Origin of the sequence: Nocardioides sp. SYSU D00038, assembly GCF_016924665.1 — a bacterium.
Taxonomy (GTDB): domain Bacteria; phylum Actinomycetota; class Actinomycetes; order Propionibacteriales; family Nocardioidaceae; genus Nocardioides.
In genome coordinates this window covers 168,532-225,118 of sequence record NZ_JAFFJT010000005.1, presented here as the reverse complement: position 1 = coordinate 225,118, position 56,587 = coordinate 168,532, and the positions used below count along the sequence as shown (strand labels likewise).

The following is a 56,587-nucleotide window of genomic DNA, read 5'->3' as shown; positions in this document are numbered from 1 at the left end:
CCCGCTGGCGACCCACGCCGAGCCGCACGCCTACGACCTGTGCGAGGTGCACAGCGAGCGGCTCTCGGCGCCGCGTGGGTGGGAGGTGCTGCGGCTCGCCTCCGACCTCTCCGACCGCGGCCCCAGCGACGATGACCTCCTGGCGCTGGCCGACGCGGTCCGCGAGGCCGCCCGGCCGCCGGCCCCGGCGACGCCGTCCCCCAGCGAGCAGGGCACCCGGGAGGTCCAGCGCAGGGGCCACCTGAGGGTTCTGGAGCTGGACGACTCGGCCGACTACTAGGGTCGGGGCATGGCCGACACCCTTGCCGCGTCGAACGTCCATGCGATCTTCAAGGCCTACGACGTCCGCGGCCTCGTCGGTGAGCAGGTCGACGAGGCGCTGGCCCGCGCCACCGGCCGGGCGTTCGTCCGGGTGACGGGGGCCGACGAGGTCGTCGTGGGCCACGACATGCGCCCCAGCTCGCCGGGGATGGCGGCCGCGTTCGCCGACGGCGCCGCCGAGATGGGGGCCGACGTGGTGCTCGTCGGGCTGGCGTCGACCGACCAGCTGTACTTCGCCTCGGGCCACCTCGGGCTGCCGGGCGCGATGTTCACGGCGAGCCACAATCCCGCGCAGTACAACGGGATCAAGATGTGCCGCGCCCACGCCACGCCCATCGGCGCCGAGACCGGCCTGCTCGAGATCCGCGACCTCGTGGTGTCGGGGGTCGACGCCGGGGGAGCGCCCCGCGGCACCGTGACCGAGAGCGACCTCCTGGGCGCCTACGCCGACCACCTGCTGACCCTGGCGCCGGTCGCCGGCCGCCGGCTCAAGGTCGTCGCCGACGCCGGCAACGGGATGGCGGGCTGGACCGCCCCGGCGGTCTTCGACCGGCTCGGGGCCGACCAGGTCGAGCTGGTGCCGCTCTACTTCGAGCTCGACGGCACCTTCCCCAACCACGAGGCCAACCCGATCGACCCAGAGACCCTGCGCGACCTCCAGGCCGCGGTGCTGGCCGAGGGCGCCGACGTCGGCCTGGCGTTCGACGGTGACGCCGACCGCTGCTTCCTCGTCGACGAGCGCGGCCGCGCCGTGTCGCCGTCCACGCTCACCGCGCTGATCGCCGCCCGCGAGCTGGCCAAGGAGCCCGGCGCGACGATCATCCACAACCTGATCACGAGCCGCGCGGTCCCCGAGCTGGTCACCGAGCTGGGCGGCACGCCGGTGCGCACCCGGGTCGGCCACTCCTACATCAAGGCCACGATGGCCGAGACCGACGCGGTCTTCGGCGGCGAGCACAGCGGCCACTTCTACTTCCGCGACTTCTGGCGCGCCGACTCGGGCATGCTGGCGGCGCTGCACGCGCTCGCGGCGCTGGCCGAGACCGACCGCCCGCTCTCGGAGCTGCTGGCGGAGTACGAGCGCTACCCCGTGAGCGGCGAGATCAACTCCACGGTCACCGACCAGCAGGCCGTGGTGGCCGAGCTCGAGGCGGCCTACGCCGGCCGCGACGGCGTGACCCTCGACCACCTCGACGGACTCACGGTCTCCCACCCCGACTGGACCTTCAACGTCCGGCCGTCCAACACCGAACCCCTGCTCCGGCTCAACGCCGAGGGTCGCGACGAGGCCACCATGGCCGAGGTCCGCGACGCCGTGCTCGCCTCGATCCGTAAGGTGCGTCCATGACCGTCTCCCAGGAGCTGCTCGACCTGATCGTGTGCCCCGACTGCCACGGCAGCCTGGTCCTCGCCGACGACTCCTCGCAGCTGACCTGCCAGAAGTGCGGCCTGGTCTACCCCGTCCGCGACGGCATCCCGGTGCTGCTCGTCGACGAGGCCCGCCGCGACTGACGCCGCGATGCCCACCTGGTTCGACGAGTCCCGCCTCGACGACGAGTCGGTCCTGGCCGGCACCGACCTGCGCCTGCGCACCCTCGCCGAGTCCGGCGCCCGGGTGCGGCGCGAGGCCGGCGACGCCGCCGCCGCCACCGACGAGGCGGTGGCGCGGGCCGCCGAGCTCGCGCGGCCGCGGGCGGTGATCGCCGCGGGCCCCGACTCCCGCCTGCTCCGGGCGGTGCTCGAGCCGCTGTGCCCGGTGCCGTTCGTGGCCTGGCCCGGGCCGGCGCTGCCGGGCTGGGCGGGCACCCTCGACCTCGTCGTGGTGCTGGCCCCCGACGGCTCCGACCCCGGCACCGCCTCGGCCGTCGCCGAGGCGGTGCGTCGGGGCTGCCAGGTGGTCGTGGCCTGCCCGCCCACCTCGATGGTGGCCGAGCACGCCGCGGGGCGTTGGAGCACCATCCTGCCGACCACCACCCGCGACCAGCTCGCCACGGCGGTGGTGATGCTGACCTACCTCGACCGGGTGCAGCTCGGCCCCGAGACCCGCGCCGAGCAGGTGGCGCAGGCCCTCGACGACGTCGCTATCGCCTGCTCGCCACACCGCGACCTCGCGGTCAACGACGCCAAGATGACCGCCATCGCGCTGGCCGACGCCAACCCCGTGGTGTGGGGTGGCTCGGTGCTGGCGGCGCGGGCCGCCCGCCGGATCGCGGAGTCGATCCGGCGCACCAGCGGCCGCACCGCGCTGGCGGGCGACGCCGAGCAGCTGCTGCCGGTGCTGGAGGCCGCGCGGCCGCTCGACGTCTTCGACGACCCCTTCGCCGATGGTCCGCGCGAGCTGCGGCCGATGCTGCTGGTGCTCGACGACGGCGCGGAGGAGCCGGTGGTCCGCGAGCAGCGCGGCCGGCTCCAGGCGGCCGCCGCCGAGCGCCGGGTGCGGGTCGAGACCATCAGCACCGACGCCCCCAGCGAGGTGGCCCGCTACGCCTCGCTGCTGCTGAGCGGCACCTACGCCGCGGAGTACCTCCGGCTCGGCCTGGTCGACGACCGGGGCACGACCGAGACCTGAGCACCTCTCAGCCGGCTCCCGGATGGTGCTCAGGGAGGCCGGGTACCAAGGGGGCATGGGAGTGCAGCGCGACCCGTGGTTCGACAACGCCAAGATGGCGCTGGTCGTGCTGGTGGTCCTCGGTCACTCCTGGACGCTGCTGCCGCAGGACCCGCTGGTGGCCCACCTCTACGACTTCCTCTACGCCTGGCACGTGCCGGCCTTCGTGTTCGTCACCGGCTACCTGTCCCGGTCGTTCACCTGGTCGCGCGCCCGGATGTGGCAGCTGACCCGCACCGTCGTGGTGCCCTACGTCGTCTTCGAGTGCGCGCTGGCGCTGTTCCGGGTGCACGTCGGCGGGGAGCGGCTCGAGGACCTGTTCCGCGACCCGCACTGGCCGATGTGGTACCTCGCCGCGCTGTTCTTCTGGCGGCTCCTGACCCCGGTGTTCGCGCCGCTGCGCGGCGGGCTGCCGGTGGCGGTGGGGGTCAGCCTCGCCGCCGGCCTCTACGCCGGCGACACCCTCGACCTGGCCCGGGTGCTCGGGCTGCTGCCGTTCTTCGTGATGGGCCTCAAGGCCACGCCGGAGCGGCTGGAGCGGCTGCGCGACGGGCGGGTGCGGGTCACCGCGGTCGGGGTCCTGGCCGCGATCTGGGTGCTGACCACCTGGACCGACCGGTGGGCCAGCACCGAGTGGCTCTACTACCGCTCCCGCTACAGCGAGCTCGACGTCAGCGACACCCGCGCGCTGCTCACCCGCGCCGCCCTCCTGGTCGTCGGCACGCTCGGCGCCTGGGCCTTCTTCGCCTTGGTGCCGCGGGTCGGGGGCTGGTTCGCCCGGATGGGAGCGTTCACCCTCGTCGTCTACCTCTTCCACGGGTTCGCGGTGAAGGGGGCCGAGTACGCCGGGTACCCGCGCTGGGCCGAGTCGGCGCCGGCGACGGCGTTCGTGGTGACCTCGGTGGCGGCCGTGGCGCTGTCGCTGCTGCTCGCCTGGCGGCCGCTCGCCCGCTGGCTCACCCACGTGGTCGACCCGTTCGGGCCGGCCCAGCGGCAGGTCGAGTCGGCGGTCGACCTGACCGTCGCCACCGCCGAGGCCGACGCGATCGCGACCGCGGTCGACGAGGCGACCTCCGAGGAGCGGCAGCCGGTGGGTCGCTGAGTCGAGCCCGGCCAGTACCCTTCGCCCCATGGCTGGTGGGCTCTTCGCGCTGTTGGACGACGTCGCCGCGCTCGCTCGGCTCGCGGCCGCCTCGATCGACGACGTCGGTGCGGCGGCCGGCCGGGCCACCACCAAGGCCGCGGGTGTCGTCATCGACGACACCGCCGTCACCCCCCAGTACGTCCACGGGGTGGCCGCCGAGCGCGAGCTGCCGATCGTGCGCACGATCGCCGTCGGCTCGCTGCGCAACAAGTTCCTGTTCATCCTGCCCGCGGCGCTGCTGCTCAGCCAGTTCCTGCCGTGGCTCCTCACCCCGTTGCTCATGGTGGGGGGCGGCTACCTCTGCTACGAGGGCGCCCACAAGGTGTGGGGCAAGCTCACCGGCCACGACCACCACGACGTCCCGGTGACCGAGGTCGGCCCCGACGCGGAGAAGGAGCTGATCGGCGGGGCGATCCGCACCGACCTCATCCTCTCCGCCGAGATCATGGTGATCGCCCTCAACGAGGTCTCCGACGAGCCGTTCGTCAGCCGGCTGGCGATCCTGGCGGTGGTCGCACTCGTCATCACCATCGCCGTCTACGGCGTGGTGGCGCTCATCGTGAAGACCGACGACGTCGGCCTCAGCCTGTCGCAGCGCTCGGGCTCGTTCGTCCCCGCGCTCGGCCGGGGGATGGTCAACGCGATGCCGAAGGTGCTGGCCACGATCTCGGTGGTCGGCACCGCGGCGATGCTCTGGGTGGGCGGCCACATCGAGCTGGTCGGGCTCCACGACCTCGGCTGGCACTGGCCCTACGACGTCGTCCACCACCTCGAGGAGGACGTCGAGCACGCGGTCGGCGGGATCGGCGGGGCGCTGGCCTGGCTGGTCAACACGGCCGCGTCGGCGCTGCTCGGCGTGATCGTGGGGGCGCTGGTGCTCGCGGTGGTGACCCTGCTGCCGTTCGGGCGTTCGTCTGACGACGAGGCGGCGCACGCGGCACACTGAGGGGCAGGAACCCTGCCCGGCGACGAGGCCGGGCGCACCTCTCGAGGTCGTCGAGGATTCCCTTTTCGGGGGCGGCTCGTTCTAACCTCGATGGACGCCTACACCCCCTCAGGAGCACCGCACATGGACTACAAGGTCGCCGACCTCAGCCTGGCCGACTTCGGCCGCACCGAGATCCAGCTCGCCGAGCACGAGATGCCCGGCCTGATGGCGATGCGCGCCCGCTACGGCGACAGCAAGCCCCTCGCCGGCGCCCGGATCGCCGGTTCGCTGCACATGACGATCCAGACCGCGGTGCTCATCGAGACCCTGACCGCGCTGGGCGCCGAGGTCCGCTGGGCCTCCTGCAACATCTTCTCCACCCAGGACCACGCGGCCGCCGCGGTCGCCGTCGGCCCCACCGGCACCGTCGACGCCCCCGCCGGCGTCCCGGTCTTCGCCTGGAAGGGCGAGACCCTGGAGGAGTACTGGTGGTGCACCCAGCAGATCCTCGACTGGCCCGGCGACCAGCTCCCGAACATGATCCTCGACGACGGCGGCGACGCGACGCTGCTGGTCCACCTCGGTGTCCAGGCCGAGAAGGCCGGCACCGCGCCCGACCCGACCACGGCGACCAGCGGCGAGCAGAAGATCATCTTCGAGGTGCTCAACGAGGTCCTGGCCAAGAACCCCAACCACTGGACCCCCATCGCCAACTCGATCAAGGGCGTGACCGAGGAGACCACCACCGGTGTCCACCGCCTCTACGAGATGATGAAGGAGGGGTCGCTCCTCTTCCCCGCCATCAACGTCAACGACTCGGTCACCAAGTCGAAGTTCGACAACAAGTACGGCTGCCGTCACTCGCTCATCGACGGCATCAACCGCGCGACCGACGTCCTCATCGGCGGCAAGGTCGCGGTCGTGGCCGGCTACGGCGACGTCGGCAAGGGCTGCGCGGAGTCGCTGCGCGGCCAGGGCGCCCGCGTCATCGTCACCGAGATCGACCCCATCTGCGCCCTGCAGGCGTCGATGGACGGCTACCAGGTCACCACGCTCGAGGACGCCCTCCCGATCGCGGACATCATCATCACCGCGACCGGCAACAAGGACGTCGTCACCGTCGAGCACATGAAGGCGATGAAGCACAACGCGATCGTCGGCAACATCGGCCACTTCGACAACGAGATCGACATGGCCGGCCTCGAGGCGCCGGGCGTGGCCGAGCGCAAGAACGTCAAGCCGCAGGTCGACGTGTGGACCTTCCCGACCGGCAAGTCGATCATCGTGCTCTCCGAGGGTCGCCTGATGAACCTCGGCAACGCGACCGGCCACCCGTCGTTCGTCATGTCGAACTCCTTCACCAACCAGGTCCTGGCGCAGATCGAGATCTTCACCAAGACCGAGGAGTACCCCGTCGGCGTCTACGTGCTGCCCAAGCACCTCGACGAGGAGGTCGCCCGCCTCCACCTCGACGCCCTGGGCGTCAAGCTGACGAGCCTGACCGACGACCAGTCGAGCTACCTCGGCATCCCGGTCGAGGGCCCGTACAAGCCCGAGACGTACCGCTACTGAGGGCTGCGGCGCGCCCCCCCGGCGCGCCCCCAAACCCCGGGCCGCCCCCCCCCCCCCCCCCCCCCCCCCCCCGGAGGACCCCCTCGGGGGGGGGGGGGCGCCCCCGGGGGCCCCCCCGCAACACCCTGGACGACCCGCACAGCAGCACGCCGCCGCCCCGGCTGGCAGGATTGACGGCATGACCGAGCCATCCGGGACCGGCGGCGATGCTGCGTTCAAGGGGCGCGTCCTCGTGGTCGACGACGACGCGTCCCTGGCCGAGATGCTCACCATCGTGCTGCGGCAGGAGGGCTTCGACAGCCGGATGTGCACCCGGGGCGACCTCGCCCTCGACGAGTTCCGCGACTACAGGCCCGACGTCGTGCTGCTCGACCTGATGCTGCCCGGCAAGGACGGCATCGACGTGTGCAAGGAGATCCGGGCCGAGTCCGGCGTGCCGATCGTGATGCTCACCGCGAAGGGCGACACCGTCGACGTCGTCGTCGGGCTCGAGAGCGGCGCCGACGACTACGTCGTCAAGCCGTTCAAGCCCAAGGAGCTCGTGGCCCGGATCCGGGCCCGGGTGCGCCGCTTCGACGACACGGTGGGGGAGTCGCTGACGATCGGCGACCTGGTCATCGACGTCGCCGGGCACGGCGTCTTCCGGGGCGGCGAGCCGATCTCGCTCACCCCGCTGGAGTTCGACCTCCTCGTCTGCCTGGCCCGCAAGCCGTGGCTGGTGTTCACCCGCGAGGAGCTGCTGGAGCAGGTGTGGGGCTACCGCCACTCCGCGGACACCCGGCTGGTCAACGTGCACGTGCAGCGGCTGCGCTCCAAGGTCGAGCACGACGTCGAGAACCCGCGGATCGTCGTCACCGTCCGCGGCGTCGGCTACAAGGCGGGCACGCTGTGAGCGCTCCCGTGCGCCTTGCCGCGCCGACGCCGTGAGGAGCTGACGTGCTGCGCGCCCGGCCCCCACGCCGCGTCTCGGCCACGGTGCGGCGCGCCCTCACCTTCTGGCGGCGCTCGGTGCAGGCCCGGGTCGTGGCCAGCACCCTGGTGCTCTCGGCGGTCGTGGTCGGCATCGTGGGCTGGTTCCTGCTGCAGCAGACCCGCGAGGGCCTGCTCGAGCACCGCGTCGACGCCGTGACGGCCGAGGTCGCCGACGAGGTCGCCGAGGCCGAGCGCAACCTCGACGCCGCCACCCCGGTCACCGACCCCTCGGCGCAGCGCCGCGACCTCGTGCAGCTGATCATCCAGCGCGGCGCCACCCGTGGCTTCGACGTGGTGATGGCCGGCCCGACCGGCGAGGGCGGTGGCCGGATCGCCGACGGCGGCACCGAGTCGAGCCCCCACGTCGACGCCCGCAGCGTGCCGCCCGCGCTGGAGGAGGTGCTCAGCAGCCCCCGCTCGATGGCGGCGTGGACCTACACCCGGATCGGCACCACCGACGACGCCGGTGACGTCGTCTCCACCGCGCCCGGCGTCGTGGTGGGGGCCCAGGTGCGGCTGCCCGCCGACGGCCGCACCTACGTCCTCTACTTCCTGTTCCCGCTGGAGCAGGAGGAGGAGACGATGGCGCTGGTCAGCCGGGCGCTGCTGACCGCGGGCGGGCTGCTGCTGGTGCTCGTGGCCGGCGTCGCGTGGTTGGTGACCCGCCAGGTCGTCACGCCGGTGCGGCTTGCCCGCAAGGTGGCCGAGCGGCTGGCCGCCGGCCGGCTGCAGGAGCGGCTGCAGGTCTCCGGCGAGGACGACCTCGCCCGCCTCGCCCAGTCGTTCAACCAGATGGCCACCAACCTCCAGCGCCAGATCCGCCGGCTCGAGGAGCTCAGCCGGGTGCAGCGGCGCTTCGTCGCCGACGTCTCCCACGAGCTGCGCACGCCGCTGACCACGGTGCGGATGGCCGGCGACGTGCTCCACGACGCCCGTCAGGACTTCGACCCCACCACCGCCCGCGCCGCCGAGCTCCTCCAGACCGAGCTCGACCGGTTCGAGACGCTGCTCGCCGACCTGCTCGAGATCAGCCGGTTCGACGCCGGGGCCGCGGTGCTCGACACCGACGCGGTCAACCTCGTCGACGTCGCCCACCGGGTCGTCGACTCCTCCCGCCCGCTCGCTGCCACCCGCGACGTCGAGCTCGTGGTCGAGGCCCCCGACCGGCCGTGCCTGGCCGAGGCCGACGTACGACGGGTGGAGCGGATCCTGCGCAACCTGGTCACCAACGCCATCGACCACGCCCGTCCCGCCGACGACCCTGGCGCCCCGGCACGGGTGGTGGTACGGGTCGACGGCGACGACCACGCCGCCGCTGTCGCGGTCCGCGACCACGGCGTGGGCCTGGCGCCGGAGGACGCGGCGATGGTCTTCAACCGGTTCTGGCGCGCCGACCCCGCCCGGGCCCGCACCAGCGGGGGCACCGGGCTGGGGCTGGCGATCGCGCTCGAGGACGCCCACCTCCACGGCGGCTGGCTGCAGGCCTGGGGCCAGGTGCACGACGGCGCGCAGTTCCGGCTCACGCTGCCGCGCCACGCGGGCGAGCCGCTGCGGTCGAGCCCGCTGCCGCTGGTGCCCGACGACGCCCGCGAGGTGGCCCGGTGAGGCGGCTGCTGGCGCCGCTGGTGCTGACGCTCGCGCTGGCGGCGTCCGGCTGCGTCGGCATGCCCGAGGAGGGGCCGGTCGTGCGCACCGGCGCGCGCGGCAGCGGCGAGCAGGCGGACGCGATGACGATCAACCCGCTCGGGCCGCGCGAGGGGATGTCGCAGTCGGAGATCGTGCGGGGCTTCCTCGACGCCATGCAGGCGACCCCGATCCGCTACGACGTCGCGCGGGCGTTCCTCACCGAGGCGGCCGACGCCGAGTGGGACCCCGAGGCCGAGACCATCACCTACACCACCGCCAGCGCGCCCTCGGGCACCTCGCAGGTCGTCGTCCGGCTGGAGGGCGGGCACCGCCTCGACGGCCGCGGTGCGTGGCAGGGCGTGCTCCCGGCGGCCGAGGCGCAGCTGGAGTTCCGGGTCGTGGTCGAGGACGGCCAGTTCCGCATCGACCGGGCGCCGGACGCGCTCGTCGTCCCGGAGTGGTGGTTCCAGCAGCGCTACCGCCAGGTGGCGGTCTACTTCTTCGACCCCACCGGCCGGATCCTGGTGCCCGACCCGGTCTTCGTGCCCAAGGGCAAGACGCTGCCGTCGGTCCTGGTGCGCCGGCTGGTCGCCGGCCCGCCCGCGGCGCTGCGCGACCACGTCCGCACGATGGTGCCGCTCGACGTGCAGCCCGGCTTCTCGGTGCCGGTCTCGGCCTCGGGCGTCGCCGAGGTGGCGCTGACCGGTGAGACCACCATGCCCACCGGCACCGAGGTGGACCTGCTGCTGGCCCAGCTGGCCTGGACCCTGCGCCAGGACCGGAGCATCTCCCGGTTCCGGGTCACCCTCAACGGCACCCCCGTGCAGCGCGGCGGCGAGTCCGACTTCGCGGTGGCCTCGGGCGAGAAGTACGCGCCGTCCGTCGCCGGTGCGAGCACGCTGCTCTACGGGTTGCGCGACGGACTGGTCGTCTCCGGCACCGCCTCCGACCTCACCCCGGTCTCGGGGCCGCTCGGCACCGTCGACCACGGGCTGCGCTCGGTGAGCCCCAACCTCACCGGCAGCCAGGCCGCGGGCGTGACCCTCGACGGCACCCGCCTGGTGCTCTCGTCGCTGGTGGGCGAGGACGTGCCGACCCGGACCCTGGCCACGAGGGGCACCGACCTGCTCGAGCCGGCGTGGGACTTCGCCGACCGGTTGTGGGTGGCCGATCGGCGGCCGGGCGGGTCGGTGGTCTCGGTGCTGGTCGGCGACCGGCTGCGCCCGGTGACCGTCGAGGGCATCACCGGCGCGGACGTCAAGCGGCTGCTGGTCTCGCGCGACGGCACCCGGCTCGTCGCGGTCGTGCGGCGGGCCGGCTACGACGCCGTGCTGACCAGCCGGGTGGTGCACGATCCCTCCGGCCGGGTGCGCGCGGTGGGGCCCGCCGAGGACATCACCCCGGTGGCCGGCGACGGGGAGCGGATCCGCTCCATCGTGTGGCGCTCGCCCACCACCCTGGTCGTGCAGCACCCGGTGACCACCGAGCTCTCCCGGCTGCGCACCATCGCCGTGGACGGCTCACCGGTGCTCGCCGAGGGCATGTCGGGGACCCGCAGCGGCAGCATCGAACGGCTGATCGGCACGCCGACGCCCGGCACGCCGACGTACGCCGTGACGGCCGACGGGCTGGTCGACCTCACCGGTCCGGACGTGCCGATCCCGGTCGCCGACGGGGTCTCTGCCGTCGACTTCGTCGGCTGACCCTCCACAGGGCGAGTGTCGCGGGGTTGCCGGGCCGCCCGCCCGCTGGTGGCATCGCGGCGTGCTCGACGCAGCCCTCGACCTGCTGCTCGGCGGGCGCTGCGTGGGGTGCGAGCGTCCCGGCCGCCTGCTGTGCCCCGACTGCGTGGCCGCGCTGCCCGACCACGGACGGCCCGCCGCGCCCGACCCGGTGCCGCCCGGCCTCGTGGGCTGCTGGGCGGCCGGCGACTACGACGGCACCCTCCGGTCGATGGTGCTGGGGCTCAAGGAGCGCGGGCTGCTCGGGCTGGTCGCCCCGGTGGGCGACCTCCTCGCCCTCGCCGTCGCGGCGGGACTGGGCGCCGTCGCGCCGGAGGAGCGGGTGCTGCTGGTGCCGGTGCCGTCGCGGCGCGCCAGCGTCCGCGCCCGCGGTCACGACCCCACCCGGGCGGTGACGCTGCGGGCCGCGGCTCGCCTGGCGGACGCGGGCCACAACGCGCTCGCGTTCCCGCTGCTGCGGCTCCGGCCCGGGGTGGTCGACCAGTCCGGCCTCGACGCGGCCGCCCGCGCGGCGAACCTCGCCGGGTCGATGAGCTGCCCCTCCGCCGGCCTGCACCGGCTGGCCCGCCGGGCGGACCGGTCGGGTCGTGGCCGGCCCGCCGGGCTCCGCGTGGTGGTCTGCGACGACGTGCTGACGACCGGTGCGACCGCCCGCGAGGCGCAGCGCGCGCTCGAGGCGGTGGGGCTCCCGGTGTCCGCCGTCGCGGTCGTCGCGGCCACCCGACGGCGCTCCCCGGCACCGTCCTGACGTACGCACGGCAGATTCTCAGCAGCGACGCCTTTCGTTCATTTGGGGGACGCACTACCGTCGCAACATGGAGTCCGCCCGGGTCCGTGGTTGCGTCGTCCAGACGCCCGGAGCCCGGGCGCGCGGGCGGCAAGCCGATGCCAGTCGCAGGCGAAACGGTCCACGTAAGTCGACGCACGGGGGCTCCGCCCCCGTGGACCCCCGTCCTGGGTGTCTGCGGGGCCTTGCCGCCGTGGGTCGACGATCACGGTGCGGCTTAGTCGTAAGTCCTGCCTCGCCCCGGCCGTCAGATGCGGCCGCCGGCGGGAGAAGGTCGGTAGTGGCGGAGAAGCTGCGGAAGCCTCAGCAGGCGATTGTGGGGTCGAAGACCAGGTCGGCCGGGCGGGCTCCATCCACGCCCCGAGAGAGCGGGGCGTAGGCGCACACCAACACACCCACCGCTACGGGAGGTATCCCATGGAAGTTGTGGTCACCGGACGGCACTGCGAGCTCAGCGAGCGCTATCGCACCCACGTCGAGGACAAGCTCAGCCGGCTCGAGAAGCACGACCACCGCATCATGCGGGTCTCGGTGGAGGTGGAGAACGAACGCAACCCCCGGCAGGCCGACCGGGCGGTGCGGGTGCAGCTCACGGCGTTCTCGAAGGGACCGGTGATCCGGGCCGAGGCGTGCGCCACGGACAAGATGGCCGCCCTCGACCTCGCCCTCGACAAGATGGCCGCCCAGATGCGCCGGGCCGCCGACCGCCGCCGGGTCCACCACGGCCGGCACGCGCCGGTCTCGGTGGGCCAGGCCCTGGCCGAGGTGCCCGAGCTGGTGGAGGAGCCGGAGGACAGCTCGGTCAGCGAGCGCCAGGTCGGCCCGATCACCGTCACCGGCGACGGCCCGCTCGTGGTCCGCGAGAAGACCCACCCGGCCAGCCCGATGACCCTCGACCAGGCCCTCTACGAGATGGAGCTGGTCGGCCACGACTTCTACCTGTTCGTCGACAAGGAGAGCGAGCGGCCGTCGGTGGTCTACCGCCGGCGCGGCTACGACTACGGCGTGATCTCGCTGGACCTCGGCGGGGAGTGAGGGCCCGGGGCTGGTCCTCTGGGGCGCCCGTCGCGACCCCACCCCAGCCCCGACGTACCACCCAGGACGCGTGGAGTGACCCGAACGGGTCACTCCACGCGGGCCGTCCGATGCCCCGTCCGTGCGGCGGGCACGGCCCATCCGTGCCATAGTTCCGGTGTGGCACAGGCGAAGAACGGGGGTCAGGAGCCCATCCGCGTGCTCGTGGTCGACGACCAGGAGCTGTTCCGGCGGGGGCTCACGATGCTGCTGGCCGCCGAGCCCGGCATCGAGGTGATCGGCGAGGCCGGCGACGGGGTCGAGGGCACCAGCCTGGCCGCGACCACCGCGCCGGACGTCGTGCTGCTCGACATCCGGATGCCCAAGCGCACCGGGATCGAGGCCTGCCTGGCGATCAAGGAGGCCGTCCCCTCGGCCAAGATCATCATCCTCACCGTCTCCGACGAGGAGGCCGACCTCTACGAGGCGGTCAAGAGCGGGGCCTCCGGCTACCTGCTCAAGGACTCCTCGATCGAGGAGGTCGCCCAGGCGGTGCGGGTGGTCGCCGACGGCCAGTCGCTCATCAGCCCGTCGATGGCGGTCAAGCTGATCGACGAGTTCAAGCAGATGTCGCGCCCCGAGCGCGAGCACGTGCCCGGCCTGCGGCTCACCGAGCGCGAGCTCGAGGTGCTCCGGCTGGTCGCCAAGGGCATGAACAACCGCGAGATCGCGCGCCAGCTGTTCATCTCCGAGAACACCGTCAAGAACCACGTGCGCAACATCCTCGAGAAGCTCCAGCTGCACTCCCGGATGGAGGCGGTCATGTACGCCGTCAAGGAGAAGCTGCTCGACCTGCCGTAGCCAGACCGAGGAACGAGGTCTGGCTACGAGAAGGAGGTCGGTCGAGCGGCCGCGCGGCCGAGGAACGAGGCCGCGACCGGCCAGCCGAGACCCGGTGACGGGCCCGCCGGCGTCGGGGACGGAGTGGGCAACGCGGCCGAGGAACGAGGCCGCGACCGGCCGGTCGAGACCCGGTGACGGGCGCGCCGACGGGAGGGACGGTGGTTCGGCCGCCGCGGCCGAGGAACGAGGCCGCGACCGGCCAGTCGAGACCCGGTGACGGGCCCGCCGGCGTGGGGGACGGAGTGGGCGCGACCGGCCGGCCGAGACCCGGTGACGGGCCCGGAGCTGACGGGCGTTTCTCCCAGTTGTCGGGGATCGCAATGCCCGACAGCTCTGGGAACCCCGGGTCGACCGGGGATTCCCGCCCGCCGCACCACCGCCCCCACCACCTCGACCAGCGCCGGCCGACCGCTGTCCCCGCCCCGCCGTACGCTCCCACCCATGCTGGAGCTGAGCCGCGCCCAGGCCCGCCGGATCGCCCTGGCCGCCCAGGGGTTCCTCGACCCCCGCCACACCACTCCGACGATGCGCACCCTCCGCCGCACGGTGGGTCGCACCGGCGTGCTCCAGGTCGACTCGGTCAACGTGCTCCAGCGCGCCCACTACATGCCGCTCTACTCCCGGATGGGCCCCTACGACACCGACCTGCTCACCCGCGCCACCACCGGCCGCGAGCGGCGACAGCTGGTGGAGTACTGGGCGCATGTGCAGGCGTTCATGCCGGTGGAGCTGTGGCCGGCGATGGCCCACCGCCGCGACGCCCACCGGGCCCGCCGCGGCAAGTGGTCGTTCGTGGCCGAGGACGACGAGCTCGAGAGCCGGCTGCTCGCCGAGATCGCCGAGCGGGGGGCGTCGACCGCCCGCGACCTCGACGACGGGCTGCCCCGCAGCAAGGAGCACTGGGGCTGGAACTGGTCGCGCACCCGCCGGATGCTCGACTACCTCTTCACCACCGGTGACGTGGCGATCTCCGGGCGCACCAACCAGTTCGAGGTGCGCTACGACCTGCCCGAGCGGGTGCTCCCGGCCGCCGTGCTGGCCACCCCGACGCCGTCGGTCGCCGAGCAGCACCTCGCCCTGGTGCGCCGGGCGGCGGCCGCGCACGGCGTCGGGACGCTGCGCTGCCTCGCCGACTACTACCGGATGCTGGTGGCCGACGTGCGGGCCGCGGTCGACGTGCTGGTCGAGGAGGGCGAGCTCGAGCCCGTCCGCGTGGAGGGTTGGCAGCGGCCGGCGTACCTCCACCGCGACGCCCGGCGGCCGCGCAAGGTCGTCGCCCGGGCGTTCCTCAGCCCGTTCGACCCGGTGGTGTGGGAGCGCGAGCGCACCGAGCACCTCTTCGGCTTCCACTACCGCATCGAGATCTACACCCCCGCCCACAAGCGGGTGCACGGCTACTACGTGCTGCCGTTCCTGCTCCGCGACGAGCTGGTCGGCCGGGCCGACCTCAAGGCCGACCGGGCGAGCGGCCGGCTGCTGGTCCGGGGCGCGTACGCCGAGTCCGGGGCGCCCGACGACGTGGCCGAGGAGATGTCGGCCGAGCTGCGGGTGCTGGCCGGCTGGCTGGGGCTCGACGACGTCGAGGTCGAGCCGCGCGGCGACCTGGCGCCGCTGCTGCGTCCCTGACCCCGACCCGCGCCGCGAGCTGGGGCGGCCCCGGCGTCGGATTGGGGTGCCCGTGGCCGCTGGGTAGAGTGGCGGACGCTGGCCGGATCGTCGTCCGGCCCCCCGATCGCCTCGACGCCAGGAGTCACCCCCACCGTGCCCGCCATCATCGACAAGCTCCTCCGCATCGGAGAGGGCAAGATCCTCCGTCAGCTCGAGGCGATCGCGAAGACCGTCAACGCCATCGAGGACGACTTCGTCAAGATGTCCGACGACGAGCTGCGCGGCATGACCGACGAGTTCCGCAAGCGCCTGGCCGACGGGGCCACGGTCGACGACCTGATGCCCGAGGCCTTCGCGACCGTGCGCGAGGCGGCCAAGCGGGTCATCGGCCAGCGCCACTACGACGTGCAGGTGATGGGCGGGGCCGCGCTCCACCTCGGCAACATCGCCGAGATGAAGACCGGTGAGGGCAAGACCCTGGTCGCCACGCTGCCGTCGTACCTCAACGCGCTCAACGGCAAGGGCGTCCACGTCGTCACCGTCAACGACTACCTGGCGAAGTACCACGCGGAGTGGATGGGCCGCATCCACCACTTCCTCGGCCTGACCACCGGTGTGATCCTCCCCGAGATGCGTCCCGCCGAGCGCCGCGCGGCGTACGCCTGCGACATCACCTACGGCACCAACAACGAGCTCGGCTTCGACTACCTGCGCGACAACATGGCGGGCTCGATCGAGGAGTGCGTGCAGCGCGGTCACCAGTTCGCGATCGTCGACGAGGTCGACTCCATCCTCATCGACGAGGCGCGGACCCCGCTGATCATCAGCGGTCCGACCCAGGACGAGGTCAAGTGGTACGGCGAGTTCGCCACGCTCGCGCGCAAGCTCGAGCGCGACGTCGACTACGAGGTCGACGAGAAGAAGCGCACCATCTCCGTGCTCGAGAGCGGCATCACCAAGGTCGAGGACCACCTCGGCATCGAGAACCTCTACGAGTCGGCGAACACCCCGCTGATCTCGTTCCTCAACAACTCCATCAAGGCCAAGGAGCTGTTCCACAACGACAAGGAGTACGTCGTCATGGACGGCGAGGTGCTCATCGTCGACGAGCACACCGGCCGGATGCTCTCGGGCCGCCGCTACAACGACGGCCTGCACCAGGCGATCGAGGCCAAGGAGGGCGTCGAGGTGCGCGAGGAGTACCAGACCCTCGCGACCGTGACCCTCCAGAACTACTTCCGCATGTACGACAAGCTCTCGGGCATGACCGGCACGGCGATGACCGAGGCCTCGGAGTTCGACAAGATCTACGACCTCGGCGTGGTGCCGATCCCCACCAACAAGCCGATGTCACGCATCGACCAGCCCGACCTCGTCTACCGCACCGAGGAGGCGAAGTACGACGCCGTCGTCGAGGACATCCGGGCCCGCAACGAGAAGGGACAGCCGATCCTGGTCGGCACCGTCTCGGTCGAGAAGTCCGAGCACCTCTCGAAGAAGCTCACCAAGCTCGGCGTCCCGCACACCGTGCTCAACGCCAAGCAGCACGCCGACGAGGCCAAGGTCGTCGCGATGGCCGGCCACAAGGGCGCGGTGACCGTCGCCACCAACATGGCCGGTCGAGGCACCGACATCATGCTCGGCGGCTCGGTCGACTTCCTGGCCGACCAGGAGCTGCGCAAGCAGGGTCTCGACCCGGTGGAGGACGCCGAGGCCTACGACGCCGCGTGGCCCGCCATGGTCGAGAAGATCCAGGCCCAGGTGAAGGCCGAGCACGACGAGGTCAAGGCGCTCGGCGGCCTCTACGTCATCGGCACCGAGCGGCACGAGTCGCGCCGCATCGACAACCAGCTCCGCGGCCGCTCCGGTCGTCAGGGCGACCCGGGCGAGTCCCGGTTCTACCTGTCGCTGCAGGACGAGCTGATGCGCCTGTTCAAGTCCGAGTGGGTCGACCGGGTGCTCCAGGTGCTCAAGATCCCGGACGACGTCCCGATCGAGAACAAGCGGGTCACCAACGCCATCGCCAACGCGCAGGGCCAGGTGGAGTCGCAGAACTTCGAGTCCCGCAAGAACGTCCTCAAGTACGACGACGTCATGGACCGCCAGCGCAAGGTGATCTACGCCGAGCGCCGCGAGGTCCTCGAGGGCGCCGACATCGAGGACCAGGTGCGCACCTTCATCGACGACGTCGTGGAGGGCGTGACCACGAGCGCCACCCAGGAGTTCGCCGAGGAGTGGGACCTCGAGCAGCTGTGGACCGACCTCGGCCAGTACTGGGAGATCCAGGTCGACCGCGACCGGCTGGTCGAGGAGGCCGGGGGGCTGGCCAACCTCGACCGCGCCGACCTGGTCAAGACGCTCCAGGCCGACGCCCAGGCGGCGTACGACCGCCGCGAGCAGGAGGTCGGCGAGGAGGTCATGCGCGAGCTCGAGCGCCGCGTGCTCCTCTCGGTGCTCGACCGCAAGTGGCGCGAGCACCTCTACGAGATGGACTACCTCCGCGAGGGCATCTACCTGCGGGCCTACTCCCAGCGCGACCCCCTGGTCGAGTACCAGCGCGAGGGCTTCGACATGTTCGCCGCCATGATGGACGGCATCAAGGAGGAGGCGGTCGGCTTCCTGTTCAACCTGGAGGTCCAGGTCGAGGAGGACGACGAAGAGGAGGAGTTCCACTACCACGCCGACGGCAGCCGGCACGCGGGTCCGATGCACCAGGGCGCCTTCGCAGAGCCCCCCGTCGAGGCGGAGCCGATGCGCCGCAAGGTGCCGTCGGCCACGCAGCCGGCCGCGCCCGGGCGGGCCGAGACGCCGCAGATCCGGGCGAAGGGCCTCGAGGCCCCGAAGCAGCCGGCCAACCTCTCCTACTCCGCCCCCACCGAGGACGGCGACGTCGAGGTCAAGGGCACCACGGCGAGCAACGCCGACGACCCCTACGCCAAGGTCGGCCGCAACGCCCAGTGCCCTTGCGGCTCGGGCAAGAAGTTCAAGCAGTGCCACGGCCGCCCCGGCGGCCCGACCGGCCTCACCGCTCGCATCAACGGCTGACCGGGCCACCGCAGGCCGTCCCCCCACGGCCTGCGGTGGCTGCGGCCTGCTCGACCGGCTCCGGGCGCATGAACGCTGCCAAGGCGTGGTTGTGCGTCCCTGTGGTCGCCGGAGGGCGTTCGTCGCACCGGGTCTCGACCCGCCCGTCGCGACCTCGTTCCTCGGTCGCGGGGCTTGCTCGACCTTCGAGGGCCACGCGATGGCTCGTGCCTCGCGATCGGCTGCCCCTTGCGCAAAGGCGTGGTGGGTGCGTCCCCGTGGTCGCCGGAGGGCGTTCGTCGCACCGGGTCTCGACCCGCCCGTCGCGACCTCGTTCCTCGGTCGCGGGGCTTGCTCGACCTTCGTGGGCCACGCCGATCGCTCGTCCCTCGCGATCGGCTGCCCCCTCAGGCAAACTCCAGGGCGGTGCAGATCCACCGCCCGTGGCGCAGCTCGAAACGGGCCGCGACGGCGCGGGACCGGGGGCCGTAGCGCAGGTGGATGCCGGCCTCGACCACCCGCTCGCTGAGCGCGCAGGTGCGCACCCCGGCGACCCGGGGGCGCACCGGCTGCACCCGGCCCAGGCCGGGCTGGTGCCCGCCGGCCCGGGCCACGAGCAGGGCGCGGCGCTGGAGGTCGGCCTGCACGTCGGCGGCGTTCCAGCGCACCAGCTGGCTGGCCGGGCGGTCACCGCCCACGATCTCGGCGACCGCCTGGGCGTAGCGCCAGGCCCAGTGCTCGACGGCACGCCCCGTCATCGGCACGGGCGGCGGCTCCTGGCGGGGCTGGAGGTCGAGGGCCAGGGTGCCCTGCACCCAGCCGAAGGGCTCGGGGTCGTGCCACCCCGGAGCGAGGGGTCGGGGCGGCAGCGGCACCACCCGGTGGTCGGTCATCGCGTGCTCCTCTCGTCGGCCGCGGGGAGCGCCAGTCGCTGCCCGGGCAGGATCAGGTCGGGGTCGGGCCCCACGACGCCGCGGTTGCGCTCGTGGAGGCGGTGCCACCCGCGGGTGATCGCGGCGTCGTCGGCGCCGGGAGGGAGCCGGCGCGCGGTGATCGCCCACAGCGAGTCACCGGGCGCGACCACCACCGTCCGCGGTCGCGCCGGGCCGTCGACGGGCCGCTCGGGGTAGGGGAGTCCGTCGAGCCCGGTGCCGGAGGACGCCGTGGGCGTCGCTCCCGCGGCCGGGGCCAGCACGGCCAGCGTCGCGGCGCCGCAGCAGGCCAGCACCCACCGGCGCCAGCGCGCGGGCAGCGCCGGACGCGGCAGCCGCGGTGCCGCAGCCACCGCCTCGGCCACCACCGCGAGCGTGCCGAGCCACCCCCACGCCAGGCAGCCGGCCAGCGCCACGGTGGCGACCAGCACCACGGCATCCGCCACACCGGCCGGTCGGGCCGCGCCGGCGAGCAGCAGGCGCAGCCCGAGGCCGGTGCCGGCGGTGGCGCCGGCGGCGACGAGGCAGCCCCGGACGAGCACGGACCGAGGCCGCAGCGGCATAGAGGTCATTCCCGAGAACCCTTGCGTTTGCGTGCGTTTGCATCATTCGACGCTTGTTGACGCCTGACGTCAAGCGGTTCTCCACAGTGAACGACGCCCGGCCGCGTGGCAGTCTCGGGGCATGGGCTGGGAGGAGGAGCTGTTCACGCTCTTCGAGGACCTCGAGCATCAGGCCGGCGCCCTCTGGGCCGCCGAGGCCGCGCCCGAGCTGGCCGACCGGAGCCGCACCGAGTACCGCTCGGTCACGCTGGCCTCGCGGCTGATGGCCGCGGTCGACGGTGAGGTGACGGTCGAGGTGGCGGGGGTGGGCACGCTGACCGGGCGGCTCGACCGCGTCGCCTCGGGGTGGCTGCTGCTCTCCGTGGCCGACCAGGACTGGGTGGTGGTCGAGCGCGCGGTCGTCTCGGCCGTGGTCGGCACCGACCGGGCGGTACCCGAGGTGGCCTGGCCGGCGGTCGCCTCGCTGGGGGTGTCCTCGGTGCTGCGTCGGCTGGCCGACGCGGGGGAGCGGTGCGTGCTGCGCAGCCGCTCCGGCCACGAGGTGACCGGGGTGCCCCACCGGGTCGGCGCGGACTTCGTGGAGGTGTTGGCGGGCGAGCCCGCGCGCAGCGTGCTGGTCGGCCTCGGCGACCTCGCGGCGGTGCAGAGCCGGCGCTAGGCGATCAGGTCGCGTCGAGGTCGTACGGCGGCACCTCGCCCGGCATCAGCGGGTGCAGGCCGCGCCGCCGCGGCCTGCTGTCCTCGTCGGCCTCCTCCATAGCCTCGACGATGTGGCGGCGCACGATCGTGCGGGGGTCGAGGTCGCGCAGCTCGAGGTCGGCGTACTCCGGGCCCAGCTCGTCGCGCAGCTCGTCGCGGGCGTTGGTGGCGAAGGTGCGCACCTGGCGCAGGAACCGGCCCGCCTGGCGCGCCAGCTCGGGCAGCTTGTCGGGACCGAAGACGACGACCGCCACGAACACGATGACGACGAGCTCGCCGAAGCCGATCCCGAACACGGGTCAGAACTTGCTGCTGGGAGTGAGGCCGAGCTGCATGCCGGCCAGGCCCCGGGAGCGGCCCGAGAGGGTCTCGGCGACGCGGGAGAGCACCATCGCTGCGGGGGCGGTGGGGTCGGAGTCGACGATCGGCTTGCCCGCGTCGCCGCCCTCGCGCAGCGAGATGTCCAGGGGCACCTCGCCGAGCACGGGGACGTCGTAGCCGAACCGCGCCGAGAGGGTGTCGGCGACCCGGCGCCCACCGCCGGAGCCGAACACCTCGAGCCGGTGCTCCTTGCCCTCGCCCGCGCAGTGGGGGCAGGGGAGGTAGCTCATGTTCTCCACGACGCCGACGACCCGCTGGTGCATCATGGACGCCATCGTGCCGGCGCGCTCGGCCACCTCGGCGGCGGCCTCCTGCGGCGTCGTCACGACGACCACCTCGGCGCCGGGCAGGTGCTGGCCCAGCGAGATCGCCACGTCGCCGGTGCCCGGCGGCAGGTCGAGGAGCAGCACGTCGAGGTCGCCCCAGTAGACGTCGGCGAGCATCTGCACCAGCGCCCGGTCGAGCATCGGGCCGCGCCAGGCGACGACCTGGTCGCGACGTGGCTTGAGCATGCCGATCGAGATGACCGAGACGCCGCTGGCGGTCGGCACGGGCATGATCAGGTCCTCGACCTGGGTGGGCCGCGCGTCGGCCACGCCGAGCATGGCCGGCACCGAGTGGCCGTAGATGTCGGCGTCGACGACCCCGACCCGCAGCCCCTGGCCGGCCATCGCGAGCGCGAGGTTGACCGTGACCGACGACTTGCCGACGCCGCCCTTGCCGGAAGCGATCGCGAAGACCTTGGTCAGGTTGCCGGGCTGGGCGAACGGGATCTCGCGCTGCGCCTTGCCGTCGCTCAGCACCTCCTTGAGCCCGGCCCGCTGCTCGGCGCTCATCACGCCCAGCTCGAGCTCGACCCCGGTCACACCCTCGACCCGCGAGACCGCGGCGGTGACGTCGCGGTCGATGGTGTCCTTGAGCGGGCAGCCGGCGACGGTCAGCAGCACGGTGAGGTGGACGGTGCCGGTGTCGTCGACGCGGACCGAGTCGACCATCCCGAGGTCGGTGATCGGTCGCTTGATCTCGGGGTCGTTGACCGTCGCGAGGGCGGCGTTGACCTGCTCGAGAATGGGGGAGCTCATGGTGCCCAAGGGTAGTTGAGGCCGCGGCACCGGCCCACGTGACCCGTGCCTCAGCCGTCGGTGCGACGGTCCGGCGGCTCGGGGTCGGCCGGCCGGGCCCGCTCGTCGAGCTCGTTGAGCAGCGCCCGCAGCTCGGAGCGCACGAAGTCGCGGGTCGCCACCTCGCCGAGCGCCATCCGCAGCGAGGCGACCTCGCGCGCCAGGAACTCCATGTCGGCGTGCGCCCGCGCGTCTGCCTGGCGGTCCTGCTCGGCGATCACCCGGTCGCGGGCCTCCTGGCGGTTCTGGGCCAGCAGGATCAACGGTGCGGCGTACGACGCCTGGAGGCTGAGCATCAGGGTGAGGAAGATGAACGCGTAGGGGTCCCAGGTCCACTCGTCGGGCGCCAGCACGTTCCAGGCGATCCAGACGACCACGAACGCGGTCATCCAGAGCAGGAACCGGGCCGTACCCATGAACCGGGCGAACTGCTCGGCGAACACCCCGAACGTGTCGGAGTCGTAGCTCGGACGCCGCACCAGCGGCCGGCGCCGGGCCTCGCGCGGCGTGTCGAGGCGCACCCGGGGCGAGCGCTCAGCCACGACGGATCGCCTGGTCGCGCCAGCCCTCGGGCAGCATGTGGTCGAGCAGGTCGTCGACACTCACGGCTCCGACCAGGTGCCCGGCGTCGTCGACCACCGGAGCCGCGACCAGGTTGTACGTCGCGAGGTGCGCCGCCACCTCGTCGATCGTCGCCTCCGGGCGCAGCGGGTCCATCGAGTCGTCGAGCGCACCGGCCACCAGGGTCGAGGGGGGCTCGCGCAGCAGCCGCTGGATGTGGGCGACGCCGAGGAACTTGCCGGTGGGTGTCTCGAGCGGCTGGCGGCAGACGTAGACCAGCGCGGCCAGCGCCGGGGTGAGCTCGGGGTTGCGCACGTGGGCCAGCGCGTCGGCGATCGTCGCGTCCGGGCCGAGGATCACCGGCTCCGGGGTCATCATCGCGCCGGCGGTGTCCTCGACGTAGGACATCAGCCGGCGCACGTCCTCGGCCTCCTCCGGCTCCATCAGCGCCAGCAGGGCCGCGGCGGTCTCGGGCGGCAGCTCGGCGATCAGGTCGGCGGCGTCGTCGGCCGACATCTCCTCGAGCACGTCGGCGGCGCGCTCGTCGCCGAGGTGGCTGAGGATCTCGACCTGGTCCTCCTCGGGCAGCTCCTCGAGGACGTCGGCGAGCCGCTCGTCGTCGAGGGCGGCGACCACGGCGGAGCGCCGCTCGGCCGGCAGCTCGTGGAGCATCGTGGCCGCGTCGGCGGCGCGCAGCTCGTTGAGCGCGTGGAGCAGGTGGGTGGCCCCCTGGGTCTCCTCGCGCCGGGTCAGGCCGTCGACGTCGCTCCACTCGGCGACGTGGGTCTGCCCGCGGCGGCGCAGGGCCTTGGCCGGCTCCTGGACGGCGACCCGGCTGAGCACCCAGTCGCGGTTGCGGGCCTGCTCCATCGCGACGTCGTAGACCACCCCGGTGACGCCCGTGCTGCGGATCGTGACGGTGCGGTCGAGCATCTGGCCGAGCACGAGGGTCTCGGTGGAGCGCTGCTCGAAGCGCCGCATGTTCAGCAGTCCGGTCGTGTAGACCTGCCCGCTGTCGATGTTGGTCACCCGGGTCATCGGCACGAAGATCCGCCGGCGGCCGAACACCTCCACGACCAGCCCCAGCACCCGCGGCTGGCTGACCTCCGAGCGGACGGCGACCACGAGGTCGCGCACCTTGCCCACCTGGTCGCCCTGCGGGTCGAAGATCGGCAGCCCGACCAGTCGGGCCGCGTAGACGCGGGAGGGGGCGGTGCTCACGACACCGAACGCTACCGGCCCCGGGCCTCCCGGCCCGGCAGCACCGGACCGGCAGGGACCAGCAGTCCCGAACCCGGGAGGAGCCCGGTCCGCCTCGGGTAACGTGGTCGCCGCGCGGCGACCCGGCGACGGCACCGGGACGCCCGACCCACCCCGATCGGCAGCGCGAGGAGGACCCACGTGTCGAAGCACGCGGCGTCGCGCTCCCGCGCCCCGCGGCTCCGGGTCCTCGGCTCGCTCGCCGTCGTCCTCGTCTTCGTCGGACTGCTGGTGGGCAACGCCCTCGGCCTGACCGGCGAGCCGCCCGAGAACGCCGTCGGCGACGGCGCCCGCGCCGTCGACCCCGATGCGGCCACCCCGTCGGCCCCGGCCTCCTCGACCCCGGACGAGCAGCCCGTGCAACCGGCCGGGCAGGCGCCCCCCGTGGTCGCGGGGGAGACCCTGGAGCGGGTGCAGCGGGTGCTGCGGTCGGGCCGCCAGCTGCAGAAGCTTGCCCCGCGCGTCTTCGACATGCGCATCGGCACCCTCAACATCCTCGGCAGCCAGCACACCGCCGGCCCGGGCGGCTACGGGCCCGGTCCGGCCCGCGCCGCCACCAGCGCCGGCCTCGTCGTCGACCGCGGGATCGACGTGATGGGGATGCAGGAGGTCCAGCGCGACCAGCAGCCCGTCCTCGACGCCCGGCTCGGCGGCTACACCATCTGGCCGCGCAGCGACGGGCTGGGCCGCCAGGGCTACCGGCTCCAGATCGCCTGGCGCACCGAGCGGTTCGACCTGCTCGACACCGGCTACCGCAACTACCCATTCGACCGCCAGACGATCCCGATGCCCTACGTGCTGCTCAAGGAGCGCACGTCGGGGGCGGAGTTCTTCGTCATCAACACCCACAACTCCGCCCGCGGGCTGGAGGGGGAGCGCGATGCGGCGACCGGGATCCAGGTCGAGCTGATCCGAGAGATGCGCGCGACCGGGCGTCCGGTCTTCATCGTCGGCGACGTCAACGAGCACACCGAGTTCTTCTGCTCGGTCGCCACGTCCACCGGGCTGGTGGGGGCCAACGGCGGCAGCGGCTCCGGGGGGTGCAGCCTCCCGCCCGGCCCGCTGCGGGTCGACTGGATCATGGGCGGCGGCGAGGTCGACTTCTCCGGCTACGTCCAGGACGGAGCCTCCCGCTCCACCGGCGCGTCAGACCACTACTTCATCCACGCCTCGGCCCGGGTCACCGACACCTCGCACATGCCGGACTGAGCCGCGGCCACCCCGAGCACCCGAGCACCCGCCGAGCACCCGCAGCACCACCGAGCACCACCGAGGAGACGCCATGCTGACCCACCACCCCACCCGCGCCGGCGCCCGGCGCCGCGGTGCCGCCGCGGTCCTGGCGGCCGTCGTCCTGCTGCTCGGCTCGGCCTGCTCCGACGACGACGGCACCGGTGATACCGCCACCGACGCGAGCAGCGACACCCCCGCCAGCGCGACCCCGACGCCGGAGACCGAGCCGACGGAGCCCGCCCCGACGGAATCGGCCTCGGCGACGCCCTCCACCCCGCCCCGGCCCGACTGCGCGGAGGTCTGGGTGGCCGGCAGGAAGCTGCCCCGGCCCTACAAGGGCTGCCTCGAGGACGGCGTCCTGGTCGAGCCCGACGCCTTCTACTGCTCCTTCGGCGCGCCCCTGGTCATCTACGCGAAGAAGTTCTACGCCGTGGTGGGCCGGAAGGTGAACGAGGTCGGGACGACCCTGGCCAAGGACCCCGGCTACCGCGCGGCGATCCGGGCCTGCACCGCCTGAGCGACCCCTCGACGGCACCGCTGACCTGCCGGTTCGCAACACGTCGCCTGAGTTCAGTGTGACGAATGTGCCTGCCCGGACTTCCGGGTTAAGGTTTTCCCGCATCTCGCGTGACGTCCCCTGCGCGCGCGACGTTGTCGGTGGCCCCGAGGCCACCGCGGACGCGACACACTGGGAGTGGACTCTTGAAGCGAGCAATGCGATCGATGCTGTGCCTGGGCATCGTGACGGTGCTGTGGGTGGGACTGGCCCCGACGGCCACCGCAGCCCCTGACAACTACTCGCCGCCGGCGGGCGTGAAGTTCAACAACCCCTACGGGTCGGCCGCTTCCGAGCGGGCGATCTTCCGCCACCTGGTGCGGACGATCAACACCGTCAAGCACGGACAGCAGATCCGGATCGCGTCCTGGAACGTGCGCAGCCCCGGCATCGCCAACGCGCTCATCGCCGCCAACAAGCGCGGCGTCTCGGTGCGGATCGTGATGGACCGGATCAACGCCACCGCCGGCAACCCCAACCGTGACGTCGCCCGGTTGGTCAACGAGCTGCGCCGCTACAACAAGAAGCGCAAGGCCGACATGACGAGCTGGCTGCGCAAGTGCATCTCCTCGTGCCGCGCCCGCGGCGGCATCGCGCACTCGAAGTTCTTCCTGTTCTCCAAGGTCGGCAAGAAGGCCAAGAACACCAACGTCGTCATGTACGGCTCCAACAACGCCACCGACCTCGCCGCCACCATCCAGTGGAACGACCTGTTCACGATGAAGCGGAACCAGAAGGTCTACGACGAGTTCGACCAGGTCTTCAAGGAGATGGCGAAGGACTCCGGCGTGCGCGGCGGCTCCTACCGCCGGTTCACCGCCGGCAGCTTCACCGGCATCTTCTACCCCTTCCGCGGCCCGAAGGCCGTCGGCGACCCCGACCTCGCGGTCCTCAACAAGATCCGGTGCACCGGCGCGACCCGTGGCGCGGGCCGCAACGGCCGCACGGTGATCCGGATGGCCCAGACGGCCATGCACGGCCCGCGGGGGATCAAGCTGGCCCGCAAGCTGGCCTCGATGCGCCGCAGCGGCTGCGACATCCGCGTCGTCTACGCCATGTTCGGCAACGAGGTCGTCAAGATCCTGCGCGGTTCGGGCGTCGGCCTGACCCACCTCGCGTGGGACCGCGACCTCAACGGCATCTACGACCGCTACGTGCACATGAAGTCGATGGCCGTGAGCGGCGTCTACGACGGCAAGACCAACGCCCGGGTCACGTTCAACGGCTCGGCCAACTGGACCGGCGTCGCGCTGGCCAGCGACGAGGTCGTCGGCGTGCTGCCGCGCCGGGCGATCACCGACCGCTACATCCGGTGGATCAACTACATGTTCACCCACCGGCCGGCGTCGTGGACCACCGACACCCAGGCCACGGGCGCGGCCCGCAAGTCGCCGCTCTCCTTCGACCAGATGACGGGGGACGCGGTCACCGAGCGCGCCCGCCGGCGCGGCGTCGACCCCTACGCCCTGATCAAGCAGGAGTTCTGACCAACGCGGGGCATCCCCGCGTGTCTCTCGGGAGGCACCGCTCGTGGCACCTAACGTTGTCGCAATGAGTCGTCGGGTGTGGTCGATCCTCGCCTCGGCTGGCGTCACCGTCACCCTCGCGGCCACGGCGCTGAGCGTCGTGGCCCAGGGTGACGCCGACCCGGCCGGGTCGGCCGAGCCCGCCGCCGGCAGCGCCGCCGCCCGCGGCGACGCCCGGACGGTCGCCCGGGTGACCCGGTGCGCCGACGTGCTGGTCATCGGCATCGACGGCAACGGCGAGCGACCCGGCCGCAAGACGACGTTCGGGCCGACCGTCGAGGCGGTCTCGGCGCGCTACCTCGCCAAGGCGCGCGCCGCCGGCCGGACCACCTCGACCCAGCGGCTGCCGCGCTGGTCGACGCCGGGTCTCGGCACCCTGGTCAAGGGGCGCCGGGCGACCGCCGACGTGGCCGCGGGCCTGCGCAGGTCGTCCATCAACGCCTGGAAGAAGCCGATCGCCGCCGGCGTCGACACCGCCAGCCGCGCGGTCGGCGCGGCGGTCGCCGCGTGCCCCGAGCGTCAGGTCGTGCTCGTCGGCTACGCCCAGGGCGCGGCCGTCGCCCACCGCACCGCGGCCCGCCTGGCCGCGCGGGGGGACGTCGCCCAGCTCACCGCGGTCGTGCTCGTCTCCGACCCCGACCGCCGCGGCGGCAGCGTCACGCCGCTCGACGGCAACCCCGCCGCCCCGCGATCCTCGCGCGGGCTGCTGAACCGCCGCAGCACCGCCCAGCCCGACCTGCCACCCGCCCGCGGCACCTTCGCGGCGTGGTCGGTCTGCACCAAGCGCGACCTCGTCTGCGCCCCCGGCCGCACCAGCCTGGCCCGGGCGCGCAGCGTCGCGGCGTCGTACGCCCGCAAGAACGCCGCGGGGGCGCGGGTGCGCTCGGGGCTGCTCGCCCACACCCGCCTCCGCCCGGTGCCCAAGCCGGCCACCCAGGTCTACAACGCCCGCCAGAAGGAGCCGCTCGCCATCCAGCTCGCCGCCGACGTCGCGCCCCGGGCGCGGGCCGGGGTGCGGTGGCAGGTCGTCGGGGGCGAGCCCGCGGGCATCGACCTCTCCTCGACCGGCCGGGTGAGCGGCACCCCCACCGGCACCGGCACCTGGAACCTGACCTACCAGGTCCGGGGCACCACCCCGCCGACGCCCGCGCGCACCGGCGTGCTGGTGATCTCGGTGCAGGCCGAGGCGGTCTCGATCTCGGCCGGCGGCCAGGCCAGCTGCGAGACCCGCTCCGACAAGACCGCGTGGTGCTGGGGTCGCAACGACTACGGCCAGCTCGGCGACGGGTCGACCACCCATCGGCCCCAGCCGACCCGGGTGCAGCAGTCGAAGTGGGTCGACATCAGCACGAGCGGCAGCTCGACCTGCGGCATCAAGGACAACGGCCAGCTCTACTGCTGGGGGCTGAACAACTACGGCCAGATCGGCAGCGCCAAGTCCGGGCCGGTGAAGTCGCCCAAGCGGGTCGGCACCGCCAGCGACTGGCGCGACGTCTCGGCCTCGTGGTTCCACGCCTGCGCCACCAAGAACGACGGCTCCCTGTGGTGCTGGGGCCAGAACCTGCGCGGCCAGCTCGGCATCGGCCGCACCGAGCGGCACCGCGCCGTGCCCGTGCGCGTCGGTACGGCGCGCGACTGGACCGGCGTGGTCGCCTCCGGGTGGCACACCTGCGGCACCCGCCGCGACGGCAGCGCCTGGTGCTGGGGCGAGAACACCCTGGGCCAGCTCGGCGACGGCACCGTCACCCGGCGCACCGCACCGGCACGGGTCCTCGGGGGCGGTTGGCGCCAGCTGTCCACGGCGTGGGGCCACACCTGCGGCATCCGGGTCAGCGGCGAGCTCGCCTGCTGGGGCTTCAACCAGCGCGGCCAGCTCGGCAACGGCACCACCACCTCCTCGCGCAGCCCCGTGACCGTGGCGCCGGGCCGGGTCTGGACCGGTGTCTCCGCGGGCGACGACAGCACCTGCGCCCTCGACAACACCGGGCGGCCGTGGTGCTGGGGCGACAACCGCTACGGCGAGGTGGGCGGGCCGATCGGCCACTCCACCACCCCCGTCGCGCGCAGCGAGCGCGCCCTGACCGCGATCTCCGCCGGCTGGCTGCACCACTGCGGCAGCGCACCGGGCCGGGCCACCTGCTGGGGCAGCAACGAGCTGGGCCAGCTCGGCAACGCCGTGCGGGTCGGCGGCTCGACCGCCCGGCTCGCCCCCGTGGCGTTCAAGCGCAATACCGAGACCGACGCCCAGCTCGCGCGGATGGCGCCCGGCGAGATCGTGGAGCGCCAGCTCGGTGACCGTCCCGCGGTGCCGGCCGCCGCCAAGAAGGTGACCGGCTACCACTTCCGGATCATGACCTTCAACGTGCTCGGCAGCCAGCACACCTCGCCCTCGGGCGGGCGCTCCGACTGGGCCCCCGGCCGGATCCGCGCCGAGTGGTCCAGCGAGCTGATCGGGGCCAAGACCCCGTCGCTCATCGGCACCCAGGAGCTCCAGCCCGACCAGGTGCTGGCGCTCAACGAGGCCACCTCGGGCACGTTCAGCTTCTTCCCGGGCAACACGCTCGGCTACAGCGGGGCGCCCCAGTCGGTGATGTGGCGCAACTCGATGTGGCAGGCGACGTACAAGAGCACGATCTCGATCCCGTTCATGGACGGCTACCGACCGCAGCCGGTGGTGCGCCTGCGCCACAAGCCCAGCGGCGGTCAGGTCTACCTCATCAACGTGCACTTCTCGCCGGGCAAGATGGAGGCCGACCGCGACCGGGCGACCAACATCGTGATCAAGACGATCCAGAAGCTCGCCAAGGACAAGCTGCCGATCATGCTCACCGGCGACTTCAACGAGCGCGAGGAGCTGTTCTGCAAGGTGGTGCGGCGCACCGACCTGGTGGCCGGCCTGGGTGGCTCGTTCAAGAACGGCAAGTGCACGCCGCCCGCCGGGCGCCGGGTCGACTGGATCTTCGGCTCCAAGGGCGTGTTCAACGGCTTCCGCATCGACCAGGGCGCCACCGTGCGCCGGATCACCGACCACTCCGTGCACGCCTCGCGCTTCGCGGTGCGATAGGTTCCTCGCGGGTCGGCAAGCCGTGCGGCCCGGGGCCAGCAAGGACGATCGATGACACCCACGAGCGTGCGCGTCGACGACCGCGGGATCCACTTCGACGGCGGGTTCGGCGGCGCGGGCGACGTCGAGTTCGACGCACGGCGCGTCTGGTCCTTCGCCGTCGACGAGCCCACCCGCGAGCCGGTCACCGTGTCGTGGCCCAAGGTGCTCAAGCGCCGGCTCGACGGCCGGTCCCGGGTGCGGGTGCTGCAGGGCGACACCGAGCTGTTCGCCGACACCGTCCAGTTCGGCACCGGCACCGACCCGGTGTCGTTCGTCGACAAGCGCGGCAACCCGATCATCATCGACAAGTGGGGTCTGATCCAGCGCCCCTTCGACGCCCGCCGGGGGTCGGGCGTGGTCGAGGCGATGACCGACAAGGCCCAGCAGATGCTCGCGGTGATGCGCGAGGAGTGCGGCATCGAGGGCTGGATCGCCTTCGGCACCCTTCTCGGCGCCGCCCGCGACGGCTCGGTCATCGGGCACGACTCCGACATCGACCTGTGCTACCTCAGCGAGCAGCCGACCCCGGCGCTGATGACGCTCGAGCTGTGGCGGATCGGCCGCGCGCTGCGCCGCGCGGGCATGCGGGTGCAGTACAAGTCCGGCAGCTTCCTCACCGTGCTGTTCCGCGCCCCCGACGGCGCCGCGGCCAGCATCGACCTCTACACCACGTTCTTCCTCGACGGCCGCCTCCACGAGACCGCCACGGTGCGCGCCCCGCTGCCCCGCTCCGCGGTGCTGCCGCTGCGCGACATCGAGTTCGAGGGCGAGCAGCTGCCGGCGCCCGCCGACGTGCCCGCGCTGCTGGAGGTCTCCTACGGTCCCGGCTGGCGGGTGCCCGACCCGTCGTTCAAGCACGAGCCCGGGCCCGAGATCGTGCGCCGCTTCGACGGGTGGTTCGGCTCGCTGATGCTCGGCCGGCGTGACTGGACCCACCGGCACCGCCTCGAGCTGGCCGACCCGCCGCGGCCGTCCGACTTCGCCCGTTGGGTCGAGGAGCAGGTCGACCCCGGGGCGCTCATCGTCGAGGTCGGCTGCGGTGGCGGCGCCGACGTGCGCCACTGGGCGAGCAGCGGACGACGGGTGCTCGGCCTGGACTACGCGCTGCCGCCGGGCGCGGGCCGCACCGTCTCCGAGGAGGCCCGGCTCTCCGACCTCAACCTGCTCGACCTGCGCGACGTGCTCGCGCGCGGCGCGCTGCTCAGCCGCCGCCGGGGCGCCCGGGTCGTGGTCGCCCGCGGCCTGCTGGAGTCGCTCGACGACGACGGTCGCGCGAACTTCTGGCAGCTGGTGTCGATGGTGCTCCGGCCCGGTGGCGCGCTCCACCTCGAGGGGACGTCGATGACCCGGCGCCGGGCCCGCGCGTGGTCGGTCGAGCACGAGGCCGGCCCGGTGCGGCCGTTCGCACCCGGTGGGCTCGACGACGCCGTCCGTGCCGCCGGCGGCACGGTGACCGCGCGGGAGGGCTTCGCCGCCGCCCAGCGCGCGATTCGCACCGGCGACCCGGTGACGTGGAGGATGAGTGCCGTCTGGCCCGCCCCCGCAGACAGAAAGGCCACGGCGTGACCAAGGTCGTCCACCTGCACATCGGCTCCCCGAAGTCGGGGACCACCTACGTGCAGCGCATCCTCGAGCGCAACCGCGAGCGGCTCGCCGCCGCCGGTGTGCTCGTCGTGGGGGAGCGGCACCTCGACCGGATCCACGCCGCCCTCGGCGTCCGCGAGGACCCCCGCTGGGCCGCGCTCGGCCCCCGCCAGCAGCAGGCCTGGCCGGCGCTGGTCGAGGAGATCCGGGCCTGGTCGGGGGGGCGGGCCATCCTCAGCTACGAGCTGTTCTCGGCGGCCGGCAAGGAGCAGGCCGAGAAGGCGCTGGCCGACCTCGCCGGACTCGACGTGCACGTCGTGGTCACCGCCCGCGACCTGGCCGCCGCGGTGCCGTCGGCGTGGCAGGAGCGGCTCAAGTTCGGGCTCACCAAGGCGCTCGGCCCGTGGCGGCCGCCCGCGGAGCACCGCGAGCGCAGCGAGTGGGGCTGGCGCACCCTCGACCCGGCCGGTGTCACCGCCCGCTGGGGCGCGACCCTGCCCCCCGACCACGTGCACGTCGTCACGGTGCCGCGCTCCCGCGACGACCGGGCCGAGCTGTGGCGCCGGTTCGCCCGGGCCTGCGGCATCGAGGACGTCGCGGTCGACCTCGACCTGCCCCGGGTCAACGAGTCGCTCGGCGTGGTCGAGGCCGAGCTGCTGCGCCGCGTCAACGCGCTGCTGCGACCGCCCCTCGAGGGCGACCGCGAGCTGGCGCTCTGGCTGCGCGACACCCTGGCCCACGGCGTGCTGGCCGGCATCTCCCGCGAGCCCATCGGGCTGCCTCCCGAGCTGCACCGGGAGGCGACCACCCGCGCCGACGCGGCGGTCGCCACCCTCACCGAGGCGGGCTACGACGTGCAGGGCGACCTCGACGACCTCCGGGCCGGGCCCGGCGGGGGGCGCCTGCTCGACGACGTGGGCGACGACGAGCTGCTGGCCTCGGCCCTCGAGGCGATCGTGCGCCTGCTGCTGCTGGTCCGCGAAGCCGGCACCGAGCGCACGAGGCAGGCCGACCGACCCGGCGGCGTCCGCGGCCTGGCGGGCGCCGTGACCCGTCGTACGACGGGGGCCTGGGTGCGCCGGCGCGACGACCGGCTCCGCGAGCGGATCGCCGCGCTCGAGGCCGAGGTCATGCAGGCGCGCGCCCTGCACCTGCGGGTGGCCGCCCTCCAGGACGTCGTCACCGAGCTGCTGCTCCCGGCCCGCCAGCGCGACCAGAGCGTGACGGTCTCGGCGCTCTCGACCTACCGCAAGGAGTCGCTGTGAGCGTGCGCGACCGGCTGCGCGACGTCGCCGAGCGCCTCGACGTGCTCGCGGTGCGCCGCGACGAGCAGGCGGTCGACTCGCTGGAGGAGGCCGTCGCCGAGAACGCGCGACTCGCCGAGGGACTCACCGCGCAGGTGCGGGAGATCGAGCGGAGCCTCCTATCCTTGCTCGAGCCCTCCGGGGACGACGAGCAGCAGGGACCCGCCTGACGTGACGGCACGAGAGAGAGGAGGACCGGTGGACCTCTCGGTGGTCATCCCCTGCTACAACGAGGAGGAGTCGCTGCCGCGGTTGGTCGAGGTGCTCCGCGAGGTGCTCCCGCCGCTGGCGACCGACTTCGAGGTGATCCTCGTCGACGACGGCAGCCGGGACGGCACCCTCGACCTGCTCCGGGCGACGGCCGAGGCCGACCCGCGCTTCCGCTACCTCGCGCTGAGCCGCAACTTCGGCAAGGAGCCCGCGATGCTCGCCGGGCTCAGCTGGGCCCGCGGCGAGCGGGTGGCCATCCTCGACGCCGACCTCCAGCACCCTCCGCAGCTGCTGGCCGAGATGCTGCCCAGGCTCGACGAGGGCTACCACCAGGTGGTGGCCCGCCGCACCCGCGCCGACGACCCCGTCGTGCGCACCTTCCTCTCCCGCGCCTACTACCGGCTGATCAACCGGCTGATCGAGGTGCGCCTCGAGGACGGCGTCGGCGACTTCCGGGTGCTGACCCGCCCCGCCGTCGACGCGCTGCTCTCCCTGGGCGAGAACAACCGCTTCTCCAAGGGCCTGTTCGCCTGGATCGGCTTCCCCACCGCCGTCGTCGACTACGAGAACGTCTCGCGCGAGGCCGGCGCCACCAAGTGGCGGATGCGCGACCTGTTCAACTACGGCATCGACGGCGTCGTGTCCTTCAACCACCGGCCGCTGCGGCTGGCGGTCTGGTTCGGTGCGCTGATGACCGTCGTGGCCATCGGCTACGCCGCGTGGGTGCTGGTCGACGCGATCGTCAACGGCAACGGCGCGCCCGGCTACGTCACCACGATCTGCGCAGTCGTCGGGTTCGGAGGGGTGCAGATGATCGTGCTCGGGGTGATCGGGGAGTACCTCGGCCGGATCTACGTCGAGAGCAAGCGCCGGCCGATCTTCCTGCTCCGCGAGAGCAGCGCCGGCCCCCACGACACCCCGGTCACGATCCCGCTCGGCCCGGACAGGCTGGCCCGGTGAGCGCTCCGGTGCTCGAGCGGGACGTCGCGGCCGACGTCCCGCCGGCCGATCCCGACGCCCCCGCGGCCGAGCCGCCCACCGGCCCGTCGCGCGGCGCCCGGCTGCTGTGGCCGCAGCTGGTCGTGGGGGTCACGCTGGGCTACGCGACCGTGGTCCACCTGCTCACCCCCGGCTTCTTCCAGCGCGGCGACACCGCCGCCCAGTTCGCCCCCACCTGGTGGCACCTCGGCGAGCTGGTCCGCGACGGTGCCTGGCCGCCGGCCATGGACCCCGACTCGTGGCAGGGCGGCAACTACGCCGCCGAGGCGCTCTACGGCGTCTACAACCCCCTCAACGTGCTGGTCTGGCTGGCCGTGTCGCTGAGCGGCGACCTGGTGCTCGCGACGTTCGTGGTCAAGGCCGTGGTGCTGGCGGTGCTGGCGCTCGGCACCTACCTCCTGGCTCGCGAGTACGGCGCCGCGCCGTGGGCCGCCGCCGTGGTGGCGATCGCGCTGCCGTTCTCGGGCTTCACGCTCTACTGGGACGCCGGCTCCTGGCCCTCGGGCCTGATGGCCTTCGCCTACACGCCCTGGGTCTGGTGGGTCTTCCGCCGGGTGCTGCGGGGCGCGAGCAACCCGCTGTGGGCGTTCGTCATCGGCGTCCTCGCCGTCACCCAGGGCAACCCCTACGGCACGCTCGCACTGGTGGCGGTCGGCTTCGCGCTGGTGGTCGAGGGTGTGGTGCTCCGTCGCTGGGGCGGGGTGCTGCGCCTGGTGGTCGTCGGCGCGTGCGTGGCGGCGTTCCTCCCGCTGGTCTACCTGCCGCTGCTGGAGAGCTCCGACCTCGCGGTCCGCTCCGGCGGCGCGCTGTTCGAGAACTCCGGCAAGCTGCGCCCCCAGATCGGCGACCTGTTCGGGCTGAGCTCCCCGACGTACGTGCCCGGCATCCGGGCGATCACCGGCCCGATGAAGGTGCCGGCGACGTACTTCACCTGGCTGCTGCTGCCGATCCTGCCGTGGCTGCGCTGGGGCGTGCTGCGCGGCCGGGGCCGCGAGCTCACCGCGCTGGGCCTGCTCACGGTCGGCTACCTGCTGCTGGCGGTCGGCCCGTCGAAGCTGTGGCTGTTCCGCTGGCCGCTGCGGGTGCTCGAGTACGCCTGGCTCGGCCTCGCGGTGCTGCTCGCGGTGCTGCTGACCGCCGGCCTGGCCCGCACCCACGTGCGCTGGCGGCTGGTCGGCACGGCGGCGCTGGTGGCGTTCACCGGCCTGCACGCGTGGTCGCAGCACCCGTCGGCGCTGCGCCAGGTGGCGGTGGGGGTGGCGATCACCGGCGCGGGCGCGGCCGTCGTGCTGCTGTGGCACCTGGTGCGCCCCTCGGCCACCGCGGTGCTCGCCCTGCTGTGCATCGCGGTCACCGGGGTCACCGTCGTCGCCCAGAACCGGACGTTCGGCGAGAACGCCAGCTCCCGCGGCTGGTACCTCCCGCGCGACGTCGACGCCCTGCAGGAGCGGTTCGCCGACCGCCAGGGCCTCACCATGCAGTTCGCCGACCTCAAGCCGCTGCAGAACCGCGGCCGGATCGGGGAGCTCAAGGCTGCCTGGCGCCACTACCTGCCCGGCAGCATGTACCACGTGGCCGGCGTCGAGGCGGTCAACAACTACACCGGCATGGGCTACCGGCCGTTCGGCCGCCGCTTCTGCATGGAGTACGACGGCCTCACCCAGAAGTGCGGCTACCGCAACCTCTGGGACCCGGTCACCACCGGCCAGCCCCCGCTCGTGGACCTGATGAAGGTCGAGACGGTCGTGGTGCAGCCCAAGCTGGCCAAGGGCGTCGTCCGGCCCGACGACTGGCTCCAGGCGACCAAGAACGACGACGTGATCGTGCTCGAGCGCGCCGGCGAGGTGCCGTGGCCGCAGGCCCGGCTGTCGTGGGCCGACGAGGAGGTCTCGGTGACCGAGGCCGCCACCACCGACCGCTGGTCGGAGCGGGTGGAGGTCGCCGACACGGGTGCCGGCGGGGAGCTCGTGTTCGCGACCCTGGCCTGGCCCGGCTGGGAGGCCACCTTCGACGGGCGCCCGGTGGAGGTCGACGCCAACCGGGTCGGGCTGCTCACCGTCGACCTGCCGCCCGGCGCCTCGGGTGAGCTGGCGCTCGACTTCACCCCTCCCGGGCGCCGGATCGGGCTGCTCGCCGGGCTGGCCGGCACCGTCGGAGCGCTGGTGCTCGGTGCCGTGGTGCTGGTGATGGGTCGACGGCGCCGGGCCGGCGTCGTCGACGACCGCGACCACCGTGACGACCGGGGTGGCGACCAGGGGGGCGAGGCCTGGCTCGACCGTGGCCGCGACGAGGCCGGCGACGACCCGGCCGACGGCTCCGGAGGACGACCCGACCCGACCGTGTGAAATCGGTCATGGCGTGCTCGGACTACCCACGGGTAACGTCGAGAGAGCGTCAACCCGGACCAGCCGAAGGAGCACACGATGGGTCGTCTCTGCCAGACCGAAGGACTCACCGACGACCAGGTCGAGATCCTCAAGGCGGTCCGGACCTTCGTCGAGGAGAAGATCCTCCCGGTGGCCACCGAGCTCGAGCACGCCGACGAGTACCCCCAGGAGATCGTCGACGGGCTCAAGGAGCTCGGCATCTTCGGGCTGATGATCCCCGAGGAGTACGACGGCCTGGGCGAGTCGCTGCTGACGTACGCCCTGTGCGTGGAGGAGATCGCGCGCGGCTGGATGAGCGTCTCGGGCGTGATCAACACCCACTTCATCGTGGCCTACATGATCATGCAGCACGGCACCGAGGAGCAGAAGAAGAAGTACCTGCCCCGGATGGCGACCGGCGAGGTGCGCGGCTCGTTCTCGATGTCGGAGCCCGGGCTGGGCTCGGACGTCTCGGCGATCAAGACCAAGGCCACCCGCGACGGCGACGGCTACCGCATCGACGGCCAGAAGATGTGGCTGACCAACGGCGGCACGTCCAACCTGGTCGCCGTGCTGGTCAAGACCGACGAGGGTGACGACTCGGTCTACAAGAACATGACGACGTTCCTGGTCGAGAAGGAGCCCGGCTTCGGCGAGACCGCCCAGGGCGTCACGGTGCCCGGCAAGATCGACAAGATGGGCTACAAGGGCGTCGACACCACCGAGCTGGTCTTCGAGGGCCACCAGATCTCGGCCGATCAGGTGCTCGGCGGCGAGCCCGGCCAGGGCTTCTACCAGATGATGGACGGGGTCGAGGTCGGCCGCGTCAACGTCTCCGCGCGCGCCTGCGGCGTGGCCAACCGGGCCTTCGAGCTCGCGATCGCCTACGCCCAGCAGCGCGAGACCTTCGGCAAGCCGATCGCCCAGCACCAGGCGATCCTGTTCAAGCTCGCCGAGATGGCCACCAAGGTCGAGGCCGCGCACGCGATGATGGTCAAGGCCGCCCGGATCAAGGACAAGGGCCAGCGCAACGACGTCGAGGCCGGCATGTCGAAGTACCTCGCCGCGGAGTACTGCAACGAGGTCGTCCAGGACTCCTTCCGGATCCACGGCGGCTACGGCTACTCCAAGGAGTACGAGATCGAGCGCCTCTACCGCGAGGCCGCCTTCCTCCTCATCGGCGAGGGCACCGCGGACATCCAGAAGATGATCATCGGCCGCTCGCTCCTCAAGGACTACGCGCTCAAGGGGTGACCCGCCCCCGCCGAGTCGTCGTTACTGCATTGCAGTAACGACGGCTCGGCGCCTATCGGCCGGCCGCGTCGCGGGCCTCGACCAGGTCGTCGAGGAGGCTCTCCCAGCGGTCGACCACCAGGGGGAGGGTGTAGTCCGCGGCGGTCGCGAGCGCGCCGGCGCCGAGGCGTCGGCGCAGGTCGGCGTCGGCGACCAGGCGCTCGATGCCGGCGGAGAGGGCGGCGACGTCGGCGCGGGGCACCAGCAGCCCGTTCTCGCCGTCCCGGATCAGCTGGCGCGGCCCGGACTGGCAGTCCATGCTCACCGGCGGCACGCCCTTGGTCATCGCCTCGACCAGCACCATCGGGAAACCCTCGTAGCGCGACGACATCGCGTAGACCGACGCCTCCTCGAGCCGGCGCTCGAACTCCGCGGTGAACCCCTTGAGGTGCACCTGCGCCCCGAGCCCGAGCCGCTCGACCTGCGCCCGGAGCTCGCCCTCGAGCCTCCCCTGCCCGTAGACGTGCAGCTGCCAGTCGGGGTGGGCGCGGGCCACCGGCGCGAAGGCGTCGATGAGCCGGTCGAAGGCCTTCTGCTCGGTGAGCCGGCCGCCGGCGATCACCACCCTGCCCTCCAGCGGCGCGCCCTCGCCCAGCGGGAACGACGACGCGTTGGGGATCGTCACCACGCGGGTCGTCGTGTCGCCCAGCTCGCGCGCCCAGCGGCCGCCGTCGGCGTCGGTGAGCGTGACCAGGGCGTCGAGGCGGTCGCGCACCCCCACCAGCGCCGCGCGCACGTCGGGCTCGCGCACCGCGAAGGTGAGGTGCTCCTGGTTGACCGTCACCACGTCGTCGGGCGCCCAGCGCACCGCGGCGGCCGCCAGCTCCGGCCGGGTGGTCACCACGATCCCGGGCCGCAGCGCGGCGAACCGCTCGCGCAGGTGGCGGTCGGTGAGCGCCGAGTACGCCGGGTAGGCGTCGGGTCCCGGGGCGACGAGCTCGGACGGCCGCCGGTCGAGCTCGCGGTCGGCCTCGCTGCGCGCGGGGTTGCGGCGCGCCCGGGGGAGGTTCTCGCCGCCGTCGGGGTCGAGCCGGTCCTCGAGGAAGGTGAGGCGGATCGCCGGGTGCACGTCGGCGTACGGCTCGCGGTGGGTGCGGTAGACGCTGACCACCTCGACCTCGTGGCCGCGCTCGGCCAGCTCGCCGGCCACGGCGAACACCGCCCGCGGCACCCCGCCGGTGGCGTAGGCGTAGGTGACGACGAAGGTGACCCGGCGACGGCGCCCGGCCAGGTCGCGAGGCGCCCGGCGCTGGAACCAGTCGCGGACGCCCACCCGCGAGAGACTACTGCCCGCCTACGCCGTCCGCCGCGCGCGCCACTCCTCGGCGAGCAGGGCCCACAGCTCCACGTCCCAGAGCCGCCCGTCGTGCTCGAAGGCCCGGCGTCGGGTGCCCTCCAGGGTCATGCCGAGCCGGGTGGCGACCGCGCGGCTGGCGGCGTTCTCGGGCACGCACTGCCACTCCACCCGCCGGATGCCGCGGACGTCGACCGCCCAGTCGATCATCGCGGTCACCGCGCGGCTGACCAGGCCACGACCGGTGGCCTCGGGCGCCAGCCAGACGCCGAGCTCGCAGGTGCCGGCCGGGGCGTCGAAGACCCGGAACAGGGTCCCGCCCACGAGCTCGCCGTCGAGCCAGACCGAGTACATCCGGCGGCCGTCGCGGGCGGTGTCGTCGGCGTACGGCTGCAGGAAGGCGCGGGCCTCTGCCTCGCCCGTCATCGCGCGGCTCCAGGGCAGCCACGGCCCGAGGTGGTCGATGTGCCGGCCGACGTACGCCGCGAACTCGGCGGCCTGCCACGGCTCCAGGGGTCGCAGCTCGGCGCCGTCGCCGAGGGGGAGGGAGAGCATGGGAGCAGCGTACATAACAACCGTTGTGTACGCTGGCCGGGTGCCCGCCAAGGTCGACCACGAAGCCCGCCGCCGCGACGTCGCCGCCGCCGTCTGGCGGGTGCTGGCCTCGACCGGGTTCGCCGGGCTGGGCCTGCGGGCGGTGGCGGCCGAGCTCGGTGCCACCACCGGCCTGATCACCCACTACTTCCCCAGCAAGCGCGAGCTGGTGAGGCACGCGCTGGACCAGCTGCACGAGCGGTCCGACCAGGCCCTGGGAGGCGAGCCCGACGGCACCGGCGTCGCGGCGCTCCGGGCCCAGCTGCGCACCGTGCTGCCCACCACCGAGGAGAAGGTGGTGCTCAGCCGGATCTGGGTCGGCTTCTGGGACCTCGCGCTGGTCGACCCCGAGCTCTCGGCCCACGAGGCCGAGCGCTACGCCCGGTGGAAGCGCCGGCTGCGGCCCCACGTCGAGCACGCGATCGCCGCGGGCGAGCTGCGCGCCGTCGACGTCGACGTGGTGCTCGACCTGGTCACGGCGGCGACCCACGGGCTGGTCGTGCAGGCGCTCCTCGATCCCGGCCGCTTCCCCGTCGGGCGGCAGCACGCCGCGGTCGACCTCCTGCTGGCCGGCCTGGCGGGCCCCGAAACCCGGTCGACTCCCCGGGCCCCGGGTGGCAGGGTGGGGGACGACCCCGCTCGCACGATCCTGGAGGAGACCCCATGACCAACGAGGACCTGAAGGCGAAGATGCGGGAGGCCCTGGAGAAGAAGAACTCCAAGGAGAAGGGCGTCCACCAGGACGGCCCGACGCCGGAGAAGGCCCACGGCTCCGAGGTCGTCGGCGGCGCCCCCAAGATGCACCGCCGTAAGGCCGGTGGTGGTGGTTCCTGACCGAGGAACGAGGTCAGGGACCACGATGGTGGTCGAGCGAGCCGCGTCACCGAGCTTGCGAGGTGACGACCGGCGTGTCGAGACCGGGTTCTTGACCGAGGAACGACGTCAGGGACCACGATGGTGGTCGAGCGAGCCGCGTCACCGAGCCGGGTTCCTGATCGCCCCCTCGTGACGTATCGCACCCTCCGCGGAGGGTGCGACGTGCTGCACGGATCAGGAAGGATGAGGCGACCCGTCGTCGAGTCCTGAGGAGCCACCCGTGCAGTTCGGTCGCAGCTACGAGGAGTTCGAGGTCGGTGCGACGTACAAGCACTGGCCCGGCAAGACCGTCACCGAGTACGACGACCACCTGTTCTGCCTGCTCACGATGAACCACCACCCGCTCCACCTCGACACCCACTACGCCGAGGAGACCACCCAGTTCGGCAAGAACGTGGTGGTGGGCAACTACGTCTACTCGATCCTGCTCGGCATGTCGGTGCCCGACATCTCCGGCAAGGCGATCGCCAACCTCGAGATCGAGTCGCTGCGTCACGTGGCCCCGACCTTCCACGGCGACACCCTCTACGGCGAGACCCGGGTCCTCGACAAGTGGGAGTCGACCTCGAAGGACGACCGCGGCGTCGTGCACGTCGAGACCATCGGCTATAACCAGGACGGCAAGGTCGTGTGCATCTTCCGCCGCAAGGTGATGGTGCCGAAGAACAACTACCTCGAGTCGCGGGGCGGCGAGCAGCCCGGTCGGCCGGTGCCCCAGCCGGACAGGAACTGGCCCGGGCCCGAGGGCTCAGCTGCCCCGTCAGCCGCCCCGTCGGCTGCCCCGTCGGCTGCCCCGTCAGCTGCGGAGTGATCCCGGCCCGGTGACCGCGCCGGCCGGGGCGAAGGCCCGGGCGAGCGGCACCATCGCCAGCACCAGCACCATCGGCACGACGAACCCGATCCGCAGGTTGCCCGCGCCCACCAGTCCGGTCAGCACGGCCCCGAGCAGGGCACCGAGGTAGTTGAACTGGTTGAACCGGGCGATCACGGCGTCGACGCGCACCGGGTCGCCGCCGGCGATCCGGGCGGCCGCCGAGAAGCTCAGCGGCGCGATCACGCTGACCCCGGCGCCGAGCAGGGTGAAGCCGGCGACCGCCACCCCCCACGACGGCGCCCCGGCGACGACGGCGAGCGCGACGGCCGCGACCACCGCGCCGACGCGCAGCACCGGCACCGCCCCGTGCCGCGCGACCAGCCGGTCGCCGGCCAGCCGCACCACCAGGCTGCTGAGCAGGTAGGGGAAGGTGGCGAGCGCGACCAGGTCGTCGGGAGCGCGCACGGTCGTGTCGAGGTACGTCGGACCCCAGGTCGCCGCTGCGGAGTCCACCATGTAGAAGAGCACCATCCCCAGCCCCACCAGCAGCAGCGGTCGCCACGGCACGTCCACCTCGCCGGCCGCGGCGGCCTCGTCGCGCCCCACGAACGGCGCCGCCAGCACCGCCAGCGGCGCGACGGCCAGCACCCCCGCCCACCCGAGGGGCAGGTCGCCGGCGGCGAGGGTCAGCGAGGCGCCACCCAGCCCGCCTGCGGTCCAGGCGCCGTGGAACGACGGCAGCACCGGCCGCCCGTAGCGGTGCTCCACGGCGACCGCCTGCATGTTGGAGCTGGCGTCGACCAGGCCGAGCCCCACGCCGTACGCCGCCAGCCCGGCCACGAAGACCGGCAGCACCGGCGCGGTGGTCACCACCGGGAGCGCGAGGGCCACCAGCGCCAGGCCGCAGCGGAGCACCACCGCGCTGGGACGTCGCCGGGCGAGAACCTCGGCCACGACCGAACCCGCGCCGGCCAGCAGCACGATCATCAGCAGCAGGAGCGAGAGGTGCACCTCGGTGAGGTCCCACCGGTCGGCGAAGTCCGGGAGCCGGGTGGTGAGGCTGATGAACACCAACCCCTGGGTCGCGAACGCGAGAGCCACCGCGCGCCGCGCCCGGCGCAGGTCGAACGGGCGTCCGGGGTCGGTCATGGCCCGATCGTGCCAGTGACGGGGGCGGTGCGGGCGGGAGACGATGCCCCGGATGTCTCGGACGACGTCCGGCACGCGGGAACGGAGCAAGGATGGCACGCACGGGACAGCAGCTACGGGTGCGCACGGCGAAGGCGGTCGCGCAGAGCCGCAGCGCGCCGGTCCGCACCGCCACCGAGCGCCGCTCGGGGCTCGGGGACCGGCTGCGCTACCTCTTCGACAACAGCATGGCGCGGGGCACGATCGCGCTGGTGGGCTGGCTGACGCTCGCGACGGCGGTGCTCACGCTCGTCTTCGCGGTCGTCACCACGATCTTCCGGATGCGCGACCAGGCCCCCACCGGCGACGGCTTCCTGCACGAGCTCTTCTACACGCTGCTGCACGCCCTCGACCCCGGCTACATCGGCGGCGACGTCGGCACCTGGCCGTTCCTGCTCACCCAGCTGGTGCTGACCGTCGGCGGCCTGTTCATCGTCAGCGCGTTGATCGGCGTGATCGCCGCCGGCATCGACGGCCGGCTGGCCGACCTGCGCCGCGGCCGCTCGATCGTGCTCGAGGCCGACCACACCGTCATCATCGGCTGGTCGGAGTCGATCTTCACGATCGTCAACGAGCTGACGATCGCCAACGAGAGCCGGCACCGCCCGGTCGTCGTCGTGCTGGCCGACCGCGACAAGGTCGAGATGGAGGACGAGCTCAAGGCCAAGGTGCCCGACCGGCGCGGCACCCGGGTGATCTGCCGCTCCGGCTCGCCCATCGACGTCGACGACCTGGCCCTGTCCAGCCACGGGACGGCGCGGTCGGTGATCCTGCTGGCGCCCGACTCCGACGACCCCGACGCCGAGGTCATCAAGACCCTGCTGGCGCTGACCCACTCCGGGCCGGGCGGCCCCCGGGTCGTGGCCGAGATCCGCAACCCCTCCAACCTCGAGGCGGCCCGGCTGGTGGGCGCGGAGCGCACCGTGCTGCTCGACATCCGCGAGACCGTGGCCAAGCTCGTGGTGCAGACCTCGCGGCAGTCCGGTGCCGCCGCCGTCTACACCGACCTCTTCGACTACGACGGCGACGAGTTCTACTTCATGCCCGACCACGGGCTGGCCGGGTCGACGTACGCCGAGGCGCAGCTCGCGTTCGAGTCCACCTCGGTCGTCGGCGTGGTGCGCGACGGCCGCACCCGGCTCAACCCGCCCATGGACACGGTGCTCGAGGCCGAGGACACCCTGGTGGTGGTCACCGACGACGACTCCTCGCTGGCCGACCAGGTGCGCTCGCTCACCGAGCCCGCGCTGAACCTGCTCGGCGAGGCCGACGGGTCGGAGGAGGTCGCGACCCAGGCGCTGCTGATCGGCTGGAACGAGCGGGCCGAGATCGTGCTGCGCGAGCTCGACCACTACGCCGCGCCCGGCTCGACCCTCACCGTGCTCACCACCCACGGCGACCCGGTGGTGCCCGACCTGCCCAACCTCGCCGTCTCGGTGGTGCACGGACCGACCACCGACCGGGCCACGCTCGAGGCCCACCTCGACGCAGACCTCGACCAGATCATCGTGCTCTGCTACTCCGAGCACCTCGGGGTGCAGGCCGCCGACGCCAAGACCCTGATCACCCTGCTCCACGTGCGCGACCTGCTCAAGCGGCTCGGCAGCGAGATCCCTGTGGTCAGCGAGATGCTCGACGACCGCAACCGGGTGCTGGCCTCGGTGGCCGACGTCGACGACGTCGTGGTCAGCGGCGAGATCGTCAGCCTCCTGGTCACCCAGCTCTCCGAGGACCAGCGGCTCGAACCGGTCTTCGCCGAGCTGCTCGGCAACGAGGGCAGCGAGATCTACCTGCGCCCCGCGGGCTGGTACGTCCGGCCGGGCGACGAGGTCTCCTGGGCCACGGTCGTCGCCGGCGCCACCCGGCGCGGCGAGACCGCCCTCGGGCTCAAGTCGGCCTCGCTGGCCACCGACGGCGCGCCCTTCGGCGTGGTCGTCAACCCCGCGAAGTCGTCGACGTACGCCATCTCGGCCGACGACCGCGTCGTGGTGCTCGCCGAGGACTGAGAGACTGCTCGCATGAGCGAGGTCTGGCTGGTCCGGCACGGGCAGACGGAGTGGAGCCGGGACGGCCGGCACACCTCGGTCACCGACCTGCCGCTGCTGCCCGAGGGCGAGGAGGCCGCGCGCGGCCTGGCACCGCGGCTGGCCGGGACGGTGTTCGACCTGGTGCTGACCAGCCCGCGGCAGCGGGCCCGCGAGACCGCGCGGCTCGCCGGGTTCGCCGACGCCGAGGTCGAGCCCGACCTCGTGGAGTGGGCGTACGGCGAGCACGAGGGGGTGACGACCGAGGAGATCCGTCGCACGGTGCCGGGGTGGACGGTGTGGCACGGTGACGTGCCGGGCGGCGAGACGGCCGAGGCGGTCGGGGCCCGGCTCGACCGGGTGGTCGCGCGGTGCCGGGCGGTCGACGGCCGGGTGCTGCTGTTCTCCCACGGGCACGCGCTGCGGGTGCTGGCTGCCCGCTGGCTCGGGCTGCCGGCCTCGGAGGGGCGGCTGCTGCGCCTCGACCCCGCGACGGTGTCGGTGCTGGGCGCCGAGCGCGACGAGCCCGTCGTGCTGCGCTGGAACGCTTGACGGCCCACCCGCCGCCCCCCACGGTGGACCCATGGCGGAGCCTCGGCTGCTCTCGGAGGGCTGCCCGCGCTGCCCGACCCCGGTAGGTCGGGTCGACGACGGCGCGGGTCGCCGGTCGTGCCCCGAGCACGGACTGGTCAACCCGCTGTGGCGGCCCGTCGAGGCGTCGTACGACGCGTTCGCCGAGCACCTGCGCGTGACGGCCGGGTTCCCCACCTACCTGCCCTGGCCGCTGAGCCCCGGGTGGCGGGTCACCGACTTCGCCGGCGTGGGCCGGGCCGGGGTCGGCCGGGCGGCGATGACCTGCGTCTCGGGCACCAGCGAGCTCGACGGGCCCGTCGACGTGCTGGTCGTGAGCGAGGAGGCCGGCACTGGGCTGGGCGCGCGTTGCGCCGGCACCCGCCACGTCGACCCCGGCGTCGACGTCGGCGACGGGCGGCCCACGGTGCGGGTGCGGATCGACAGCCAGTCGGTGCCGCTGTGGCCGGTGTCGACCAGCGACTGCGAGGGTGAGTGGGACCGGTCGGTCGTCGCGGGCGAGGCCGGCGGCTGCTGGCTGTGGCTGGTGCTGCGACCGGCGTCGGCGGTGCTGCTGCTGCGCGACGATTGGATCCTGCGCGACGTCTCCGGTCTCGGCCCGCCGCTGGTGGAGCTGCCGTTCGGCGGTCCGGCGCCGTCGTGGTGAGGGCGAGGACGGGGCTCGGGGCGCACTAGAGTTCGCTGGTGCGCATCGATCTCCACACCCACTCGCGCGCGAGCGACGGCACCCAGTCGCCGGCCGAGCTGGTGCGCGCCGCCGCGGCCGCCGGCCTCGACGTGCTGGGACTGACCGACCACGACACCGCCGAGGGCTGGCCGGAGGCCGAGCGGGCGGCACGCGAGACGGGGGTCGTGCTGGTGCGGGGGATGGAGATCAGCACCCGGCACCGCGGCTCGGGTGTGCACCTGCTGGCCTACCTGCCCGACCCGGACCACCCGCCCCTGGTCGACCACCTGCGGCGGATCCTCGACGGCCGCACCGGGCGCGTCCCCACCGTGCTGGCCCGGTTGCGCGAGCAGGGCGTCGAGATCACCGCCGACGACGTGCGCGCGGTCTCGGGCGACACCGTCGCCACCGGCCGGCCGCACGTCGCCGACGCGCTGGTGCGGCTCGGGGTCGTGGCCGACCGGGACGAGGCGTTCGCGACCTACCTGGGCCCCGGCCGGCCGGCGTACGTCGACCGGCACGCGCCCGAGGTGACCGAGATGATCCGGGTCGTGTCCGACGCGGGCGGGGTGAGCGTGGTCGCCCACCCGTGGGGCCGGATGGGGGAGCGACCCGACGAGGCCACGATCGCCGACCTGCGCGACGCCGGGCTGGCCGGGCTCGAGGTCGACCACCAGGACCACGACACCGAGGACCGCGAGCGGCTGCGCGGCATCGCCCGCGACCTCGACCTGGTCGTCACCGGCTCCAGCGACCACCACGGGCTGGGCAAGGTCGGCCACGAGCTGGGGGTCAACACCACCGCGGCCGAGGAGTACGAGCGCCTCGTGGCCCGAGCCGCCGAGGCGGCCGCGCGCTCGGGCCGCGACGCCCCGGAGGTGGTGGCGCCGTGAGCAGCGTCGTCGACACCGTGCTGCTGGTCGAGGTGTTCGTGACGCTCTTCGTGATCATGGACCCCGTCGGCACGGTCCCGATCTTCCTGTCCCTCACCGGGGGCCGGGCCGCGTCGAGCGCCCGCCGGGCGGCCTGGCAGGCGGTGGCGGTGTCGTTCCTCGTGATCACCGTCTTCGCCTTCTTCGGCCAGCAGATCCTGAGCTACCTGCACATCTCGCTGCCGGCGCTGCAGTGCGCCGGCGGCCTGCTGCTGCTCCTGGTGGCGCTGGAGCTGCTGACCGGCAACGAGAAGGAGCCCACGGCCACCGCGGGCGCCAACGTGGCGCTGGTGCCGCTCGGCACCCCGCTGCTGGCCGGCCCGGGCGCGATCGTGGCGACGATGCTCTTCGTCGAGGAGGTCGACGACGTGCCGACGTTCACCGCGGTGGCGGTGGGCGTCGTTCTGGTGCACCTCAGCCTGTGGGCGGCGATGCGGTTCTCGCTGCCGATCCTCCGGGTGATCCGCGAGAGCGGCGTGCTGCTGGTCACCCGGATCGCCGGCCTGCTGCTCTCGGCGATCGCGGTGCAGCTGGTGGCCGACGCCGTGCGCGCCTTCGTCGCCGGCGAGGGCTGAGCGCGCTACTTGCGGCCGATGGCCTGGAACCGCTGCAGCAGCCCGTTGGGCACCACCCGCGCGGCGGCCGTGATCGCCTTGTAGCGCTTGGACGGGATCGACCAGACCTTGCGGTCGGCGTAGTCGCGCAGCGCCTCGGCGACCAGCTCGTCGGCCTCGAGCCAGAGGTACGACGGCGCCGACTCGCGGCTGACGTCCATCCGGGCGTGGAACTCGGTCTTGGTGAAGCCCGGGCACAGCGTCATCACCGTGACGCCGCGGTCGCGGTACTCGTGGGCGGCCCACTCGCCGAAGCTGTTGACCCACGCCTTGGCCGCGCTGTAGGTGCCGCGCGGCAGGAAGCCGGCGACGCTGGAGACGTTGATGACGCCGCCCGAGCCCCGCTCGACCATCGGGCCCAGGGCGGCGTGGGTGAGCCGGAGCGTCGCGGTCACCAGCACGTCGAGCATCGCGGTCTCGGCGTCGGTGTCGTTGTCGAGGAACCGCTTCTTCAGCCCGAAGCCGGCGTTGTTGACCAGCAGCTCGACCGGACGGGCGCGGTCGGTGAGCCGCTCCTCGACCCGGCGCATGCCGTCGCGGTCGGCGAGGGCGGCCGCCAGCCCCCCGCCGGCCCCGCCCCACCGCTCCCGCAGCTCGGCGGCGGTCTCCTCGAGCCGGGCGGCGTCGCGGCTGACCAGCACCAGGTCGTGGCCGCCGGCGGCCAGCTGGTCGGCGAAGCAGCGGCCGATCCCCGCGGTCGGGCCGGTCACCAGGGCGACCGGTCGGGCGGGCGACGGGCTGGAGGGGCTGGACGGGCTGGACGTCTCCGGCGTGGTCACGCGTGCCAGTCAAGCAGAGGTCCGGCATGATGGACCCGATGACCACCACGCTCGCGGTCGCCAACCAGAAGGGCGGCGTCGCCAAGACGACCTCGGTCGCCTCGATCGGTGCCGCGCTCGCCGAGCTCGGCCAGCAGGTGCTGCTCGTCGACCTCGACCCGCAGGCGTGCCTCACGTTCTCGCTCGGCATCGACCCCGAGGACCTCGAGCTCTCGGTGCACCACGTGCTGACCAAGGGCCTCGACCCCGCCGAGGTCGTCCTGTCCACCGACGACGGCGTCGACCTGCTCCCGGCCACCATCGAGCTGGCCCGCGCCGAGGCCGACCTGCTCACCCGCACCGGGCGCGAGCACGTCGTCAAGGGCGCGCTGGAGGAGCTCGGCGACGCCTACGACTGGGTGTTGCTCGACTGCCCGCCGTCGCTGGGGGTGCTGACGGTCGCCGCCCTCACCGCCGCCGAGGGGGTGGTGATCCCGCTGCAGTGCGAGACGCTGTCGCACCGCGGCGTCGGCCAGCTGCTCGACACCGTCCACGACGTGCGCCGGTTCACCAACCGCGACCTCGCGGTGTGGGGCGTGCTGCCCACCCTCTACGACGGGCGCACCACCCACGCCCGCACGGTGCTCGAGACCATCTCCGAGACCTACGAGCTCGACGTGATCGAGCCGCCGATCCCCAAGACCATCAAGTTCGCCGAGGCCCCCGCCGCCGGCCGCTCGATCCTGGCGACCAGCCGGTCGAGCAAGGGCGCCCGGGCCTACCGCGAGGTCGCCGAGAACCTCGTCTCGCGGGCGCGCGGGCGCGGGACGAAGTAGGCTGCACGACCGTGAGCCGTCACCGCGCCGAGCCTCGCCACCGGGCCAAGCCCGTGGTGGGCAAGCGGCGCGCCGCCGTCCGCCGCCGCCCGCGCTACGGCCAGGTCGCACTGGCCGGCGTCCCGGTCGTGCTCACCGCGGCCGTCCTCGCCGGCGGCCTCGACCTCGGCTCGGCCGACGGACCGACCCCCGCGGCCGCGGCCGGCAACGGCGGCGGCACGGTCGACCGGTCCAGCCCGCTGCAGGCCTCGTTCCGGGCCGCCGGCGCCGCTCAGTCCCCGCGCCGGGTCGCCCCCGCGCCGGTGCTGGAGAGGGCGCCGGACCCGGCCACGCTGCCCGCCGACTCCGGGCAGGGCTACCGCGTGGTCTTCTCCGAGTCGCGCCAGCGGGTCTGGCTCGTCGACTCCGACGACCAGGTGGTCCGCACCTACCTCGTCTCCGGCAGCCTCTACGACAACCTCGACCCCGGCACCTACGAGGTCTACTCCCGCTCCGAGGAGGCCGTCGGCATCGACGACTCCGGCACGATGCGCTACTTCGTCCGCTTCGCCCACGGCCCCAACGCCGCGATCGGCTTCCACGACATCCCCGAGGACGACGGCGAGCCGCTCCAGACCGTCGCCCAGCTCGGCACCCCGCAGTCCCACGGCTGCATCCGGCAGAAGTCCGAGGACGCCATCGCGCTCTGGGAGTTCGCCCCCCTCGGCACCACGGTCGTCGTCACCGAGTAGCCCGCCCGCGCCCCGTGCGGGTCGCGCGTCGAGGACACGCCCGGCGCAAGCAAACGCCCTCCCGCGACCACGGGGGGTGGCCGAGGGAGGGCGCTCGAGGTGCTGTGCGGGCATCAGGCCCGTCGGGATCCGCTCAGGCGATGGTGGCGGCGTCCCCGGCCGGCGTGCCGCCGGCCTCGCCACCGCCACCGCTGCGCCGACGACGCCGACGGCGGGTGCGGTTTGGGGCGCCCTCGGGCTTGTCGGCCTCGGCCGGGGCGGACTTCTCGGTGCGCTCGCCGGCGACGACCTCGCCGCCGCGGCTGCGGGTCCGGTTGCGGTTGCGGTTGCTGCGCTCGCGGGGGGCGCGGTCGCGGTCGCCGCCGCGGTCCTCGCGGGGCTTGCGCTCCACCGGGGCGGGGTCGACGATCCGGCCCTTGGTGCCCGGGGGGATGCCCTGGTCGTGGTAGAGGTGCTCGGAGGTCGAGTAGGTCTCCTGCGGCTCGTCGAAGGGCAGGTCCAGCGCCTTGTTGATGAGCTTCCAGCGGTGGAGGTCGGCCCAGTCGACGAAGGTGATCGCGGTGCCGGTGGCGCCGGCGCGGCCGGTGCGGCCGATCCGGTGCACGTAGGTCTTGTCGTCCTCGGGGCAGGTGTAGTTGATGACGTGGCTGACGCCGCGCACGTCGATGCCGCGGGCGGCGACGTCGGTGGCGACCAGCACCCGGAGCTTGTCCTCGCGGAACTTGGTCAGCGCCTTCTCGCGCGCCACCTGGGCCATGTCGCCGTGCAGCGGCGAGGCGGAGAAGCCGCGCTCGGCGAGGTCGTCGGCCACCCGCTGGGCCTGCCGCTTGGTGCGGGTGAAGACGATGATCTTCTCGGCGTCCTCGGCCTGCAGGATCCGCCCGATGATCTCGGGCTTGTCGAGGTCGTGGGCCTGGTAGATGAACTGCGCGGTGGCCGGCACCGTCGCGTTCTCGTACGACGACTCGGCGCGGATGTTCATCGGGTGCCGCATGTGGGTGCGGGCCAGGGCCACGATCGCCGACGGCATGGTGGCCGAGAACAGCATCGTCTGCCGGGTCTCGGGCGTCATCCGCAGGATCCGCTCCACGTCGGGCAGGAAGCCCAGGTCGAGCATCTCGTCGGCCTCGTCGAGCACGAGCGCGTGCACGTGGGAGATGTCGAGGGCCTTGCGGTTGCACAGGTCGATGAGGCGGCCGGGAGTGCCGACCACGATGTCGACGCCCTCCTCGAGCGCGTCGAGCTGGCCGTCGTAGCCGACGCCGCCGTAGACGGTGAGCACCCGCAGGCCGAGGTCCTTGCTGGCCAGCGACAGGTCGCTGGAGACCTGGAGCGCGAGCTCGCGGGTGGGCGCGACGATGAGGGCCTGCGGCTTGCCCTGCGGCAGGTCGGCGTAGGCCGGGTCGTCCTTGGTGACGCTGCGCTGCAGCACCGGGATGCCGAACGCCAGCGTCTTGCCGGTGCCGGTGCGGGCCTGGCCGATCAGGTCGGTGCCCATCAGGGCGACCGACAGGGTCATTTCCTGGATGGCGAAGGGGGTGGTGATGCCGGCGCGGTCGAGCGCGTCGCAAATCTCGGGGAGCACCCCGAGCTCTCGGAAGGTGGTCAAACCGTGTTCGCTTTCGTGAGTTCAGCCGTCTCGGACCGAATCTGGGTCGGAAGCGGCGGACTCTCGAGCGGGTCTGCCGCGCACATACGTGGTCGCACGCGAGGGCGACCGGTCGAGCTTGCTGGCCCCAGCGTATCGGTAGGGTCGGCGCATGGCGTCATCCTCGGATCGGGAGTCGGAGCAGGAGCGGCCGCTGGTCTTCGACGACCCGGCCTACCGCGAGGCGGTGGTCGACCTGCTCGGGGTGATCTCCTACGGCGAGATCTCCGCCTTCGAGCGGCTCGCCGAGGACGCCAAGCTGGCGCCCACGCTGGAGGACAAGGTCGCGATCGGCACCATGGCCGCGGCGGAGTTCGGCCGGGTGCACCGGCTGCACGCGCGGCTGGTCGAGCTGGGCGCCGACCCCTTCGCGGCGATGAAGCCGTTCCGCGCCGCCATCGACCTGTTCCACGAGCACACGGCGCCGGCCGACTGGTACGAGGGCCTGGTCAAGGCCTACGTCGGCGACGGGCTCGCCGACGACTTCTACCGCGAGATCGCGGCGTACCTCGACGCCGACACCCGCGACCTCGTGGTCGCGTCGCTCGACGACAGCGGGCACGCGGAGTTCGTGGTCGACCGGGTGCGGGCCGCGATCGCCGACGACCCCCGCCTCGGCGGGCGGCTGGCGCTGTGGGGACGGCGGCTGATGGGGGAGGCGCTCACCCAGGCCCAGCGCGTCGCCGCCGACCGCGACGCGCTCTCCACCCTCCTGGCCGGCGGGGTGGACCGGCCGGGCCTCGACCTGGCCGCGATCGGTCGGATGTTCACCCGCCTGACCGAGCGCCACGCCGAGCGGATGGAGCGGCTCGGGCTGGCGTCCTGAGCCGGGTCAGCTGCGGAAGCCGACGGCTCCCGCGACGCCGCCGCCGATCTCGACGTAGGCGACCTTAGAGGCGGGCACCACGATCCGGCGGCCCTTGTTGTCGGTGAGGGCCAGGACCCCCTCGGAGGCGACCGCGTCGGAGACCAGCTTCTCCACGGCCTCGACGGTCTCGTCGGTGTCCACGACCAGCTCGCGCGGCGCGTGCTGCACGCCGATCTTGACCTCCACGTCAGCTCCTCCTGTTGGTGTTCGTGAGACGTTCAGTGCTCGTCGGTCAGCGGGTAGCCGGCGATGCCGCGCCAGGCCAGCCCCGCGATCAGCGCTGCGGCGTCGGGTTGCCCGATGCCGCCGGCCTCCGTCAACCAGAACCGCGCGCTGACCTGCGCCATTCCCACCAGGCTCACGGCCAGCAGGCGCGAGGCCTCGTCGGGGAGGCCGGTGTCGGCCTGGATGACCTCGGCGATGCTCGTCGCGCACTCCGAGGTCACCCGGTCGATCTGCTCGCGCACCGCGGGCTCGCTGGTGAGGTCGGACTCGAACACCAGGCGGAACGCCCCGCTCTCGCTGGCCACGTAGTCGTAGAAGACCCGGATGGTCGCCTCGACCCGGCGCTTGTTGTCGTGCGTCGACGAGAGCGCCTCGCGGCAGTGGGCGATGATCTGGTCGCAGGAGCGCTCGAGCAGCGCCAGGTAGAGGTCGAGCTTGCCCGGGAAGTGCTGGTAGAGCACCGGCTTGGAGACCCCGGCCCGCTCGGCGATGTCGTCCATCGCGGCGGCGTGGTAGCCCGAGGCGACGAAGACCTCGAGGGCCGACTCGAGCAGCTGGGCGCGGCGTTCGCGACGCGGCATCCGGGCGCCGCGAGGGCGGCCGCCGTCGACGTCGTGCTGGCCTGCGCTCACGTGCTGCTCCTCCCGGTGCGATCTGCAGCCGCGAGCCTACCCGCCGGTCACCTCGGTCCGGATGACGGGACGCCGTCCGGCCGGGTGGCGCCGGAGCGGGGACGATGGGGAACACGGCGACGGGCGGGAGCGTTGCGACCACGTCGACCGAAGCCAGACCGATCCGAGGAGCATGCCGTGCCTTTCCCACCGCTGGTGGAGCCCGCTGACGAGCTGACCATCGACGAGGTGCGCCGCTACAGCCGCCACCTGATCATCCCCGACGTCGGCATGACCGGGCAGAAGCGGCTGAAGAACGCCAAGGTGCTCGTGATCGGCGCCGGCGGCCTCGGCAGCCCCGCGCTGCTCTACCTCGCCGCGGCCGGCGTCGGCACCCTCGGCATCGCCGAGTTCGACACCGTCGACGAGTCCAACCTGCAGCGTCAGGTCATCCACGGCGTCAGCGACATCGACAAGCCCAAGGGCGTCTCGGCCAAGGAGTCGATCGCCGAGATCAACCCCTACGTCGAGGTGGTGCTCCACGAGGAGCGGCTCGACAACGACAACGTGCTGCAGGTCTTCGAGGGCTACGACCTCATCGTCGACGGCACCGACAACTTCGCGACGCGCTACATGGTCAACGACGCGGCGTACTTCCTGAAGATCCCCTACGTCTGGGGGTCGATCTACCGCTTCGACGGCCAGGCCTCGGTCTTCTGGCCGCACGCCACCGACGAGAACGGCGTGCGTCGCGCCGACGCCCCCTGCTACCGCTGCCTCTATCCCGAGCCCCCGCCGCCGGGCATGGTGCCCAGCTGCGCCGAGGGCGGCGTGCTGGGCGTGCTGTGCGCGAGCATCGGCTCGATCCAGGTCAACGAGGCGATCAAGGTGCTCGCCGGCATCGGCGAGCCCGCCGTCGGCAAGCTGGTCATCTACGACGCCCTCGAGCTCGAGTGGCGCAAGCTGAAGGTCCGCCGCGACCCCAACTGCGCGCTCTGCGGCGAGCACCCGACCGTCACCGGGCTGATCGACTACGACGCCTTCTGCGGCGCGATCTCCGAGGAGGCCGCGGACGCCGCGGCCGGCTCGACGATCTCGGTCGTGCAGCTCGAGCACATGCTCAAGGAGCGCGAGGAGGGCACCCGTGACTTCGTGCTCGTCGACGTGCGCGAGCCCAACGAGTACGAGATCAACAAGATCCCGGGCTCGGTGCTGATCCCCAAGGGCGACTTCCTCAACGGCTCGGCCCTGGAGAAGCTCCCCTCGGACAAGCAGGTGGTCATGCACTGCAAGTCCGGCGTTCGCTCCGCCGAGACGCTGGCGATCGTGAAGGGCGCGGGCTACGCCGACGCTGTGCACGTGGGCGGCGGCGTGGTGGCCTGGGTCAACCAGATCGACCCCAGCCAGCCGACCTACTGACGGTAGGTTTCGGGGCATGCCCCGCGACCTCGAGGAGTACGTCGAGGCGGTGCTCGAGATCGTCGAGCGGGTGCCGCGCGGGCGGGTGACGACCTACGGCGCCATCGCCGACGTCGTGGGCGGCGGACCCCGCCAGGTGGGCGCGGTCATGTCGCGCCACGGCGGCCCGGTGCCGTGGTGGCGGGTGATCCGCGCCGACGGGTCGCTGCCGCCGAGCCACGAGGCGAACGCGCGACCGCACTACCTCGACGAGGGCACGCCGCTACGGGCCTCGGGGGCGGTCGACCTGCGCGCGGCGTTCTGGGATCCCGGTCCGCCGGGCCCGAAGACGACCACGTGACAGCGGGCCCGACCGCTCGCGGCCTGGGGGGTTGGCCGGGGCGGATCGGGCCCGCTGCTCGCGTTGAAGTCGTTCCGTGGTCGCTCCGGTCTCCCGGAGCCGGGGGGATCGGCTTCTCCGCGACGAAAATAGGGCGTGCGGACGCACCGGCGCGAGCGTTTGCCCAAATACCCTGCCCCGTATCTGGACCACCTGGTTCGCGGACCGACCACCGATCGGGCCGGGCCCGTCGCGCCACGCTTCGCCATTCCGGGGCCCTGTGGGGGAGACTGGCCCGGTGCCCGGCCTGTTCGACCTTCCCCACCGGGTCGTCCCGCCGGTGGTCCGGGCGCTGTGGCGGCCGACGGTCGAGGGCCTCGACCACGTGCCGCGCACGGGCGGGGTGCTGCTGGCCAGCAACCACCTGAGCTTCTTCGACTCCGTGGTGATCCCGGTCGTCGTGCCGCGCCGGGTCGCCTTCCTCGCCAAGAGCGACTACTTCACCGGCACCGGTCTGCGGGGCACGCTGCAGCGGCTGTGGTTCGAGGGACTCGACATGCTGCCCGTCGACCGCGACGACACCGCCTCGGCCGTCGCCAGCCTCGACATCGCGCTGGAGGTGCTGCGCCGCGGCGACGCCTTCGGCATCTACCCCGAGGGCACCCGCTCGCGCGACGGCCGGCTCTACCGCGGCCGCACCGGGGTGGCCCACCTGGCGCTGACCGCCGGCGTCCCCGTCGTGCCCGTCGGACTGATCGGCACCGACGAGGTGCAGCCCGTGGGTGTCGGCCGGCCGCGGGTGCGCCCCGTGACCGTGCGGTTCGGCGCGCCGATCGAGGTCGCCGGCAGGTTCGACGGGCTGCCGAGCGGGCGAGCCCGCCGCCTGGTCACCGACGAGGTGATGGCGGCTATCCAGGCCCTGACCGGACAGGAGCCGGCCGGCCGCTACAACGAGCGACCGGCCGACGCCTGACGGGTGGGTCAGCGCCCGACGCGCTTCGGCACCGTCCACCGGACGACGGTGGTGTGGCCGGCCAGCGTGCCGGTCACCTTGACCTTGAGCTTCTTGCCCCGGTCCTTGCGGACGATCTTGCGGGTGCGGTTGTCGGCACCCTTGATCTTCTTGCCCGCGCGGAACCACTGGAAGCGGAGCTTGGTGCCCTTCTCCCAGGCGCCCGGCTTGACCGTCAGCTTGCGACCCACCTTGGCCTTGCCGCCGCCCTTGACCTTGAGTCGGGGCTTGGCGGAGTGGATGGTCAGTGCCCTGACCAGGTCGAGCCCCAGGGCGGCGTACCCCTGAGGGGTGTGGCCGAGGAGGACCAACCGGCGCCCGTGGACGCCGTGCACCCGCAGGTCGAAGGTCTGGAACGCGGCGCCGTGGGTGCTGCGCAGGGTGCCGGCCGCCGTGCCGTCGGTGGTCCACGGCTGGTCGCCGGTCACGCCGTCGTTGGCGGCGAAGACCGCGCGGCCGGCGTAGGGGAGGATGAACGAGATCGAGCTGCCGTCGGCGCCGGGGCGCAGGTCCTTGACGATGCGGGTGCCCGCGGTGGTGCCGTCGCTGACCCAGGGCTCGCGACCGCGCGAGTCCTGCGCGGCGAAGAAGAGCCGGTTGCCGACAACCCGGAAGTAGTCGGG

The 56,587-nt window shown here is 73.2% G+C and carries 54 protein-coding genes (2 of these 54 running past the window's edge); 40 read left to right on the top strand and 14 right to left on the bottom strand.

Annotated features, from left to right (window positions below):
• From JT721_RS01980 to secA, 15 genes are all read left to right on the top strand, one after another.
• Nucleotides 1-280, top strand: partial view of a DUF3499 domain-containing protein gene (locus tag JT721_RS01980; protein ID WP_205471201.1) — the 3' portion only. It extends 95 nt beyond the left edge of the window; 280 of the gene's 375 nt are visible here — the last part of the coding sequence; its start codon lies beyond the left edge, outside the window; the stop codon is at nt 278-280.
• Between the two features lie 9 nt (nt 281-289).
• A complete protein-coding gene (locus tag JT721_RS01975) occupies nt 290-1,669 on the top strand; it encodes a phosphomannomutase/phosphoglucomutase (RefSeq protein ID WP_205471200.1) in 1,380 nt (459 codons plus the stop codon).
• On the top strand, nt 1,666-1,833 hold the full coding sequence (locus JT721_RS01970; RefSeq protein WP_205471199.1) for a Trm112 family protein: 168 nt from the start codon (nt 1,666-1,668) through the stop codon (nt 1,831-1,833). The genes JT721_RS01975 and JT721_RS01970 overlap by 4 nt, the downstream gene beginning before the upstream one ends.
• Nucleotides 1,834-1,840: 7 nt before the next feature.
• Complete coding sequence (locus tag JT721_RS01965) at nt 1,841-2,890, top strand: SIS domain-containing protein (protein WP_205471198.1); 1,050 nt, start codon at nt 1,841-1,843, stop codon at nt 2,888-2,890.
• A gap of 55 nt (nt 2,891-2,945) precedes the next feature.
• Nucleotides 2,946-4,031 carry an acyltransferase family protein gene (locus JT721_RS01960; RefSeq protein WP_205471197.1) on the top strand — a complete coding sequence of 362 codons (1,086 nt, stop codon included), beginning with the start codon at nt 2,946-2,948 and terminating at the stop codon, nt 4,029-4,031.
• A gap of 28 nt (nt 4,032-4,059) precedes the next feature.
• Entirely contained in the window at nt 4,060-5,019 is a 960-nt protein-coding gene (locus tag JT721_RS01955) for a DUF808 domain-containing protein (RefSeq protein WP_205471196.1), read from the top strand.
• A gap of 123 nt (nt 5,020-5,142) precedes the next feature.
• Nucleotides 5,143-6,573, top strand: coding sequence for an adenosylhomocysteinase (ahcY, locus tag JT721_RS01950; RefSeq protein WP_205471195.1), 1,431 nt, complete (start codon nt 5,143-5,145; stop codon nt 6,571-6,573).
• 178 nt (nt 6,574-6,751) lie between these two features.
• A complete protein-coding gene (gene mtrA / locus JT721_RS01945; RefSeq protein ID WP_205471194.1) occupies nt 6,752-7,465 on the top strand; it encodes an MtrAB system response regulator MtrA in 714 nt (237 codons plus the stop codon).
• 44 nt (nt 7,466-7,509) lie between these two features.
• On the top strand, nt 7,510-9,150 hold the full coding sequence (gene mtrB, locus JT721_RS01940; protein ID WP_205471193.1) for an MtrAB system histidine kinase MtrB: 1,641 nt from the start codon (nt 7,510-7,512) through the stop codon (nt 9,148-9,150).
• Complete coding sequence (locus tag JT721_RS01935; protein ID WP_205471192.1) at nt 9,147-10,874, top strand: LpqB family beta-propeller domain-containing protein; 1,728 nt, start codon at nt 9,147-9,149, stop codon at nt 10,872-10,874. Before mtrB ends, JT721_RS01935 begins: the two co-directional genes overlap by 4 nt.
• Nucleotides 10,875-10,935: 61 nt before the next feature.
• Nucleotides 10,936-11,661 (top strand): ComF family protein, encoded by a 726-nt coding sequence (locus JT721_RS01930; protein ID WP_205471191.1) that lies wholly within the window; start codon nt 10,936-10,938, stop codon nt 11,659-11,661.
• 456 nt (nt 11,662-12,117) lie between these two features.
• Nucleotides 12,118-12,735, top strand: a complete 618-nt coding sequence (gene hpf / locus JT721_RS01925; RefSeq protein ID WP_205471190.1) for a ribosome hibernation-promoting factor, HPF/YfiA family — start codon at nt 12,118-12,120, stop codon at nt 12,733-12,735.
• 243 nt (nt 12,736-12,978) lie between these two features.
• Complete coding sequence (locus tag JT721_RS01920) at nt 12,979-13,575, top strand: response regulator transcription factor (protein WP_240339971.1); 597 nt, start codon at nt 12,979-12,981, stop codon at nt 13,573-13,575.
• 483 nt (nt 13,576-14,058) lie between these two features.
• Nucleotides 14,059-15,243: a winged helix-turn-helix domain-containing protein gene (locus tag JT721_RS01915; RefSeq protein ID WP_205471189.1), complete on the top strand. Its 1,185-nt coding sequence runs from the start codon at nt 14,059-14,061 to the stop codon at nt 15,241-15,243.
• Nucleotides 15,244-15,378: 135 nt separating this feature from the next.
• Nucleotides 15,379-18,270: a preprotein translocase subunit SecA gene (secA, locus tag JT721_RS01910; protein ID WP_205471188.1), complete on the top strand. Its 2,892-nt coding sequence runs from the start codon at nt 15,379-15,381 to the stop codon at nt 18,268-18,270.
• Between the two features lie 386 nt (nt 18,271-18,656).
• Here the strand turns inward: secA and JT721_RS01905 are convergent, their stop codons facing one another.
• Both JT721_RS01905 and JT721_RS01900 read right to left on the bottom strand, forming a co-directional pair.
• Nucleotides 18,657-19,142, bottom strand: a complete 486-nt coding sequence (locus JT721_RS01905; RefSeq protein ID WP_205471187.1) for an Rv3235 family protein — start codon at nt 19,140-19,142, stop codon at nt 18,657-18,659.
• Nucleotides 19,139-19,753, bottom strand: coding sequence for a LysM peptidoglycan-binding domain-containing protein (locus JT721_RS01900; RefSeq protein WP_205471186.1), 615 nt, complete (start codon nt 19,751-19,753; stop codon nt 19,139-19,141). The genes JT721_RS01905 and JT721_RS01900 overlap by 4 nt, the downstream gene beginning before the upstream one ends.
• A gap of 112 nt (nt 19,754-19,865) precedes the next feature.
• On the opposite strand from JT721_RS01900, the gene JT721_RS01895 reads away from it, so the two are divergent.
• Complete coding sequence (locus tag JT721_RS01895; protein ID WP_205471185.1) at nt 19,866-20,402, top strand: hypothetical protein; 537 nt, start codon at nt 19,866-19,868, stop codon at nt 20,400-20,402.
• Nucleotides 20,403-20,406: 4 nt separating this feature from the next.
• Here the strand turns inward: JT721_RS01895 and JT721_RS01890 are convergent, their stop codons facing one another.
• Genes JT721_RS01890 through JT721_RS01875 form a run of 4 tightly spaced genes read right to left on the bottom strand, consistent with a single transcriptional unit; the run spans nt 20,407 to nt 23,727 of the window.
• Nucleotides 20,407-20,739: a sec-independent translocase gene (locus tag JT721_RS01890; protein ID WP_205471184.1), complete on the bottom strand. Its 333-nt coding sequence runs from the start codon at nt 20,737-20,739 to the stop codon at nt 20,407-20,409.
• A gap of 3 nt (nt 20,740-20,742) precedes the next feature.
• Nucleotides 20,743-21,906 carry an Mrp/NBP35 family ATP-binding protein gene (locus JT721_RS01885; protein ID WP_205471183.1) on the bottom strand — a complete coding sequence of 388 codons (1,164 nt, stop codon included), beginning with the start codon at nt 21,904-21,906 and terminating at the stop codon, nt 20,743-20,745.
• 50 nt (nt 21,907-21,956) lie between these two features.
• The gene (locus tag JT721_RS01880) at nt 21,957-22,487 is read right to left on the bottom strand and encodes a DUF1003 domain-containing protein (protein WP_205471182.1); all 531 of its coding nucleotides are present in this window, start codon (nt 22,485-22,487) and stop codon (nt 21,957-21,959) included.
• Nucleotides 22,480-23,727 carry a magnesium transporter MgtE N-terminal domain-containing protein gene (locus JT721_RS01875; RefSeq protein ID WP_205471181.1) on the bottom strand — a complete coding sequence of 416 codons (1,248 nt, stop codon included), beginning with the start codon at nt 23,725-23,727 and terminating at the stop codon, nt 22,480-22,482. Before JT721_RS01875 ends, JT721_RS01880 begins: the two co-directional genes overlap by 8 nt.
• 180 nt (nt 23,728-23,907) lie before the next feature.
• Between JT721_RS01875 and JT721_RS20625 the strand changes: the two genes are divergently transcribed.
• The 10 genes from JT721_RS20625 to JT721_RS01825 all read left to right on the top strand — a co-directional run bounded on the left by JT721_RS20625 (nt 23,908) and on the right by JT721_RS01825 (nt 37,904).
• Nucleotides 23,908-24,975, top strand: coding sequence for an endonuclease/exonuclease/phosphatase family protein (locus JT721_RS20625; RefSeq protein ID WP_205471180.1), 1,068 nt, complete (start codon nt 23,908-23,910; stop codon nt 24,973-24,975).
• Between the two features lie 73 nt (nt 24,976-25,048).
• The gene (locus JT721_RS01865) at nt 25,049-25,516 is read left to right on the top strand and encodes a hypothetical protein (protein ID WP_205471179.1); all 468 of its coding nucleotides are present in this window, start codon (nt 25,049-25,051) and stop codon (nt 25,514-25,516) included.
• A 197-nt stretch (nt 25,517-25,713) separates the two neighbouring features.
• On the top strand, nt 25,714-27,042 hold the full coding sequence (locus JT721_RS01860; RefSeq protein ID WP_205471178.1) for a phospholipase D-like domain-containing protein: 1,329 nt from the start codon (nt 25,714-25,716) through the stop codon (nt 27,040-27,042).
• A 64-nt stretch (nt 27,043-27,106) separates the two neighbouring features.
• Nucleotides 27,107-30,145, top strand: a complete 3,039-nt coding sequence (locus JT721_RS01855; protein WP_205471177.1) for a cutinase family protein — start codon at nt 27,107-27,109, stop codon at nt 30,143-30,145.
• A gap of 51 nt (nt 30,146-30,196) precedes the next feature.
• On the top strand, nt 30,197-31,753 hold the full coding sequence (locus JT721_RS01850; RefSeq protein ID WP_205471176.1) for a bifunctional 2-polyprenyl-6-hydroxyphenol methylase/3-demethylubiquinol 3-O-methyltransferase UbiG: 1,557 nt from the start codon (nt 30,197-30,199) through the stop codon (nt 31,751-31,753).
• Complete coding sequence (locus JT721_RS01845) at nt 31,750-33,036, top strand: DUF6752 domain-containing protein (RefSeq protein ID WP_205471175.1); 1,287 nt, start codon at nt 31,750-31,752, stop codon at nt 33,034-33,036. The genes JT721_RS01850 and JT721_RS01845 overlap by 4 nt, the downstream gene beginning before the upstream one ends.
• Complete coding sequence (locus JT721_RS01840) at nt 33,033-33,245, top strand: hypothetical protein (protein ID WP_205471174.1); 213 nt, start codon at nt 33,033-33,035, stop codon at nt 33,243-33,245. The genes JT721_RS01845 and JT721_RS01840 overlap by 4 nt, the downstream gene beginning before the upstream one ends.
• Before the next feature lie 28 nt (nt 33,246-33,273).
• Nucleotides 33,274-34,245: a glycosyltransferase family 2 protein gene (locus JT721_RS01835; RefSeq protein ID WP_307827837.1), complete on the top strand. Its 972-nt coding sequence runs from the start codon at nt 33,274-33,276 to the stop codon at nt 34,243-34,245.
• A complete protein-coding gene (locus JT721_RS01830) occupies nt 34,242-36,629 on the top strand; it encodes a hypothetical protein (RefSeq protein WP_205471172.1) in 2,388 nt (795 codons plus the stop codon). Before JT721_RS01835 ends, JT721_RS01830 begins: the two co-directional genes overlap by 4 nt.
• 78 nt (nt 36,630-36,707) lie before the next feature.
• Nucleotides 36,708-37,904: an acyl-CoA dehydrogenase family protein gene (locus tag JT721_RS01825; protein WP_205471171.1), complete on the top strand. Its 1,197-nt coding sequence runs from the start codon at nt 36,708-36,710 to the stop codon at nt 37,902-37,904.
• Between the two features lie 52 nt (nt 37,905-37,956).
• On the opposite strand, the gene JT721_RS21545 is transcribed toward JT721_RS01825, so the two are convergent.
• Both JT721_RS21545 and JT721_RS01815 read right to left on the bottom strand, forming a co-directional pair.
• Complete coding sequence (locus tag JT721_RS21545) at nt 37,957-39,216, bottom strand: glycosyltransferase family 4 protein (RefSeq protein ID WP_205471170.1); 1,260 nt, start codon at nt 39,214-39,216, stop codon at nt 37,957-37,959.
• Nucleotides 39,217-39,237: 21 nt separating this feature from the next.
• Nucleotides 39,238-39,792: a GNAT family N-acetyltransferase gene (locus tag JT721_RS01815; protein WP_205471169.1), complete on the bottom strand. Its 555-nt coding sequence runs from the start codon at nt 39,790-39,792 to the stop codon at nt 39,238-39,240.
• Nucleotides 39,793-39,832: 40 nt separating this feature from the next.
• Here JT721_RS01815 and JT721_RS01810 point away from each other — a divergent pair, with 40 nt between their 5' ends.
• The 3 genes from JT721_RS01810 (at nt 39,833) to JT721_RS01800 (ending at nt 41,518) form a co-directional block, all read left to right on the top strand.
• On the top strand, nt 39,833-40,498 hold the full coding sequence (locus JT721_RS01810) for a TetR/AcrR family transcriptional regulator (protein ID WP_205471168.1): 666 nt from the start codon (nt 39,833-39,835) through the stop codon (nt 40,496-40,498).
• The gene (locus tag JT721_RS01805) at nt 40,495-40,665 is read left to right on the top strand and encodes a DUF5302 domain-containing protein (RefSeq protein ID WP_205471167.1); all 171 of its coding nucleotides are present in this window, start codon (nt 40,495-40,497) and stop codon (nt 40,663-40,665) included. Before JT721_RS01810 ends, JT721_RS01805 begins: the two co-directional genes overlap by 4 nt.
• A gap of 262 nt (nt 40,666-40,927) precedes the next feature.
• A complete protein-coding gene (locus JT721_RS01800) occupies nt 40,928-41,518 on the top strand; it encodes a MaoC family dehydratase (RefSeq protein WP_307827835.1) in 591 nt (196 codons plus the stop codon).
• On the opposite strand, the gene JT721_RS01795 is transcribed toward JT721_RS01800, so the two are convergent.
• Entirely contained in the window at nt 41,504-42,670 is a 1,167-nt protein-coding gene (locus JT721_RS01795) for an MFS transporter (RefSeq protein WP_205471166.1), read from the bottom strand. The genes JT721_RS01800 and JT721_RS01795 overlap by 15 nt on opposite strands.
• 92 nt (nt 42,671-42,762) lie before the next feature.
• On the opposite strand from JT721_RS01795, the gene JT721_RS01790 reads away from it, so the two are divergent.
• The 5 genes from JT721_RS01790 to JT721_RS01770 are packed head-to-tail and all read left to right on the top strand — an operon-like array spanning nt 42,763 to nt 47,498.
• Nucleotides 42,763-44,715, top strand: a complete 1,953-nt coding sequence (locus JT721_RS01790; protein ID WP_205471165.1) for an NAD-binding protein — start codon at nt 42,763-42,765, stop codon at nt 44,713-44,715.
• A 12-nt stretch (nt 44,716-44,727) separates the two neighbouring features.
• A complete protein-coding gene (locus JT721_RS01785) occupies nt 44,728-45,285 on the top strand; it encodes a histidine phosphatase family protein (protein ID WP_205471164.1) in 558 nt (185 codons plus the stop codon).
• Between the two features lie 31 nt (nt 45,286-45,316).
• On the top strand, nt 45,317-45,970 hold the full coding sequence (locus JT721_RS01780) for a DUF6758 family protein (protein ID WP_240339910.1): 654 nt from the start codon (nt 45,317-45,319) through the stop codon (nt 45,968-45,970).
• 38 nt (nt 45,971-46,008) lie between these two features.
• Nucleotides 46,009-46,884, top strand: a complete 876-nt coding sequence (locus JT721_RS01775) for a PHP domain-containing protein (protein WP_205471163.1) — start codon at nt 46,009-46,011, stop codon at nt 46,882-46,884.
• A complete protein-coding gene (locus tag JT721_RS01770) occupies nt 46,881-47,498 on the top strand; it encodes a MarC family protein (RefSeq protein ID WP_205471162.1) in 618 nt (205 codons plus the stop codon). Before JT721_RS01775 ends, JT721_RS01770 begins: the two co-directional genes overlap by 4 nt.
• 5 nt (nt 47,499-47,503) lie before the next feature.
• On the opposite strand, the gene JT721_RS01765 is transcribed toward JT721_RS01770, so the two are convergent.
• Complete coding sequence (locus JT721_RS01765; RefSeq protein ID WP_205471161.1) at nt 47,504-48,316, bottom strand: SDR family oxidoreductase; 813 nt, start codon at nt 48,314-48,316, stop codon at nt 47,504-47,506.
• Between the two features lie 38 nt (nt 48,317-48,354).
• Here JT721_RS01765 and JT721_RS01760 point away from each other — a divergent pair, with 38 nt between their 5' ends.
• Nucleotides 48,355-49,131 (top strand): ParA family protein, encoded by a 777-nt coding sequence (locus JT721_RS01760; RefSeq protein WP_205471160.1) that lies wholly within the window; start codon nt 48,355-48,357, stop codon nt 49,129-49,131.
• Nucleotides 49,132-49,142: 11 nt separating this feature from the next.
• Nucleotides 49,143-49,862, top strand: a complete 720-nt coding sequence (locus tag JT721_RS01755; RefSeq protein WP_205471159.1) for a L,D-transpeptidase — start codon at nt 49,143-49,145, stop codon at nt 49,860-49,862.
• 133 nt (nt 49,863-49,995) lie between these two features.
• Here JT721_RS01755 and JT721_RS01750 read toward each other — a convergent pair whose 3' ends face one another.
• Nucleotides 49,996-51,471: a DEAD/DEAH box helicase gene (locus JT721_RS01750; protein WP_240339909.1), complete on the bottom strand. Its 1,476-nt coding sequence runs from the start codon at nt 51,469-51,471 to the stop codon at nt 49,996-49,998.
• 151 nt (nt 51,472-51,622) lie between these two features.
• On the opposite strand from JT721_RS01750, the gene JT721_RS01745 reads away from it, so the two are divergent.
• Nucleotides 51,623-52,336 (top strand): ferritin-like fold-containing protein, encoded by a 714-nt coding sequence (locus tag JT721_RS01745; RefSeq protein ID WP_205471158.1) that lies wholly within the window; start codon nt 51,623-51,625, stop codon nt 52,334-52,336.
• A 6-nt stretch (nt 52,337-52,342) separates the two neighbouring features.
• Here the strand turns inward: JT721_RS01745 and JT721_RS01740 are convergent, their stop codons facing one another.
• Nucleotides 52,343-52,564, bottom strand: a complete 222-nt coding sequence (locus JT721_RS01740) for a DUF3107 domain-containing protein (RefSeq protein WP_205471157.1) — start codon at nt 52,562-52,564, stop codon at nt 52,343-52,345.
• 32 nt (nt 52,565-52,596) lie between these two features.
• Nucleotides 52,597-53,184 carry a TetR/AcrR family transcriptional regulator gene (locus JT721_RS01735; RefSeq protein WP_205471269.1) on the bottom strand — a complete coding sequence of 196 codons (588 nt, stop codon included), beginning with the start codon at nt 53,182-53,184 and terminating at the stop codon, nt 52,597-52,599.
• A gap of 228 nt (nt 53,185-53,412) precedes the next feature.
• Between JT721_RS01735 and moeZ the strand changes: the two genes are divergently transcribed.
• From moeZ to JT721_RS01720, 3 genes are all read left to right on the top strand, one after another.
• Nucleotides 53,413-54,633: an adenylyltransferase/sulfurtransferase MoeZ gene (gene moeZ, locus JT721_RS01730; RefSeq protein WP_205471156.1), complete on the top strand. Its 1,221-nt coding sequence runs from the start codon at nt 53,413-53,415 to the stop codon at nt 54,631-54,633.
• Nucleotides 54,634-54,649: 16 nt separating this feature from the next.
• Nucleotides 54,650-54,973 carry an MGMT family protein gene (locus tag JT721_RS01725; RefSeq protein ID WP_205471155.1) on the top strand — a complete coding sequence of 108 codons (324 nt, stop codon included), beginning with the start codon at nt 54,650-54,652 and terminating at the stop codon, nt 54,971-54,973.
• 277 nt (nt 54,974-55,250) lie between these two features.
• Nucleotides 55,251-55,925, top strand: a complete 675-nt coding sequence (locus tag JT721_RS01720; RefSeq protein WP_307827831.1) for a lysophospholipid acyltransferase family protein — start codon at nt 55,251-55,253, stop codon at nt 55,923-55,925.
• A gap of 8 nt (nt 55,926-55,933) precedes the next feature.
• On the opposite strand, the gene JT721_RS01715 is transcribed toward JT721_RS01720, so the two are convergent.
• Nucleotides 55,934-56,587, bottom strand: partial view of an ELWxxDGT repeat protein gene (locus JT721_RS01715; RefSeq protein WP_205471154.1) — the 3' portion only. It continues 1,008 nt past the right edge of the window; only the last 654 of its 1,662 coding nucleotides appear in the window; its start codon lies off the right edge, out of view; it ends in the stop codon at nt 55,934-55,936.

Excerpts from the sequence above, each read along its gene's own strand:
- JT721_RS01780 (WP_240339910.1), top strand. The coding sequence starts at position 45,317 with ATGGCGGAGCCTCGGCTGCTCTCGGAGGGCTGCCCGCGCTGCCCGACC.
- hpf (WP_205471190.1), top strand. The coding sequence starts at position 12,118 with ATGGAAGTTGTGGTCACCGGACGGCACTGCGAGCTCAGCGAGCGCTAT.
- JT721_RS01805 (WP_205471167.1), top strand. The coding sequence starts at position 40,495 with ATGACCAACGAGGACCTGAAGGCGAAGATGCGGGAGGCCCTGGAGAAG.
- JT721_RS01900 (WP_205471186.1), bottom strand. The coding sequence starts at position 19,753 with ATGACCTCTATGCCGCTGCGGCCTCGGTCCGTGCTCGTCCGGGGCTGC.
- JT721_RS01785 (WP_205471164.1), top strand. The coding sequence starts at position 44,728 with ATGAGCGAGGTCTGGCTGGTCCGGCACGGGCAGACGGAGTGGAGCCGG.
- JT721_RS01795 (WP_205471166.1), bottom strand. The coding sequence starts at position 42,670 with ATGACCGACCCCGGACGCCCGTTCGACCTGCGCCGGGCGCGGCGCGCG.
- JT721_RS01725 (WP_205471155.1), top strand. The coding sequence starts at position 54,650 with ATGCCCCGCGACCTCGAGGAGTACGTCGAGGCGGTGCTCGAGATCGTC.
- JT721_RS01745 (WP_205471158.1), top strand. The coding sequence starts at position 51,623 with ATGGCGTCATCCTCGGATCGGGAGTCGGAGCAGGAGCGGCCGCTGGTC.
- JT721_RS01815 (WP_205471169.1), bottom strand. The coding sequence starts at position 39,792 with ATGCTCTCCCTCCCCCTCGGCGACGGCGCCGAGCTGCGACCCCTGGAG.
- JT721_RS01735 (WP_205471269.1), bottom strand. The coding sequence starts at position 53,184 with ATGCCGCGTCGCGAACGCCGCGCCCAGCTGCTCGAGTCGGCCCTCGAG.
- ahcY (WP_205471195.1), top strand. The coding sequence starts at position 5,143 with ATGGACTACAAGGTCGCCGACCTCAGCCTGGCCGACTTCGGCCGCACC.
- JT721_RS01970 (WP_205471199.1), top strand. The coding sequence starts at position 1,666 with ATGACCGTCTCCCAGGAGCTGCTCGACCTGATCGTGTGCCCCGACTGC.
- JT721_RS01850 (WP_205471176.1), top strand. The coding sequence starts at position 30,197 with ATGACACCCACGAGCGTGCGCGTCGACGACCGCGGGATCCACTTCGAC.
- mtrA (WP_205471194.1), top strand. The coding sequence starts at position 6,752 with ATGACCGAGCCATCCGGGACCGGCGGCGATGCTGCGTTCAAGGGGCGC.
- JT721_RS01860 (WP_205471178.1), top strand. The coding sequence starts at position 25,714 with ATGCGATCGATGCTGTGCCTGGGCATCGTGACGGTGCTGTGGGTGGGA.
- JT721_RS01915 (WP_205471189.1), top strand. The coding sequence starts at position 14,059 with ATGCTGGAGCTGAGCCGCGCCCAGGCCCGCCGGATCGCCCTGGCCGCC.
- JT721_RS01760 (WP_205471160.1), top strand. The coding sequence starts at position 48,355 with ATGACCACCACGCTCGCGGTCGCCAACCAGAAGGGCGGCGTCGCCAAG.
- JT721_RS01965 (WP_205471198.1), top strand. The coding sequence starts at position 1,841 with ATGCCCACCTGGTTCGACGAGTCCCGCCTCGACGACGAGTCGGTCCTG.
- JT721_RS01865 (WP_205471179.1), top strand. The coding sequence starts at position 25,049 with ATGCTGACCCACCACCCCACCCGCGCCGGCGCCCGGCGCCGCGGTGCC.
- JT721_RS01855 (WP_205471177.1), top strand. The coding sequence starts at position 27,107 with ATGAGTCGTCGGGTGTGGTCGATCCTCGCCTCGGCTGGCGTCACCGTC.
- JT721_RS01905 (WP_205471187.1), bottom strand. The coding sequence starts at position 19,142 with ATGACCGACCACCGGGTGGTGCCGCTGCCGCCCCGACCCCTCGCTCCG.
- JT721_RS01895 (WP_205471185.1), top strand. The coding sequence starts at position 19,866 with ATGGGCTGGGAGGAGGAGCTGTTCACGCTCTTCGAGGACCTCGAGCAT.
- JT721_RS01825 (WP_205471171.1), top strand. The coding sequence starts at position 36,708 with ATGGGTCGTCTCTGCCAGACCGAAGGACTCACCGACGACCAGGTCGAG.
- JT721_RS01920 (WP_240339971.1), top strand. The coding sequence starts at position 12,979 with ATGCTGCTGGCCGCCGAGCCCGGCATCGAGGTGATCGGCGAGGCCGGC.
- JT721_RS01975 (WP_205471200.1), top strand. The coding sequence starts at position 290 with ATGGCCGACACCCTTGCCGCGTCGAACGTCCATGCGATCTTCAAGGCC.
- JT721_RS01955 (WP_205471196.1), top strand. The coding sequence starts at position 4,060 with ATGGCTGGTGGGCTCTTCGCGCTGTTGGACGACGTCGCCGCGCTCGCT.
- JT721_RS01790 (WP_205471165.1), top strand. The coding sequence starts at position 42,763 with ATGGCACGCACGGGACAGCAGCTACGGGTGCGCACGGCGAAGGCGGTC.
- JT721_RS01885 (WP_205471183.1), bottom strand. The coding sequence starts at position 21,906 with ATGAGCTCCCCCATTCTCGAGCAGGTCAACGCCGCCCTCGCGACGGTC.
- JT721_RS01960 (WP_205471197.1), top strand. The coding sequence starts at position 2,946 with ATGGGAGTGCAGCGCGACCCGTGGTTCGACAACGCCAAGATGGCGCTG.